Source organism: Streptomyces glaucus (assembly GCF_039533365.1).
GTDB lineage: Bacteria > Actinomycetota > Actinomycetes > Streptomycetales > Streptomycetaceae > Streptomyces > Streptomyces glaucus.
The window spans coordinates 113108-158388 of record NZ_BAAATK010000012.1; the positions used below are offsets into that span (position 1 = coordinate 113108).

A 45281-nucleotide genomic window follows, 5' to 3' on the forward strand; every position below is an offset into this window, starting at 1 on the left:
ACGGCGCCTCGGGCATCGCCGTCGGCATGGCCACGAACATGCCGCCGCACAACCTGCGCGAGGTGATCGCGGCCGCCCGCCACCTGATCCGGTACCCGAACGCCGATCTCGACGCCCTGATGAAGCACGTCCCGGGCCCCGACCTGCCCACCGGCGGCCGGATCGTCGGCCTGTCCGGCATCCGGGACGCCTACGAGACGGGCCGCGGCACGTTCAAGATCCGCGCCACGGTCTCGGTGGAGAACGTCACCGCGCGCCGCAAGGGCCTCGTCGTCACCGAACTGCCCTTCACGGTCGGCCCCGAGAAGGTCATCGCCAAGATCAAGGACCTGGTCGGCTCGAAGAAGCTCCAGGGCATCGCCGACGTCAAGGACCTCACCGACCGGGAGCACGGCCTGCGCCTGGTCATCGAGATCAAGAACGGCTTCGTGCCGGAGGCCGTCCTGGAGCAGCTCTACAAGCTGACGCCGATGGAGGAGTCCTTCGGCATCAACAACGTCGCCCTGGTGGACGGCCAGCCGCTCACGCTGGGCCTGAAGGAACTCCTGGAGGTCTACCTCGACCACCGCTTCGACGTCGTCCGCCGCCGCTCCGAGTTCCGCCGCGGCAAGAAGCGCGACCGCCTGCACCTGGTCCAGGGCCTGCTCACGGCCCTGCTGGACATCGACGAGGTCATCCGCCTCATCCGCTCCAGCGAGAACTCCGCACAGGCCAAGCAGCGCCTGATGGAGCGTTTCTCCCTGAGCGAGATCCAGACCCAGTACATCCTGGACACGCCGCTGCGCCGCCTGACCAAGTACGACCGCGTCGAGCTGGAGGCGGAGCAGGACCGGCTCACCGAGGAGATCGAGGAACTGACCCGGATCCTCGAGTCCGACACGGAGCTGCGCAAGCTGGTCTCCTCCGAACTGGCCGCGGTGGCGAAGAAGTTCGGCACCGACCGCCGTACGGTGCTGCTGGAGTCGTCGGACACCCCGGTCGCCGTGCCGCTGCAGGTGGCGGACGACCCGTGCCGGGTGCTGCTGTCCTCCACGGGCCTGCTGGCCCGTACGGCGAACGCCGACCCCTTCCCCGCGGACGCCCGCGCCAAGCGCGTCAAGCACGACGTGATCGTCTCGGCGGTGCCGGCCACGGCCCGCGGCGAGATCGGTGTGGTGACCTCGGCCGGCCGTCTGCTCCGCCTGAACGTGATCGACCTCCCCCAGCTCCCGGAGACGACAACGACGCCGAACCTCTCGGGAGGTGCGCCGCTCGCGGAGTTCGTCTCCCTCCAGGACGACGAGACGGTGGTCTGCCTGACCACGCTCGACGAGTCCTCGCCGGGCCTGGCGCTCGGCACCGAGCAGGGCGTGGTCAAGCGCGTGGTGCCCGACTACCCGGCCAACAAGGAGGAGCTGGAGGTCATCACGCTCAAGGAGGGCGACCGGATCGTCGGCGCGGTGGAACTGCGCACCGGCGAGGAGGACCTGGTCTTCATCACGGACGACGCGCAGCTGCTGCGCTTCCAGGCCTCGCAGGTCCGGCCCCAGGGCCGTCCGGCGGGCGGCGTGGCGGGCATCAAGCTGACCGACGGCGCGAGGGTGATCTCCTTCACGGCCGTCGACCCGGCCGCCGACGCGGTGGTGTTCACGGTCGCGGGCTCGCGCGGCACGCTGGACGACTCCGTGCAGACCACGGCCAAGCTGACCCCGTTCGACCAGTTCCCGCGCAAGGGCCGCGCCACCGGCGGCGTCCGCTGCCAGCGGTTCCTGAAGGGCGAGGACTGCCTGGCCCTGGCCTGGGCGGGCGCCGCCCCGGCCCGCGCCGCCCAGAAGAACGGCTCCCCGGCCGAACTGCCGGAACTCGATCCGCGCCGCGACGGCTCGGGCGTGTCCCTGCCGAAGACGGTGGCGGTGGTGGCGGGGCCCGCCTGAGCCGGGAGGGCTTCGCGGGGCCGGGGTCCCGGGCACGGGGCCCCGGTCGCCGGGAGCCTGGACGCGGGTCCCGGCCGCCGGGGTCCCGTGGCCGGGGCCCGGCTCGCCCTAGTGACTCCGCTCGTCGGGATCCTGGTGGCAGGGGTCCAGGTCCTCGGGATCCTCGTCGTAGGGATCCAGGTCCTCGGGATCCCGCTCACCGGGGTCCCACGCCTCGGGGTCCCGATGACCGGGATCCTGTTCCCGCCCCTCGGGGTCCCGGTCCCGCTCGCGCTCCTCGGGATCCTGGACGAAGCGCAGGACGCCCCACATGCCGTGCTCGTCGGCGTGCGAGGTCTCGTTCCTGCACGCCTCCAGCTCCTTGCCGAGGGCCGGCGCGTCGATGCCGGAGCCGATGAGGACCAACTGCGTGAGGCGTTCGCCGCCGGGCGCCCACGGCTCCGGGTAGAAGCGCAGGAACCGGCCCACGGCGTGGATCGCGTACCGGTTCCGGGGGTCGTACGGACCGAAGTCGACGTACCCCTTGATCCGGTACAGCCCCTCGGGCCGGCTGTCGAGGAACGCCATCAGTCGCCGCGGGTCGAGAGGCGCCGCGGAGACGAAGGACACGCTGTCGTAGGCGGTGTGCAGGTGCCCGGCGTGACCGTCCGCGCCCTCGTCCCGACCGTGGTCGTGCAGGTCGTCGAAGGACAGCTGCCCGACCCGCTCCTCGCTCGGCCTGCAGTCGAAGAGGAACTCGGGGTCGATGCGGCCGTAGGCGGCCGGCACCACGGCGGCCCGGTCGGCGAGGGACCGCACGAGGCCGAGCACGCGCTCGCCGTCCGCCGCCCGGTCGAGCTTGTTGACCACCACGAGGTCGGCCAGGGCGAGGTGCCGGTCGATCTCGGGGTGCTTCGCCCGGGTGTCGTCGAACTCCGCGGCGTCGACGACCTCGACGAGCCCGCCGTACACGACCCCCGGATGCTCGCTGGCGAGCACCATGCGCACGAGTTCCCGCGGCTCGGCGAGCCCGCTGGCCTCGATGACGATGACGTCGACGCCGGTGGCGGGCCGCGCGAGCCGCTCCAGGTACAGGTCGAGCTCACCGACGTCGACGGCGCAGCACAGGCAGCCGTTGCCCAGGGAGACGGTGGAGTCGCCGAGCGCGCCCGCCACCGCCATCGCGTCGATCTCGATGGCGCCGAAGTCGTTGACGACGACGCCGATCCGGCTGCCGCCGCTGTGGTGGAGGAGGTGGTTCAGCAGAGTCGTCTTCCCGGAGCCGAGGAATCCGGCGAGCACGACGACCGGGATCTGCCGCGGCCCCGGGTGCGCCCCCGTACCGGCACCGGCGCTCGGACCCGGTCCCGCGGCCGGAGCCGGATCCCCTGCCGGAGCCGGCCCCTCGTCCGGCCTCGGATCATCCGGCCTCGGACTCGGGGCCGGGCCTGGGCCCGGGCTCGGGCCGGCGCTCTGAGTCGGGCTCGGCTGGCTCACTGTGCGACCTCTCTCACGCCGTCGCGCACACCGGTGCGTGCCCGGCGTACCTGGGGAACGGAATGCCGACCCAGGATACGAGCGGGGAGAAACCCCGTGGCGTGGACGATCGCCGGCGACGCTCGCGGGGCACACCCCGCCGCCGTCCTGGCGCTCGTCGCGCCCGCCGCCTCGCCCCGGGTGCCCCACGGCGAGCGGGACGGTCCCGCCGTCGCTCGTGCGGCGGGCCGGCCGCCCACGCCCCGGAGGAGTGCGGGGAGCGGCCGCTGCGCATACGCCCGAGCGGCCGGTACGCGGGGGCCCGGGCCCCCGCTGCCCCTGCCGGAGCAGCGACCGGGCGCGGCTGGAGAGCGCCCGGCTCACATCAGGTTAGGCTCACCTTCGTGAGTACGTGCTCAACCGTCTCCCTGGACCTCGACGAGCCCCTCGCGGGAACCGCGGCCACCGCGCGGACCTGGCTGCTGCTGGAACAGCCCGGTCCCTGGGGCGCCAAGGCGCTCACCGCCAGCCACCTGGATCCCGCGCTGGGCCGTGCCCTGGAGGCGGCCGCGAAGGGCACGGGCGTACGCATCGCGCTCATCCGCCGCCCCGGACGGCACGCCGACTGCGGCGCGCCCGCCGAACGCCGGGTGTACGCGGCCCACACCGTCGCGGGAAACGCGTGGCTGCACGGCGCCACCGTCACCGACCCCGGGCGCCTGCTCGACCTCGACTTCGCCGCCCTCGGCAGCGGCGATCACCAGACCTTCGGCTCGGTGCTCCGCGGCGCGCCCCACACGGGCGATCCGCTCGCCCTCGTCTGCACCAACGGCAAGCGCGACCGCTGCTGCGCCCTCCTCGGCCGCCCCCTGGCGGCCGAACTCGCCGCCTCCGGGTTCCAGGGCGTCTGGGAGGTCACCCATCTGGGTGGTCACCGTTTCTCGCCGACGCTGCTCGTCCTGCCGTACGGATACGCCTACGGCCGGGTCGGGGCCCCGGCCGTCAAGGAGATCCTGCACGGAGTGCGGGAGGGGCGGATCGTCGTGGCGGGATGCCGCGGGAACTCGGCCTGGGAACGCCCCGGCCAGGCGGCCGAACTGGCCGTGCGCACGGCCTCGGGCGAGGACGGGGCGGAGACGCTGGGCGTGGTGCGGACGGACGGCGCGGCCCCCCGCTGGGAGGTGACCGTCGCCCACACCGACGGGCGCCACTGGCGGGTCGTGGTGGCCCAGGGCCGGCCCCGGCCGCCCCGCCCGGAGAGCTGCGGCGCGTCGGTGCTGGGCTCACCGGCGCGGATGGACGTGGTGGAGGTGCGCGAGCTCGCGGTGGCGACGGCGCTGGCGAGCTGACCGCGAGGACTTCCCGGCCGGCCCGGCCTCCCGCTCGCACCGCTTCCCCCTGCGTCTCCCCGAGCCGCTTCCCGCTCCCCCGCCGCGGTTTCCCGCTCGCCCCGCCGCCCGGCCCGGCGACCGGGAAGGCCGGCGACCGGGAGATCCGCGCCACACCCCGTCACAGCGGCTGGACACCCCCACGTACCGTCATGGGCATGAGCCCCACTCCCCCCGCACGCCGCCTGCGCCTCGGCCTGCCGCGGCGGATGTTCTCGCAGGTGCTGCTGATGCAGGTGGCGATCGCCGCGGGAGTCGCGGTGCTCGCGACCGGGTTGTTCCTCGCGCCGCTCGGCGACCAGCTGGACGACCAGGCGATGCGCCGGGCCCTGGCGATCGCGCAGACCACCGCGCAGCAGCCGCGGCTCGCGGAGGACCTGCGCAGCACCCCTCCGACGCCGTCCGGACCGGTGCAACGGGAGGCGGAACGGATCCGGAGGGCCACCGGGGCGGAGTACGTCGTGGTCATGGACCGGCGGGGGGTGCGCTGGTCGCACACCGACCCGCGGCAGATCGGCGGCGTCGTGTCGACCGATCCCAGCCGGGCCCTGTCCGGCCGGGAGGTCATGGCCATCGACGACGGCACCCTGGGCCGCACCGCCCGCGGCAAGGTGCCGCTGCGCGACAGCACCGGCACCATCGTCGGGGCGGTGTCGGTCGGCATCGCGTACGACAGCGTCCGGGCACGCCTGATCCACGCGATCCCCGAGCTCCTCGCATACGCCGGGGGCGCCCTGGCCGTCGGTGCGCTGGCCGCCTGGCTCGTCTCGCGCCGGGTCCAGCGGCAGACCCGCGACCTGGCCTTCTCCGACATCGCGGCGCTGCTCGCGGAGCGCGAGGCGATGCTGCACGGCATCCGGGAGGGCGTCGTCGCCCTCGACCGCGCCGGCCGCATCCGCCTCCTCAACGACGAGGCGCAGCGCCTGCTGGAGCTGGGGGACGAGGCCCTCGGCCGGTCTCCGGACGAGGCGCTCGGCGGGGGGCGCACGGCCGACGTCCTGGCCGGCCGGGTGACGGGCACCGATCTGCTCATGGTCCGCGGCCAGCGCGTCCTGGTCGCCAACCGGATGCCCACCGGCGACGGCGGCGCCGTCGCCACCCTGCGCGACCGTACCGAGCTGGAGCAGCTGGGCCGGGAGCTGGACTCGACGCGCGGCCTGATCGACGCCCTGCGTGCCCAGGACCACGAGCACGCCAACCGCATGCACACGCTGCTGGGGCTGCTCGAACTGGAGCTGTACGACGACGCGGCGGAATTCGTCGGGGAGGTGGTCGGCGACCACCGGGCCACCGCCGAACAGATCACCGAGAAGATCCAGGACCCGCTTCTCGCCGCGCTGCTGGTGGGCAAGGCCACGGTCGCGGCCGAGCGCGGCGTCGCCCTGCGCGTCTCGGACCGGACCCGGCTCCCGGACCTCCTGATCGACTCCAGGGGGCTCGTCACGATCGTCGGCAACCTCGTGGACAACGCGCTCGACGCCGCCGCGGGCACGCCGCACGCGCGCGTGGAGGTCGAACTGCGGGCCGAGGGGCGGACCGCGATCCTCCGGGTGCGCGACACAGGGCCCGGAATTCCGGTGGACCGACGCGAGTTGGTCTTCACGGAGGGCTGGTCCACCAAGACGCCGCCCGCACACCGCCGGCGCGGCCTCGGGCTCTCCCTGGTGCGCAGGCTCGCCGAGCGGCAGGGCGGCAGCGTGACGGCCGGCGAGGCGCACGGCGGGGGCGCGGAGTTCACCGTCGTCCTGCCGGAGGCGCTGACCGAGCCGGATCCGGTACCCGTCCCCACCGTGCCGCCGGCCGCGCGGGCCGTCACCGAGGAGGAGTCGCGATGATCGAGGTCCTGGTCGTGGACGACGACACTCGGGTCGCCCGGGTCAACACGGCCTACGTCGAGAAGGTGCCGGGTTTCCACGTCGCCGCCGAGGCCCACAGCGCGGCGGAGGCGCTGCACAGGCTGGAGACGCTGCCCGGCCTGGACCTGGTCCTGATGGATCACTACCTGCCCGACGAGACGGGACTGGCGGTCGTCCAGGAGATGCGCCGGCGCGGCCACCAGGCCGACGTGATCATGGTGACGGCGGCGCGGGACGTGTCCACCGTCCAGGCGGCGATGCGGCACGGTGCTCTGCAGTACCTGGTCAAACCGTTCGCCTTCGCGGGTCTGCGCGCCAAGCTGGAGGCGTACGCGGAGCTGCGCCGCACCCTCGACGGCGGCGGCGAGGCCGAACAGGCCGAGGTGGACCGCATCTTCGGCGCCCTGTCCACGCCGTCGGAACCGGAGCTGCCCAAGGGGCACTCCCCCACCACGGCGGAGCTGGTGCGGCAGTCCCTGATGAACGCCGACGGCCCGCTGTCCGCCCAGGAGATCGCCGAGCGGACCGGGGTGAGCCGTCAGACCGCCCAGCGCTATCTGAAGCTCCTGGAGCGCACGGGACGGGCCGTACTGACCCTCAGGTACGGCGAAGCGGGCCGCCCGGAGCACCGTTACGTGTGGGCGACCCGCGCCTGAGGCACGGCCCGTGGAGGCGGGGGAAAGGACCATTCCCGGGCTCTTCGTGCGGATGCCGGCCGCCTGCGGCCGCGTGGCCCCCGCCGGGTACGGCTCACCCGGTCCGGCCCCGGCCCCACGATGCCGGAGCTGAGCGCCTTGAGCGCCCCGCCGGGATCCCGGCGCGGGTGCGGGGCGTCACGCCGGGCCCGCGGCCCCGGCCCGTACCGGGCAGGCCCCGGGACCGGGGCCCGCCGGCCGACGCCCGGACCCGGTGCGGCGCCTACGCGTCGATACGCGACCGGTCCAGCGTCGCCGCCGAATTGGAGATGAACTCCTTGCGGGGAGCGACCTCGTTGCCCATCAGCAGGTCGAAGATCTGTTCCGCGGCTTCCAGGTCGGTGAGGTTGATCCGGCGCAGTGTGCGGTGGCGCGGGTCCATGGTCGTCTCGGCCAGCTGGTCGGCGTCCATCTCGCCGAGGCCCTTGTAGCGCTGGATGGAGTCCTTGTAACGGATGCCCTTGCTCTGGAACTCCATGAGCTTGTCCCGCAGCTCACGGTCGGAGTACGTGTAGACGTACTTGTCCTGCCCCCTCTTCGGCTGGACGATCTCGATGCGGTGCAGCGGCGGGACCGCGGCGAACACCCGGCCCGCCTCGACCATGGGCCGCATGTAGCGGTGGAACAGCGTCAGCAGCAGCGTGCGGATGTGGGAGCCGTCCACGTCGGCGTCGGTCATCATGATGATCTTGCCGTAGCGGGCCTGGTCGATGTCGAAGGTCCGGCCGGACCCGGCTCCTATGACCTGGATGATCGCACCGCACTCGGCGTTCTTCAGCATGTCCGTCACGGACGACTTCTGGACGTTGAGGATCTTGCCGCGGATCGGCAGCAGCGCCTGGAACTCGGAGTTCCGGGCGAGCTTCGCCGTACCCAGCGCGGAGTCGCCCTCGACGATGAACAGTTCGCTGCGCTCGACGTCGTCGCTACGGCAGTCGGCTAGCTTGGCGGGCAGCGAGGAGGACTCCAGGGCCGTCTTGCGGCGCTGCGCGTCCTTGTGCTGACGGGCGGCGATGCGGGTGCGGGCCGCGGCGACGGCCTTCTCCAGGACGACGCGGGCCTGCTGGGCGGCGTCGCGCTTGGTGGACGTCAGGAACGCCTTGAGTTCCTTGGTGACGACGTTGTTCACGATGCGGCGGGCCGCCGAGGTGCCGAGCACCTCCTTGGTCTGGCCCTCGAACTGCGGCTCGGCGAGGCGGACCGTGACGACGGCGGTGAGCCCTTCCAGGGCGTCGTCCTTGACGATGTCGTCCTCGGCGACACGCAGCATCTTCTTGGCGCGCAGCACCTCGTTCATCGTCTTCGTGACGGCCTGCTCGAAGCCCGCGACGTGGGTGCCGCCCTTGGGGGTGGCGATGATGTTGACGAAGGACCGGACCGTCGTGTCGTAGCCGGTCCCCCAGCGCAGCGCGACGTCGACGCCGAGCTCGCGCGTGACCTCGGTGGGCGTCATCTGGCCGCGCTCGTCCAGGACGGGGACCGTCTCCTTGAAGGTGCCCTGCCCGGTGAAGCGCAGGACGTCGCAGATGGGCCGGTCGCTCGCCAGGAACTCGCAGAACTCGCTGATGCCGCCGTCGAAGCGGAAGGACTCCTCACCCTTGCTGCCGCCCTCGCCGAGACCGAACTCGTCACGGACGACGATGGTCAGCCCGGGCACCAGGAAGGCGGTCTGGCGGGCGCGCTGGTGCAGCGTCTCCAGGGAGAGCTTGGCGTCCTTGAGGAAGATCTGGCGGTCGGCCCAGTACCGCACGCGCGTGCCGGTGCGGTTCTTCGGGATCTTCTTGGTCCTGCGCAGCCCGCTCCTGGCCTCGAACCTGGCGTCCGGGTCCAGCGCGGCGAAGGTGCCGGGGACGCCGCGCCGGAAGCTGATGGCGTGGGTGTGGCCGCCGCGGTCCACCTCGACGTCCAGCCGGGCGGACAGGGCGTTCACCACGGAGGCGCCGACGCCGTGCAGACCGCCGGAGGCGGCGTACGAGCCGCCGCCGAACTTGCCGCCGGCGTGCAGCTTGGTCATGACGACCTCGACGCCGGACAGGCCGGTCTTGGGCTCGACGTCGACCGGGATGCCACGGCCGTTGTCCCGGACCTCGACCGATCCGTCGTCGTGCAGGATCACCTCGATGTGATCGCAGTAGCCGCCGAGGGCCTCGTCCACGGAGTTGTCGATGATCTCCCAGAGGCAGTGCATCAGACCGCGGCTGTCGGTCGAGCCGATGTACATGCCCGGACGCTTCCGCACGGCCTCGAGCCCCTCGAGGACGAGCAGGTGCCGCGCGGTGTAGTTGGAACCGTCCCGGTCTGCTCCTGCCAGCAGCGCTGTGGACGGCACGGACGTGTCGGCGGTCACGCGGTTCGCTCCTCGCTGAATTTCAGATGGGGCCCCTGTGGGCAAGGGCGCGGCGTCGTTCACCGGTCAGAGGGTACCGAGGCCTGGTAGAGCCGTTGTAACGCCACCCTCGACGGGGACTCAGACTAGTCCAGGATCGCATACCTGTTCGATACCTCGATGGGGTGAAGCACACATCACGTTCCTTTCGAGGCATGAACCATTTAGGCTCCGGGCACGTCCTCATGAACAACCGGCAACCCGGCCGGGAGGACCGACCACTGACCGAACGCGCGAACCCGTACGACACAGAGACACGCAATACGGCACATTCGCCGCCAACCGGCAGCGCCCAGCCGCCTCGTGAAGATTTTTTCAAGGAAAAGCCTCGAGCGGGAACGTTTTGGGGCTGGTTGGATGTTGACCCTGGTACGACAGCTCGTCGAGCTAGAGAAGAGGCGACGTGACTACTGTTCTGACTTCCGCAAGCCCGCTGACGGCCGCTGATCGCTGCGACCGCTGCGGCGCCCAGGCATACCTGCGCGTCGTCCTGCCGAGCGGCGGAGAACTGCTCTTCTGCGCCCATCACGGCCGCAAGTTCGAGCCGGAACTCAAGAAGATCGCCGCTGAGATACAGGACGAGACGGAGCGGCTGACGTCCATTCCCGGCACCGCCTCCGACGAAGAGCGCTGACCCTTCCCGTAGGACGACGAGCCAGCCCGGCACAGGCCGGTGGACGGGCGGCCGCCTCCGTTGCCCGGAGGCGGCCGCCCGCACTCGTCATCCCTCACCCGGTCCCTCAGGCTCCGTCGGACATGCTCCCGCCGCCCTGCACAGCGGCCTCCCACCCCAGCGTCCGCACCACGGCGGACACACGCGTATACACCCCGGGACTGCCCGGCCGTCCGCAACCGTTGCCCCAGGAGACGAGGCCGATCAGCTTCCCCCGGGCGACGAGCGGCCCGCCGCTGTCCCCCTGGCAGGCATCGCTGCCGCCGGCCTCCTCCCCGGCACACACCATGCTGTCGGCGCGGTACGTGCCGTCGGCACTGTCCGGATACGCCTTCTCGCAGAACGCGTCGGGCAGCACGCGCACGTGTGCCGCGCGCAGGCCGTCCGCGTAGTCGTCGGCGCCCGTGACGTCCCCCCATCCGTAGACGACGGCCCGCGTCCCGGGCTGGTAGGCGGCATCGCCCGCGGCCGCCATCTCGATGACCGAGCCGGACGGCAGCGGCCCGGCGAGGGTGAGCACGGCGAAGTCCCCGTCGTTGCTGACGTCGTCGTAGGACGGGTTCACCCAGACGGAACGGACGGGGATCTCCTGGCCCTGGTCCGAGAACAGATCCGTACGGCCCGCGACGACCACCAGATCGCGCACTTGCTCCAGCCGGGCCCCCAGGGCTCTCTCGCCGAGGCAGTGGGCCGCGGTGAGCACGGTGGTCGGCCCGACGGCCACTCCGCCGCAGAACTGCCCCGCCCGGGTACCCCCGAACTGGCTACGGCTGGACAGCGCCACGGTCCAGGGACTTCGGGACACGTCCACCGGGAAACCCCCGACGACGAGGCTGTCGGCGGGTGCGGCGGCGGACGTGAGCGGTATCACGGCCGACACGGCCGCCAGGACCAGCGGCCGGGCCAGGGCCCGGGCAAGGACGCGACGCATACGGGCTCCTCACACTGAGATGGTCGTCGACAACCCAGCGTGATTCCGTCCAGCGCACTCCGCATCCGCGCGGCGGCACGAAAACCCGCCCCCTGACACCTTCCGTTCCCGTCGCGGCATCCCGGTCCAGGGGATGCCGCGACGGACCCCGGGATCCGGGAGATCCGGACGGCGGCTTCGGGGCCGGAAAGGCTGCCGCGTGAGCGGGGCGCGTGCTCCCGGCTCATGCAGCGGAGCGGCCGACGAAGAGGCGTACCGGATCGTCGGCATCGAGGAGAGGACCGGCCGGCGGCGCGTGACGGCCGTGAGCCGGCCCGCGCCCTGCACACCGGTCGCCGCGCTCCATCCCGATGATCACCGCCCGGTGAGCGGCCCGCCGGGGTCGCGGACCGGGCCGGACCCGGGCGCGGGGAGGGTGACCCCGCCATCGGCGGGCAAGGACGAGAAGCCGCCCATCGCCGCTGGTCGGGGACGCGCTCCGTCACGTCGTGCTCCTGCACCTGTGCGGCGGTCACGGCGCCCGGAAGCGTCCGGAACGCGCACCGGTCACCGCGGTCGGACTCCGCCGTCCCGTCCAGGCGCTTCCCTGGCCCGGGACCGGGAAGGGGAGATGGGCGCTCGCGGCATGTCCACCGTCACCACCGGCGTCCCCGCCCCCTTCCGCGATCCGGCCGACTCCGGCGGCGCGGTCCGCACGAGAACGCCGGCGGCCTGCTCCGGCAGTCCTTCCCCGAGGGCGCCGGCTCGCCGGTCCGCGCCGGGGGCATCCGGGCCTCGCCGCCGGCCTCAACGGCCGCTCACGCGAAACGCCCGGCTGGGATCTCCCAGCCGGGCGTTTCGCGTGGACCTCTCGCGGCCCGAGCGACACGGCCATGTGCTGCGCCGGCCTCGGGAACACCCACCAGGGGCGAGCCTTCCCGGCCGGTACGGCCGGACCTAGTCGAGGTAGTCGCGCAGCACCTGGGAACGCGACGGGTGGCGCAGTTTCGACATGGTCTTGGACTCGATCTGGCGGATGCGCTCGCGCGTGACGCCGTACACCTTGCCGATCTCGTCGAGGGTCTTCGGCTGACCATCGGTGAGACCGAAACGCATGGAGACGACGCCCGCCTCGCGCTCGGAGAGCGTGTCGAGGACGGAGTGCAGCTGCTCCTGCAGCAGCGTGAAGCTGACCGCGTCGGCCGGAACGACCGCCTCGGAGTCCTCGATGAGGTCACCGAACTCGCTGTCGCCGTCCTCACCCAGCGGGGTGTGCAGCGAGATGGGCTCCCGGCCGTACTTCTGGACCTCGATGACCTTCTCCGGGGTCATGTCGAGCTCCTTGGCCAGCTCCTCCGGGGTGGGCTCGCGGCCGAGGTCCTGGAGCATCTGGCGCTGCACGCGCGCGAGCTTGTTGATGACCTCGACCATGTGCACCGGGATGCGGATGGTGCGGGCCTGGTCGGCCATCGCGCGGGTGATCGCCTGACGGATCCACCAGGTGGCGTAGGTGGAGAACTTGTAGCCCTTGGTGTAGTCGAACTTCTCGACCGCGCGGATCAGACCGAGGTTGCCCTCCTGGATGAGGTCCAGGAAGAGCATGCCGCGGCCGGTGTAGCGCTTGGCCAGGGAGACCACCAGGCGGAGGTTGGCCTCCAGGAGGTGGTTCTTGGCCCGGCGGCCGTCCTCGGCGATGATCTCCAGCTCGCGCTTGAGCTTCGGCGCCAGCTTGTCGGAGTTGGCCAGCTTGTCCTCGGCGAACAGGCCCGCCTCGATGCGCTTGGCCAGCTCGACCTCCTGCTCGGCGTTGAGCAGGGGGACCTTGCCGATCTGCTTGAGGTAGTCCTTGACCGGGTCGGCGGTGGCTCCGGCCGCGGCGACCTGCTGCGCGGGCGCGTCGTCCTCGTCCTCGTCGGACAGCACGAAGCCGGCGCTCTCGGCGCCCTCGGGCTCGTCCACGACCTTGGCGTCCTCGAGGACCTCGTCGTCGAGCAGCTCGACGTCGTCCTTCTTGGCGGTGGTCTTCTTGGCCGCCGTCTTCTTGGTCGCGGTGGTCTTCTTCGCGACCGCCTTCTTGGCGGTCGTCTTCTTGGCAGCCGCCTTCTTGGCAGGCGCCTCTTCCTCGGCGGCGGCAGCGGTGCCGGCGGCGGGCGCCGGGGTGGCGGTGGCGGTGGCCTTCCTGGTGGTCACCGTCTTCGCCGCGACCGTCTTGGCGGCGGTGCGCTTCGCGGGGCTCTTCGCTGCGACGCTCTTGCGGGTGCGCTTGGGCTCTGCGGCACTGACCATCAGCGTCACACCCTCTTCCTCGAGGATCTGATTGAGGCTGCGCAGTACGTTCTTCCACTGAGTGGCCGGAATCTGGTCAGCTTCGAAGGCCCGACGCACGTCATCGCCGGCGATCTGCCCCTCAGCCTTTCCCCGCTCAATGAGCGCCATGACAGAGACGGACTCGGCGATCTCCGGCGGGAGCGTACGGGATGTGCTGGCCGACACGAACAACCTCTCGGAACGTTGGAAAACGGCTTCCGGCCCCATCCAGGACGGACAGGAGCCGACCGCCGGCTTGGGGATGGGCCGACGGCGCGGGCGGGGGCCGGGAGATGCACAGCGCCATGAACGGCGTCCGTATTCCCTCCGCGGCTGTCACCTCTTAGGTCATCGCGTTGTTCCCACGAGCGTTACGCCTAATCTTCGTGGCCCGAGTCACACCCCGTAAGCGTTCAAAATCGGTCAGATACGGGCAGACACGGTCATCGACAGCTGCGGCCGTCCCACCTCGGCAGTCCTGCGATCCTGTGATCGCGCCGCGTCGCCGGGCTCCGCGGGATCCGTCGCGATCCCGCGGAGCCCGGCGGAGGACGGCCGTCGGGCGAGTGCGGCCACGGGAGGGGGCTGGCGCACTCGGCCGCGCCGCCCGCGGAACGCGGTCAGTGCTCCCGCGGAGCGGGCACCACACGTTCCACCTCGGGGTGGACCGTGAGCAGTTGGCGCATGGCCGCCTCGGCCGCCCCGCCGTCGCCGGCGGCGAGGGCCTCGACGATCCGGCCGTGGTGCGCCAGCGAGGCGTCGCTCGCCCGGTCACAACCCGTGACCGGGCCGCCGGAGACCTGGAGGGCGGCGGACACGATGCCGGAGAGGTGCTCCAGCATGCGGTTGCCCGCGATCTGGATCAGCAGCGCATGGAACTCCATGTCGGCGCGCGAGAAGGTGAGCGCGTCGCCCTGGCCCATGGCGTGCCCCATGATCTCGACCATGTCGGCGAGGCGCTGCTGGACGTCCTCACGTCCGTGTCCCGCGGCGAGGCGCGCGGCGAGCGGCTCGATCGTCCAGCGCAGCTCGCTCAGCTCACGGCGCTGGTCGTCACGCTGCGGCCCGAAGGCCCGCCACTCGATGATGTCGGGATCGAGAAGGTTCCAGTCGCTGACGGGCCGCACCCGCGTACCGACGTTCGGGCGGGCGCTGACCAGCCCTTTGGCTTCCAGGACGCGGAGCGACTCGCGGACGACGGTGCGGGACACCTCGAAGCGCTGTCCGATCTCCTCGGGCACCAGCGGCCGGTCGGCGCCCAGGTCACCGGAAACGATCATTTGACCCAGCTGCTGTACGAGTTGGCCGTGCAGCCCGCGTCCGCGGTTGCCCGCGGCACGTCGGCCCACACGGCCCAGCTCGGGGTCCGCGCCCTCCCAGGCGGCGGGTCCGACGCGGTCGGCGACGGACGCCTCGGCGTAGGGGTAGCGGTCGAGTTCGCCCGGGCTCGCGAGGCCGGAGTCTGCGGAGCGGGCGGCGGTCATCATGGTGTGCGCAAGGGTACTCACGGATCCTTTGTCGGCGCCGTCTCCAATTCCCTTGAGTTCTTTGGTGAAAAGCACACGAAAGGGTGATCGCTCACCTCGTCGCAATTGACGCCTTATCGGAAAGAAATGAGTCTCTCGCCGGGGAGTTGCGATCACTTAAAGGAAACAAATTGACACAGAGAGTCATCATCGAACTCTGTCGCGCAGAGCGGTGAGCAGATACGCACAGAGCAGTGCGGCCAGTGACAACATCAGCGCACTGCCCACGGGTTGGGCGATCACCCGCAGCGCGGCGGACAGGCAGCGCTCCCCTCCGAAGGGCCACTGCGCCAGGAACACTTCCCGCAGCCGCACCGGAAGCCCGGCCGCGGTCCGCGCCGACGGCCCCTCCCAGACCCTGTGCACCAGGGGGACGACGAGCACGGGAACGGCCACCACCGCCGCGAGACCGGCCGTGGTCGACCGGAAGACGCCCGCCGCCAGGACGCCGGCCCAGGCGCAGCCGATCACGAGCCCGACCCAACCCGCGCTCAGGGAAAGCCAGTCGGCGGGAACCCTCACGAGTTCCGGTCCGTAGAAGAGGTAGAGCGCCTCGGCGTCGCAGCCCACCGTGAGGACGGCCAGCACCGCGGCGGTGGCCGCGGAGACGAGGAGCTTGGCGGTCAGCAGCCCCAGCCGACGGGGCACGGTGCCGCGGTCCGCCGCCAGGGCGGGATGGCGGAACTCGTCACCGAAGGAGAGCGCGCCGAGCAGCCCCGCGCCGAGCGCCGCGGGCGGCAGGGGGGCTTCCCGCGGCCACGCGGCGAGCAGGAGCGGCTGCGGTGTGTGCCCGAAGCGGGCCAGGATCACGGCGGTGACGGCGGACACGACCAGCACGGCGGCCGAGACGAGGAATCCCGTGCCGATACCGGTGGCGCGCCGGAATTCGTAGCGCAGGGGGCGGAGCGGGCCGGGGGCGGAGCGCACGGAGACGGGGGGCGGGAGGAAGGACGAGGGCCGGGCGTCGAGGACGTGCGGGGCCGGGACCCGCCCGGGACGGACGGCCGGCAGGTGCGGGTCGCCGGGCGTCCGAGCGCCGTCGGAGGCGGGCGTTTCCGGGACGGCCCGTGGCGCACCGTCGACGGGCCGGGTCTCATCGGCGGACGGGCGGGGTTCACCGGCCGAGGGGCCCTGAGCCCGCAGAGAGGGTCGTGGCTCGTCGGGCGACGGCCCCTGGACCTGGGCGGACGGGCACGGTGCGCCGAGCGGCAGCGCCTGTCTCCCGGCGGACAGGCCCGGATCGCCGGCGCCCGGCCTCCGCTCCTCGGCGGACGGACCCGGTTCGCCGAGGAGCGGATCCCGTTTCGCGGCGGACGGGTCCGCTTCACCGGTGCGTGGCTCCGGGCCCCCGGTGGAGACGTGCCGCACGCCGGTCACCCGTCGCGCGCCGGCGGCCTCCCCCGGCTCCTCGGCCGGCGTACGGCGCGCGCCGGCCGTCCACCGCGGCTCGGGCGACCGGCCGTCCTCCGCATCGGCGGGCGGCGGTTCCACGGGCGGTGCCCCCGCGCCCGGCCCCATGTCCCCGGTCTCGTCGGCCAGTTGATGGACGAGGATGCCGTGGCGGAACGCGGCCTCCCCGACGTCGGCGCAGGTACTGCCGTACACGGAGAGGCGGTTGCCGCCCTCCCGTACGACTTCGACGGAGCGCTGGGCGGCGCGCGCCTCCTTGGCGAGGAGAACGGCGAGGCGTGCGGCGTGCGGGCTGCGCACGGCGACGCGGGGACGCAGCCGGGTACGGGCGAAGTCCGCCGCCTCCTGGTCGGCGACGAGCCTGCCGTGGTCCAGCGTGACGACGCGGTCCGCGGTGCGCGCCGCTTCCCTGGGGTCGGTGGTGGTGAACAGGACCGTGCCGCCCTGGGCCGCGTACGCACGCAGCATGTCGTGCAGCCAGTGGGCCTCGCGGGCCGAGAGCCCGTCGGCCGGATCGTCGAGCACGAGGGTGTGCGGGTCGGCCAGCAGGGCACAGGCCAGGCCGAGGCGGCGGTCCATGCCGCGCGAGAGGGTGCCGAGGCGTTCCTCGCACAGGCTCACCAGGCCGACCGTTTCCAGAACTTCGTCGGCGCGCCGGACCGGAACGCCGACGGCGGCGCACAGCAGGCGCAGATGACCGCGTACCGTGCGGGCCGGGTGTCCCGGCAGATCGCCCAGCAGCACGCCGACTTCGCGCGCGGGGTGGGCGATGCGGTGCAGGGGACGGCCCCTGAAGTGGGTGACGCCGCGGCCCTGTTGGAGTTCGAGCATGAGTCTGAGCGCCGTCGTCTTGCCCGCGCCCGGTGCTCCGAGCAGTGCGGTGACGCGGCCCGCGGGCGCCTCGAAGGAGACGTCGTCGACGGCGGGGGGAAGCTCTTCGCGGGGGTTGCTGGTCAGTCCGAAGGCCTGGATCATTCGCAGCAAGATAGCGTGCTATGTCCGGTTTTTCGGTCACGCACGGCCCGCTGCGCGCTGGACGACCGGCCATGTCGGGTCCCTGCGCCGTTCGCCGTCCGGGGCGGGCCACGCCGTACGCGGACGTCGGTGCCGGCGGGTGTGCACGGCCGCGCCCGCGCCGCCCGAGCCCCGTACCGGAAGCAGTCTCCCGGGCCCCGGGACGCAGGCCCGGCGTCACACCTCGGGGCGCAACATCGGGGGGTTGAGCAGCGTGGCGCCACCGGCGCGGAAGAGCTGAGCGGGGCGGCCGCCCTGGCGGGTGGTCGTACCGCCGGTGGGGACGAGGAAGCCCGGCGTGCCCGTCACCTTGCGGTGGAAGTTGCGCGGGTCGAGGGCGACGCCCCATACCGCCTCGTAGACGCGGCGCAGTTCGCCGACGGTGAATTCGGGCGGGCAGAACGCCGTGGCCAGCGACGAGTACTCGATCTTGGACCGGGCCCGCTCCACCCCGTCGGCCAGGATCCGGGCGTGGTCGAAGGCGAGCGGCGCCACCGGCTCGCCGTCGCGCCCGTACCCGCCCTGCTGCAGCAGTTCCTCGACCGGCGCCCAGCGCGCGTTGCTGGCGTCGCCGCCGGCCCGTGGGGCGGGCAGGTCGGGGGCGAGGACGAGGTGGGCGACGCTGACCACGCGCATCCGGGGGTCGCGTCCGGGGTCGCCGTACGTCGCCAGCTGCTCCAGGTGGGCACCGTTGTCCTGAGCGGGGACGGACGGGTCGTGGACGCTCAGCCCGGTCTCCTCGGCCAGCTCGCGCGCCGCCGCCTGTGCCAGGTCCTCGTCGGCCCGGACGAAACCACCGGGCAGAGCCCAGCGCCCCTGGAACGGCGGTTCGCCCCTGCGGACCGCCAGCGCGCACAGGGAATGGCGGCGTACGGTCAGCACGACCAGGTCCACGGTGACGGCGAAGGGCGGAAAGGCTGACGGGTCGTAGGGCATGCGGCGATCATAGTCGTCTGCCTGACGATAAACACTCCCTTCACCGGCCGCACCGGCAGTTGATCGTTTTCGGTCGGGAAGGGGTCCCGTCACCTGCTTCCGTTTGTCATGCGATGCCGTGTTCTGCCAGGTCATCCGCCCAGTTGCAGTCCGTCGGCGGCCTCCTCGACCAGTGCGAGGCCGAGGCGGCTGACCCGGACGGAGAAGGGGGCTTCCGCGACGCGCAGCCCGGTGAGGGCGATCTCGCCCAGGGGAGCGCTGCGCACGGGCCGCAGTGCGACCGTCCCGGAAGGGACGTCGGGGCGGATCCCCGCGAGGCTGGTGACCAGCAGGACGGCGGCGGCCGCCGCCGTGGCCGCGGGACGGCAGGCCGCCGGGTGCGGCAGGGGCGCGCTCCCCTCCGTGCGCTGTTCCCCCGCGTACATCTCGGGCAGCCGGTGGCCGAAGGTCCCGGCCGCCGCCAGTACGCCCCGCAGCAGCGCACTCGCCTCCTTCTCGTAGCCGGCTCCGCCCAGGCCCGCGACGGCGATCGCCGTCTCATGGACCCGTACGGCGCCGGCGCGGTGGCCGAAGGGGTTGTATCCGGCTTCCTCGGCGCCGAGTCCGCGCAGGCCCCAGCCCGAGTCCATGACCGGACTCGCGAGGAGCCGGGCCAGTTGTCCGGTCCGCGCCTTGTCGAGGAGCCCGGGCGCCCGCGTTCCCCCGCCCAGCAGGCCGGTGTCGAGGAGGTGGACCGCGGCCGCGCCCAGGTACGGGACGAGGCGCCCGTCCGGGGTCCGGGCAGCCGCGGGCCGGCCGCCTGCCGGACCGTCGATCCAGAACTCCTCCCGGAACGCCGTCCGCAGTTCCTCGGCCCACTCCCTCAGCGCGGCGCCGCCCGGCCTGCCGCAGGCGTCGAGCAGATCGGCGCCGAGCAGTGCGGCACGGTGGGCGTGGGCCTGGGTCTCGCAGCGGAGGGGGCCGCCGGGCTGCGGGTCCGGCAGATACGTCCCCTGGCCCACGGCCGTCCGCAGCCAGGCCAGACAGCGCTCCGCCGCCGGCAGCAGCTGCTCCGTCTCGTGCTCGGGGAGCCCCCAGCGGCGGGCCTCCGCGAGGAGCACGGGAAAGAGCAGGGTGGCCTCCGTGCCGGTGCAGCCCGGCGGCAGGTGCGGGCCCGCGTCCCGGCGCGGCCCGGGAATCATGCCGAACCGCGGTCCGGGATCGCGGAGTTGGGCGCGGGCCAGGGTGCGCAGGGTGCCCGCGGCCAGGCGGGTGCCGAGGGGCAGCGCCATCCGGGCCGCGGCGAGCGCCTCGGCGGGTGCCAGGCCGCACCGCCAGGGCGCCCCTGCCGCGAGGTGGGTGTCGGCGGGATGTGCGGGATCGCGCAGCAGGAGGGACCGGAGGTCCTCGATGCTGGTCCGCAGGAGCGCGGCGACCGCGGGGTCGTCGCCCGTCGCACGTGCGGCGGCGAGAGGGCCGGTCGCCGTGTGGCCCGCGGCCCGGAGGCGGCCCGCGCCGTCCGGCCGTACGCGCAGCTCCACGCTCGCGCTGCCGCCGGGAGGTATCACGAACTCCCACCGCAGGAGGCCGGCGGAGGCCAGGGCGTCGGCGGGCGGCGGGTCGGCCGTCACGGACGAGCTGCCGGCGGGGCCGGACCAGCGCAGGCCTGAGGCGTGGACGTCGGCGGACAGTTCGGGCCCCGCGGCGCCGGACGCGATCGCGCCCAGTTCGGCCAGGTCCGTGCCGAGGGCCACCTCGACCGGCAGGCGCAGCGGGCGGGGCGCCGAGCTGCGCAGCGTGATCCGTTCCGTGCCGTCCGCGTGCCGGGTGCGCTCGACGACGACGTCCGGATCCGGTCCCGCCGGGGAGGACGCCCGGAGGGTCGCCACGAAGCGGACGCTGTCGGCGGCGGCCATCCTCGCCTGGACCACGAGCGGTTCCCGGCCGGCCACGCGAAGCCGGCACCGGGAGAGCAGGCGCCGGCCTGCCCGGTAGAAGCCCTCCAGTCCCCGCCCGGTCAGCTGACCGTGTTCCGCCGAGATGACCAGGCCCGGAAGGGCGACGCAGATCATGGCGGCGTGGGTGGACGGCAGGTCGCCGAAGCGGCGGGGGGACGGGAGGGCGGCGCCCCGGGGAGGGATGCCGTCGAAAGCGGCACGGAACGGACGCGGGGCCCGGTCGGCGGCCGGAGGCAGGACGGCGCTCGGGGCGGGGGGCCGCGCGGGTCCGCGTGCCGCGGAGCGGCCGGCCGTGGAGGGCGGAGTCGGCTGAGGCATGGGAGTGCTTCCTTCGTGCTCGGTACGCCCCTGGCACGGGCGGCGCCGGCCGGGACCCCGGCGGGACGTGGGCGGTGCGGTGTCACGGCCCGTCCAGGCGTTCCACCACTCAGGTGAACGGGACCGGCCTCCTTCGGGTAACGCCCGCAGCCGTGCGACCGGTCCGGCTGGTCGTTGCGGTACCGTTCGCCGCCGTCGGTTCGCGCAGGCCTCCCGCCGCCCGGGTCCTGGCCGGACAGCGGCGGAGCCGCGGGTCCCGGCGGGCCGGGGACGCGTTGCTCGCCGCCGTACGGTGGCCCGTGGCGACGGCGTCGGCTCCGGAGCCGCTCATTCCTCCCCCGCGGTGCCGTGACCTCCCGCGGGGACTCCTCCCGAACCGGAGCCGTGCCGGCGCACGATCCCCTCCGCGCGCCGGCGGACACGACCGGGACGACTGCCGCCGGCGGGCATGCGCGGACGGGAGGCGGTGGTGCCGTGCTCGCGGCCCCGCGGCTGCGCACGGCCGTCGGCGGTTCCGCTGGAACGCGTACCGCGTCGGCGGCGGGAGGGGGCCTCCTGCACGGGTCCGGCCGCCTCGTGTTCCACCGGGTTCACGGCGTCCTCCCTCCGATCGGGTCCGTCGCTTCCCGCGCGCTCGCGGCCCGCGCCTTCCGCGGGTCCGCGGCCCCCGTTTTCCGCGCGCCCGCGATCCTCGCGTTCCGTGCGCAGGCAGCGGCGGACCGACTCCGGGTCGAGGCCCTCGTTGCAGGCCTGGTGCAGGAGCCGGGCGAAGAGGTAGTCGGGGTCCGCGGCCAGAGCCAGGGCGAGGGCTTCCCGGGCCTCCAGCTCGTCGCCGGTGGACCAGGCGACCCAGCCGGCTAGGGTGAGGGGCGCCGCGGCGTGTTCGCCGTAGGGGCCGACGCAGCGACGGGCCAGCGCCCGCCAGAGCCGGAGGGCGGGACCGGCCTCGTCGCCCTCCATCCACTCCGCCGCGCGGTCGCGGGTGGTGCGGTCCTGCAGGCCGAAGATCAGGGCCGCGGCCTCGTCGTGCCCGATCAGTTCGTCGTCGCGGAGGTCGGCCGTGAGCGTGCCGGAGACGGGCGGCGCCCCGGCGAGGCGGTCCATGATCCGCTCGGCGAGCGCCAGCGTCTCGCCGGACACCTCCGCGCGGCTCGCCTCGTCGAGGATCCTGGGGACCAGCGCCATGCCGGCCGTGTCCAGGGCGGCCTCCTGTTCGAGGGCGGCGGAGGTCTCCCAGGGGAGCAGCCTGACGCGCAGCTCCCGCAGGGTGCCGCGCACCTGGATTCCGGCGTAGGTGGCGGCGGCCGCCAGCACGGAGGTGCCGGGCAGCCCCATCGGCGTTCCCTCGGCCGGGCAGCACGACTCGTTCTCGCAGCAGTACGACCACAGGCGTCCGTCGGAGACGCACAGCGCCTCGACCACCGGCACGTCCAGTGCCCCGCATTCGACGCGCAGCTTCTGGGCCAGGGGCCGCAGTCGTTCCATGACCTGCCGGCCCGACTCGCCCTCGGACGGTTCCTGGCAGACATAGGCGACCATCTGCTCGGGCCGGGCGCCTCTGCGCTCGCTGCCGGTCACCAGGCCGTGGGCCAGCTGCCGGGCCGCGAAGGCCCAGTCGTCGGCGTTGGCGGGGATGCCCAGCCGGGCCCGGCCCCCGAACCGGCCCCGCCCGCCCCGGTCGTGCAGGGCGACCAGGACGATGCTGTCCTCGGGCCGGTATCCGAGCAGGTAGGGCAGGGCGTCGGCGAGTTCGGCCGGGGTGCGCAGGGTGACCTGGTGCTCGGCGCCGCGGCCGTCGTAGGCGGTGCAGGCGAGGTGGTCCGCACATCGGGTGCGCTGGTCGTACCGGGCCGGCGCGGCCCGTTCGCCGGGCGTGGCGGCGCCCGAGGACACCTCGGGCTGCGCGGACCTGTCGCGGGGGCCGGGCCCCTCGGGCCGCTCCGGCCTCCCGCGCCCGGTGATGTCGCCGCTGTCGGTGGGTCCGGTCGTTTCGCTGTGGTTCGTCATGCGCCGACGATCTCGCGGATTGCGAACTTCCGCTTGGCCTGTGGACAACTCCGATCAGGGACACGTCACCCTCGGCCGGTCCCGGGCCGCCCCCGGGCGTCGGCCCGTCCGCCGGGCCGACGCCCCGCGGGGCCACGGGTGCCGCAGCCACCACGGCCGGTCCCGGCAAAGCCGCGGGCGTCGAAGTCCTCCGACCGGCGGCCGGCAAAGCCAGGACGCCCGGCCCTCGCTGTCCGGCGTCGCCCGGACCACCCCGCACCGCTGCCCGCGCTGTCAGTGCCGTCCTGTTGTATGGAACGCATGGAGCACACGAGCAACGCGGATCTCCGGACGGCCGCCGACGCGGTCCTGGCCCGTCTCGTCGGGGACGACACGGCCCGGCTGCGCGAGGACCAGTGGCGGGCGATCGAGGCGCTGGTCGCCGAGCGGCGCCGGGCGCTGGTCGTGCAGCGCACGGGCTGGGGCAAGTCCGCGGTCTACTTCGTGGCGACGTCGTTGCTGCGGGCCCGGGGCAGCGGCCCGACCGTGATCGTCTCGCCGTTGCTCGCGCTGATGCGCAACCAGGTCGGCGCGGCGGCCCGGGCCGGCATCCACGCGCGGACCATCAACTCCTCCAACACCGAGGAGTGGGACGCCGTCCAGGCCGAGGTCGCCGCGGGCGAGGTCGACGTCCTGCTGGTGAGCCCCGAGCGGCTGAACAACCCGGACTTCCGCGACCAGGTGCTGCCCAAGCTCGCCGCGGCGACCGGACTCCTGGTCGTGGACGAGGCCCACTGCATCTCCGACTGGGGCCACGACTTCCGCCCGGACTACCGGCGGCTGCGCACCATGCTCTCGGACCTCCCGCCCGGTGTGCCCGTGCTCGCCACCACCGCCACCGCCAACGCGCGCGTGACCGCCGACGTCGCCGAGCAGCTCGGCACCGGGGGCACGTCGGACGCCCTGGTGCTGCGCGGCCCGCTGGACCGGGAGAGCCTGAGCCTGGGCGTGCTGCGGCTGCCGGACGCCGCCCACCGGCTGGCCTGGCTCGCCGACCACCTCGGTGAGCTGCCGGGTTCCGGGATCGTCTACACGCTCACGGTGGCCGCCGCCGAGGAGGTCACGGCCTTCCTGCGGCGGCGTGGGCACGCCGTCGCCTCCTACACCGGGAAGACCGAGAACGCCGACCGGCAGCAGGCCGAGGACGACCTGCTCGCCAACAGGGTCAAGGCCCTGGTCGCCACCTCCGCCCTCGGCATGGGCTTCGACAAGCCCGACCTGGGCTTCGTCGTGCACCTCGGCTCGCCGTCCTCCCCCATCGCCTACTACCAGCAGGTCGGCCGCGCCGGACGCGGTGTCGAGCACGCGGAGGTGCTCCTGCTGCCGGGGAAGGAGGACGAGGCGATCTGGGAGTACTTCGCCTCGCTGGCCTTCCCCGCGGAGGACCTGGTGCGCCGCACGCTCGACATCCTCGCGCGCGCGGAGGGGCCCATGTCGCTGCCGGCCCTGGAGCCCCTGGTGGAGCTGCGCCGTTCCCGGCTGGAGACCATGCTCAAGGTCCTCGACGTGGACGGAGCGGTCAAGCGGGTCAAGGGCGGCTGGATCGCCACCGGGCAGCCGTGGACGTACGACGCGGAGCGGTACGCCTGGGTCGCGCGGCAGCGGAAGGCCGAACAGGAGGCGATGCGCGCGTACGCGGCGACGACGGGCTGCCGGATGGAGTTCCTGCGGCGGCAGCTCGACGACGAGAGCGCCGGTCCCTGCGGTCGCTGCGACAACTGCGCGGGTCCGCGCTTCACCGCCGGCACGTCCGTCGCCGCGCTCGACGCCGCGCGCGTCGATCTGGGCAGGGCCGGCGTCGAGGTGGAGCCCCGCCGTATGTGGCCGACCGGGCTCCCGGCCGTCGGCGTCGGTCTGAAGGGCCGCATCCCGGCCGGTGAGCAGGCCGCGCCCGGGCGGGCGCTGGGGCGCCTGTCGGACATCGGCTGGGGCAACCGGCTGCGGCCGATGCTCGCGCCCCAGGCGCCGGACGAGCCCGTGCCCGACGATGTGGCGAGGGCGGTGGTGGACGTACTGGCGGACTGGGCCAAGGGCCCCGGCGGCTGGGCCTGCGGGGCCGCGGACGCCCCGCCTCGCCCGGTCGGCGTGGTCACCCTCGCCTCGCGCACCCGGCCGCGGCTGATCCGCTCCCTCGGAGCGCGCATCGCGGAGATCGGCCGGCTGCCGCTGCTGGGCTCCGTCGAGTACGCGGGCGACGTGCCCCGGGCCTCCCGGAGCAACAGCGCCCAGCGGCTGAAGGCGCTCGACGGGGCGCTCGCCGTGCCGCCCGCCCTGGCCTCCGCTCTCGCCGAGCGCCACGGACCGGTTCTCCTCGTGGACGACTACACCGAGACCGGCTGGACCCTCGCGGTGGCGGCCCGTCTGCTCCGCCGCGCCGGCGCCCAGGGGGTGTTGCCGCTGGTGCTGGCCGTACAGGGGTGATCACGTGCCGGTGCCGCGGGCGGTTCCCCGCACCCGTGACGGCCGGGAGGCCCCCCGTCCGTGCCGCCCGTCACCGCGTCCGGGGGCGCGGCCTTGGCCGACCGGCGCCTCCGCGACTCACGGACATGCCGGGCGTGCGGGTCCCGTGCGTCATCCGCGGACTTCCCGAGCAGGGATATAAGACGCGCATCATCCGATAACGGCAGACGGCAGCAATTGCTCGTTGCCGCAATCACGTTCGACAGGAAGAATTGAAGTCCGCTCCCCGCACGACTCGCCCATGATCCGGTAGGGCTTCGCTGCGGTGCGCCCCGGAATCCGATCCCGCCCGCAGTGGGCGCGTAGCCGAAGGGAGGAACGTGACCTTCGGATTCGCTCCGTCCTCGGCGGCATCGTTGTCGTCGTCCGCCGCTTCCGCCACCCGTGTGCTCGAACCGGCGGAGTGGGCCGCCGCCGGCATCCCGCTGCTGCGCAACCCCCGGGAAGTCGTCGGCGGGCTGCACTCCCGGCACCGGCCCAAGCCGCCGACCGTGATCGTGGCCGTGCTCGACCCCGACGAACGGCTGCGCGCCAGCGCCTCGTTCACTCCCCGCCCGGCCCCGGCCGACGGTTGGCTGTTCCGCAACGTGCTGCTCGCCCAACTGCGCCGGATCATCCCGCACGACCTGCGGCGCCGCACCCCCGTGCGCACCGCCGTGCTGCTCTGCTGCCGTGAGGGCGACGCGCGTTGGACGGAGGAGGACGGCGCGTGGATGTGGGGTCTGCGGGACGCCTGCACGCTGCACGGGTTGCGCTGCGGCGCGTACATCACGCTGACCCGGGACGGATGGCAGGTCCTCGGCGAGGGCCGCGGCGGCCGTCATCCCCACGCGGATTCTGCGCCTGAGCCGTTCGCCGTCTCCGAGGTACCGCCCCCGCCGCGCACCGGAGGGGCCGCCTCCGAGATACTGCGCCGCGTGGCGGCCCGCTGAGCGGGGTCCCGCCCACCCGCCCCCGCGGCACGTACGGGAACGCGCACGCCCCTTCCGTGCGGCGGCGCGTGCGACCCGTCCGTACGGCGGCCGGAGCGCCCGGGACGGCGGCAGCCGCCTTCGGGTCCGATCGCCTCCGCCCGCGCGGGCATGCCGAAGTCGCCACCGCGCGGATGCCGGCACGGCGGCGCCCACCCCGCTCCGGGCGTCCGGCCGGACGCGACGGCGTCGGCTCAGACCCCCGCGCCCAGCACCGAGTTGATGCGCTGCGGGTCGCCGCAGACGATCAGCAGGGAGCCGGCCCGGGTGTGGGCCAGGGCGAGGGCGGCGGCGGCAGCGGCTTCGGATCCGCCGTTGACGGCGACCACGACCACGGGGCGGGAGGCGGCACGGTCCGCGACGGCGGCGTCCGCGTAGAAGACGTCGTCGCCCGCGTCGTGCTGGGCCCAGTAGGAGTCCTCGCCGAAGGACAGTTCGTGGGCGGCCCACGGATGCGGCTCGCCGGTGGTGATCACCAGCACCTCACCGGGGGCGCGCCCCGAGTCCAGGAGCAGGTCCACGGCTTCCTCGGCGGCGTCGAGCGCGCCTTCGGCGGAGGCCGGGATCAGCTGGATCTGCGGGGTGGCCGACGCGGCGGGGGCGGTCGGGCCGGACGGTCCGGGCTTGGCCGCCTCGCGCGGCGTACGTTGCGCCGGAGGCGTGGGCCGGAGCGGGCCGGGACGGCCGGGGCGCGACGGAGCCGCGGGACGGGGACCGGGTACGGGACGGGGGGTCGGCGCGGTACGGCCGCTGGCCGGCGTGGCGCGGGGACCCTGGGCACTCTCGTGAATCTGAGGCTCCTCGGGAATGAGAGGCATGAGCTGATGTTTATCAAACGTTGGTACGGCTCGCGTCGGCGGGTGGCACATGAGTGCGAGCGGAACCGTCAGAAATCGAAGCCAAGCTGACCCTCGATGTTCGGAACGTTTCCTTCCGCCGGGTTGCGGACCTTCTTGAGGTGCCGCCACCGAGGCAGCGCATCAAGATACGCCCACGACAACCGGTGATACGGGGTGGGGCCCCGCACCTCCAGTGCGGCCTTGTGCACGGGCGACGGATACCCGGCGTTGTCCGCAAAACCGAAGTCTGCATGGTCGATACCCAGTTCGGCCATCATTTTGTCGCGCTGAACCTTGGCGATCACCGAGGCCGCCGCGACCGCCACGCAGGACCGGTCGCCCTTGACCACCGTGCGGACTTTCCAGGGCGTCCCCAGGTAGTCGTGCTTGCCGTCGAGGATCACCGCGTCGGGGCGGACCGGCAGAGCCTCCAGGGCGCGCACCGCCGCCAGCCGCAGCGCGGCGGTCATCCCCAGGTCGTCGATCTCCTCCGGGGAGGCGTGCCCCAGGGCGAACGACGTCACCCACTTCTGCAGTTCCTCCGCGAGCTCGGTGCGCCGCTTGGCGGTGAGCAGCTTGGAGTCGGTGAGTCCTTCGGGGGGCCGGCGCAGTCCGGTGACCGCCGCGCAGACGGTGACGGGGCCGGCCCACGCGCCGCGCCCCACCTCGTCGACACCGGCAATGACCTTCGCTCCGGTCGTGGCGCGAAGAGAGCGCTCGACGGTGTGAGTGGGTGGTTCGTACGGCATGGCGCCCTTAGCGTACGCCGCCCGGAACCCGGCACGACACCCCGGCTTCCCCGAGCGGCGTCACGGCCGGGACACCCCGGCCCGGGCGCCCGCCGGCCGGAGCGGCGGAGCCGCCGGATCGTCGGCCGTCTCTTCCAGATCTCGATCCGGTCATTCGCAGACGCACATCACGGAGCGGCACGCCGTCGCGACCGGAAAGACGTCGGGAGCATGCCCGTCAGTCGCGTCAGTCGCGCCGGACCGCACTTCATCTCGCGGACAAAACCAGGATGATCGCCCTCCGAAGCGTTTCGGCGATCGATTCGAAGCCCTCTGCGAGGACGACCCCACGGAAGCGCCCCGCCCGAAGGTTGTCGCATTCGTGAATCCCGGAGCGAAGAGCGGATCCGCACCGGCCTTCCGGCGCCTGAGGGAGAACGGCTCCTGCCGTCCCGTCGGCGCCGGCCCGGGCCGGCGCCGACAGCAGCGTGGCGTACCGCCCCGCCGGCCCCCGCGGCACGCCCACACCGGCACGGACCCGACCAGACCCCGCTAGGCCGGCGCCGGCACCCAGTCCGGCAACGGCTCCGTCCGCCGCACCCACTCGGCGGGCGGCGCCCCCGCCCGCCCGGCGGCCAGCACTCCGCCCACGATGGCGCAGGTGGTGTCCACGTCCCCGCCGGCCTGCGCGGTCGTCCAGAAGGCCCGCTCGTAATCGTCGAGGGCGCGCGCCGCCGACCAGAGCGCGAAGGGCACGGTGTCGTGGGCGGCCGTACGCCGCCCGCAACCCAGCACGGCCGCGACCGTGGTCGCGTCGGCGTAGTCGAGCAGGTCCCGGGCGCGGCGCAGCCCGGCGCCGACCGCGCTCCTTCCCGGCACCAGCGCGATCACCCCGTCGAGCAGCGCCTGCGCGCTCGGCGGGCCCTCGGGGGCCGCGGCCAGTGCGGCGGCCGCGGCCACGGCCATGGCACCGGCCACGGCCTCGCCGTGCTGATGGGTGGGGTACGCGGAGATCTCGGCCTGGTGGGTCGCCTGCTCGGGATCGTCCCCGTACCAGGCGCCCAGCGGTGCGATCCGCATCGCGGCGCCGTTGCCCCAGGAGCCCCGGCCGTCGAAGAGCGCGGCGGCCAGCTCCCGCCAGTCACCGCCTTCCCGGACCAGCCGCAGCAGACGGCCCACCGCGGGACCGTACCCCCGGTCGAAGTCGTGGTGCTCGGCGAAGGAGCGCGCCAGGGCGTCCTGGTCGATGCGGTGGTGGGCGGCCAGGACGGCGACCACGGAGCAGGCCATCTCCGTGTCGTCCGTCCACTGCCAGGAACCGGGCGGCAGTTCGCGGCGCTTCAGCAGCGGATGGTTCACCGGAACGAAGAACTGCGAGCCCAGCGCGTCCCCCACCGACAGTCCGCGCAGGCTGGCCAGGGCGCGGTCCAGGCGCCCGTCGAAGGAGGAGTCGGTGGTCATCGCCCGCCACTCCATCCGGTGATCCCATAGGGTTCCGGGTCCCGCCAGCGCTCGAAGGGCCGGTCGAGGGTGTACCTGCCGTCCTCCCCGAGAACGAGCATGCGGATCTCGCCGTTCCCCGGATTCGACAGCGACTCGAACTCCGCGACCGTCCAGTGGAACCACCGCATGCAGAACAGCCGCATGGCGAGGCCGTGGGTGACGATGAGGACGTTCGGCGGGTGGTCGGGGGCCTCGAAGCTGCGGAACAGGCTCTCCAGGAAGCCGCCGACCCGGTCGTAGACGTCGGCGCCGGACTCGCCCTGCGCGAAGCGGTAGAAGAAGTGGCCGTAGGCGTCCCGGTAGGCCTTCTGCAGCCGCACGTCCTCACGGTCCTGCCAGTTGCCCCAGTCCTGCTCGCGCAGCCGGGGCTCCTCCCGCACGCGTATCAGCTCGGGGTCGAGGTGGAAGGCGCGCAGCGTCTCGTGCGTGCGCCGGTAGGGGGAGACGTACACGCTGACGCGTTCACGGCCGAACAGTTCGCGCAGCCGCTTGCCCGTCTCCTCGGCCTGGCGCCGGCCGCGCTCGGTCAGGGCCAGCGCGTGGTCCGGTTCGCGCTCGTACACCGAATCGTCGACGTTTCCCGTCGATTCGCCGTGCCGGACAAGAACGATGCGCTGTGGTCGTGCCATGCCAAAACCCTAGATCGGGCCGAGGACCGCCGAGCACTCGTACGGCCCTCGTACAGCGTAGGTCACACGGTTCCCGGCACACCGGTCCGCGCAAGGGGCGGGGACGACAGGGCCGGGGATCAGACGGTCCAGGCGGGTTCCAGGTCCACGATGTCCCCCGTCAGAGCCGCGATGTCGGCCTCCGTCTGGGCCCGCAGGGCGAGCCGTTCGACGCGCTCGGTGCGGTACTTGCCGTGCTCGGCGGCGGACCGCCACATGGACAGCACCAGGAACTCGTTCCCGGGCGCCTCGCCGAACAGGCCGCGGATCATGCCGGGCGAGCCGGCCATCGCGGGGTTCCAGACCTTCTCCTGCATCAGCACGAAGTGCTCGGCCCGCTCCTCGTGCACGCGGCAGAGCGCCACCCGCAGCAGGTCGGCGTCCGTGAACCGCGGTTCGAAGCCGGTCTTCACGTCGAAGCGGTGGTCGAAGAGCCTGACCTGGGCGTCCTTGAAGGTACCCGACTGGGACGCGGCGAGCCGGTCGTGGGAGCGCGCCATGAAGGAGTCGTAGAAGGCGCGGCTCTCCCAGAAGGCGAAGACGTGCGCCACCTCCGGCCGCGCCCTGCTCCACCCGCCGCCCTGTCCGCGAAAACCCGGCTCCCCCAGAAGCCCCGCCCATTTCCGCTGCCCCCGCTCGAAGCCGCGGCGGTCCACCACGGTGCAGCGAATCCACTTGACCAGCACCGCGCCATGGTAAGGCCACGGGGCGTGGCGCCGGTCACGCTCGGACGGACGACTGCCCCGCACCCGCCCCCCGCGCGTGGCAGGATGGACAACCGGCCGTGACCGTCCGGCAGTTGGGGTGGACGGGCGGAACGGTGACCGGGGAAGGGGAAGGGGAAGTCTGTGAACGGCCTCAACAAGGGGATCCACAAGGTCGAGATCGCACTGCGGTGGGACCCGAATCCGGCGGGGCAGCCGCCCGCCGATCTCGACATCGTCGCCGCGACGTACCCGGCGAGTGACCCGTACGGCGATCCCGCCTACGTGGTGCACTTCGACAGCCGCTCCCCCGACGGCACCATCTATCTCAACCGGGACAGCCGGGACGGCAAGGGCTTCGGCTACGACGAGGTCATGACGCTGGAGCTGGACCGGCTGGACCCCCGCTACGCGCGCGTGGTGGCCGGCGTCGTCATCCAGCAGCGCCCGGCGGAGCGGACGTTCGTCAGTGTGATCAACCCGGGGCTGCGCATCCGCGAGGGCTACACGGTCCTGGCGGAGGACGACTTCGGCGGCGTCCTCGGGGCGACGGCGGCGACGGTCGCGGAGTTCGTCCGGGACGGCTCCGGCGTGTGGGACTTCCACCCCGGCGTGCACGGCTTCGACGGCGACCCCACGACGTTCACGAGGACGATGGGAGCCGTGCGCCGCTCCTGAGCCGCCGAGCGCCGCGACCGCGCACGGCCCGCGTGGGGCAGGTCGCGGAGCAGGGAGGGCGCCAGTCCGGGACCGGCGCCCTCCGCCGTGCGGGGAGGGCTCCCGGCGCCGGCGTGGCCGAGGCGCGCGGCGCGGCGGACGGCCACGCGGACGCCGTGGAACCCGGCGGCCGGCTCACGCGGCGAGCCGCCCGGGGCGGTGGCACCGGTGAACCGGCACCACCGCCCCGGGCGGGAGGTTCCCGCCCTCCTGGGGCGCGGGATCAGCTGCAGCCGCTGGTCGAGCCGCAGCCCTCGCAGATGTAGCAGGAGCCGGCGCGCTGCATCTTCGTACCGCAGGAGAAGCACAGCGGGGCGTCGGCCTGGATGCCGAGCTGCATCTCCACCAGTTCGGCGCTGGTGTGGGCCTGCTTCGGAGCGGGCTTGACCGCCTCGGTCTCGGCCTTCGGCGTGGCGACCGCCTTCAGTTCCTGGGCGCGCGGCGCCGACTGGGCCAGACCCTCGACGTCGACCTCGTCGTCCTCGATGACCTGCTCGTACGAACCCGTCTCCAGGTGACGCTGGCGCTCCTCGGCGGAGTGGATGCCGAGCGCGGAGCGCGTCTCGAAGGGCAGGAAGTCCAGCGCCAGGCGGCGGAAGATGTAGTCGACGATCGACTGCGCCATCCGCACGTCCGGGTCGTCGGTCATGCCGGCCGGCTCGAAGCGCATGTTGGTGAACTTCGAGACGTACGTCTCCAGCGGAACGCCGTACTGGAGGCCGACCGAGACCGCGATGGAGAAGGCGTCCATCATGCCCGCGAGGGTCGAGCCCTGCTTGGACATCTTCAGGAAGACCTCGCCGAGACCGTCGTCCGGGTAGGAGTTGGCGGTCATGTAACCCTCGGCGCCGCCGACGGTGAACGACGTGGTGATGCCGGGACGTCCCTTCGGGAGGCGCTTGCGGACCGGGCGGTACTCGACGACCTTCTCGACCTTGGGCTGCGGTTCCTGGGCGGCCTCGGTCTTCTTCTCGCCCGCGGAGTCCTTCTTCTTGGCGGAGAGCGGCTGGCCGACCTTGCAGTTGTCGCGGTAGATGGCGAGCGCCTTGACGCCCATCTTCCAGGCCTCGAAGTAGATCTCCTCGACCTCCTCGACGGTCGCCGTCTCCGGCATGTTGACCGTCTTGGAGATGGCGCCGGAGATCCACGGCTGGATCGCGGCCATCATGCGGACGTGGCCCATCGGGGAGATGGCCCGCTCGCCCATGGCGCAGTCGAACACCTCGTAGTGCTCGTGCTTGAGGCCGGGGGCGTCGATCACGTTGCCGTGCTCGGCGATGTGGGCGACGATCGCCTCGATCTGCTCCTCCTGGTAGCCCAGGCGGCGCAGGGCCTGCGGGACGGTGCCGTTGACGATCTGCATCGAGCCGCCGCCGACCAGCTTCTTGAACTTCACCAGCGCGAGGTCGGGCTCGACACCGGTGGTGTCGCAGCCCATGGCGAGGCCGATGGTGCCGGTCGGGGCGAGCACGGACGCCTGGGAGTTGCGGAAACCGTTCCGCTCGCCGAGGCTCAGCACGTCCTGCCAGGCCTCGGTGGCGGCGGCCCACACCGGGGTGTCCAGGTCGTCCATGCGGACGGCTGCGCTGTTGGCGTCGGCGTGCTGCTTCATGACGCGCTTGTGGGCGTCGGCGTTGCGGGCGTAGCCGTCGTACGGGCCCACGATCGCGGCGAGTTCCGCGGAGCGGCGGTAGGCCGTGCCGGTCATCAGGGAGGTGATGGCGCCGGCGAGGGCGCGGCCGCCGTCGGAGTCGTAGGCGTGGCCGGTGGCCATCAGCAGGGCGCCGAGGTTGGCGTAGCCGATGCCGAGCTGGCGGAACGCGCGCGTGTTCTCGCCGATCTTCTGGGTCGGGAAGTCCGCGAAGCAGATCGAGATGTCCATCGCGGTGATGACCAGCTCGACGACCTTCTGGAAGCGCTCGGTCTCGAAGGACTGGTTGCCCTTGCCGTCGTCCTGCAGGAACTTCATCAGGTTCAGCGAGGCCAGGTTGCAGGACGTGTTGTCCAGGTGCATGTACTCGCTGCACGGGTTCGACGCGGTGATCCGGCCGGACTCGGGGCAGGTGTGCCAGTTGTTGATGGTGTCGTCGTACTGGATGCCGGGGTCGGCGCAGGCCCAGGCGGCCTCGGCGATCTTGCGGAACAGCTGCTTGGCGTCGACCTCCTCGATGACCTCGCCGGTCATGCGGGCGCGCAGGCCGAACTTGCCGCCGTTCTCGACCGCCTTCATGAACTCGTCGTTCACGCGGACCGAGTTGTTGGCGTTCTGGTACTGGACGGAGGTGATGTCGTCCCCGCCCAGGTCCATGTCGAAGCCGGCGTCGCGCAGGACGCGGATCTTCTCCTCTTCCTTGACCTTGGTCTCGATGAAGTCCTCGATGTCCGGGTGGTCCACGTCGAGGACGACCATCTTGGCGGCGCGGCGGGTGGCGCCACCGGACTTGATCGTGCCGGCGGAGGCGTCCGCGCCGCGCATGAAGGAGACCGGGCCGGAGGCGTTGCCGCCGGAGGACAGCAGCTCCTTGGAGGAGCGGATCCGGGAGAGGTTCAGGCCGGCGCCGGAGCCGCCCTTGAAGATCATGCCCTCTTCCTTGTACCAGTCGAGGATCGACTCCATGGAGTCGTCGACGGACAGGATGAAGCAGGCGGAGACCTGCTGGGGCTGGGCCGTGCCGACGTTGAACCAGACGGGGCTGTTGAAGCTGAAGATCTGGTGCAGTAGGGCGTACGCCAGCTCGTGCTCGAAGATCTCGGCGTCGGCGGGCGAGGCGAAGTACTTGTGGTCCTCACCGGCCTTCCGGTACGTCTTCACGATGCGGTCGATCAGCTGCTTGAGGCTGGTCTCGCGCTGCGGGGTGCCCACGGCACCGCGGAAGTACTTGCTGGTGACGATGTTGACCGAGTTCACCGACCAGAAGTCGGGGAATTCCACGCCGCGCTGCTCGAAGTTGACCGAGCCGTCGCGCCAGTTGGTCATGACGACGTCACGGCGCTCCCAGGTCACCTCGTCATAGGGGTGGACCCCGGGGGTGGTGTGGATGCGCTCGACACGCAGCCCCTTGCCCGCCTTGGCGCTCTTGGCGCGGGAACTCCGTGCCGGACCGCTCGCCGTCTCTGTCATGCCGCCTCCCTGATACGGGCAAAAACGCCCTGAAGTGCCCCGTTTGTTCCCGTGGCACGTGTTCTGTCTGATGTCGCGGGCGTCCACTCGCATCGCCCGCGACAGGTCTTCTCGTCGCCGCCGACCGGCCGGTCCCGTACCGTCGTCCGGGGCCGGCCCTCCGGTCAGTCGGCGGCGGCTGCGGGTTCGGGGACCTGCGCGGTCCCTCCGGGCCCGCGGTCGCCCTCCCGGCTCCCCGCACCCGTTTCCCCGCGGTCGCCTTCGTCCGCGCCGGTGCGTCCCGTCTGCTCCCTGAGTTCCGCGATGGCGGCCTCGAAGTCCTCGAGCGAGTCGAACGCCCGATAGACGGAGGCGAATCGCAGATAGGCGACGAGGTCGAGCTCCTGCAACGGGCCGAGGATGGCCAGCCCCACGTCATGGGTGGTCAGCTCGGCGCTTCCGGTGGCCCGCACCGCCTCCTCGACCCGCTGGCCCAGCTGGGCCAGCGCGTCCTCGGTGACGGGCCGCCCCTGGCATGCCTTGCGCACACCGTTGATGATCTTGGTGCGGCTGAAGGGTTCGGTGACCCCGGACCGCTTGATCACCATCAGCGAGCACGTCTCCACGGTCGTGAAACGACGGGAGCAGTCAGGGCACTGGCGGCGCCTGCGGATCGACGTGCCGTCGTCGGTCGTACGACTGTCGACGACACGGCTGTCGGGGTGCCTGCAGAAGGGACAGTGCACGGACTCCAACCCTCCTCACAGCAGACTCAATAGCCTCGTCGGCCTCACGGGCCCCTCGAAGCAGCCCTAAGCATAGGCGATCACCGAGGGCCCGAAGACCGGGGGGACCACAACTTGTGGGCCACTGCTGCAATCCAACCACTAGATGTGGGGATTGGCTCACACATACACGCCGTACCGCATGTCACGCTTGAAAAGACGCGGACCGCGCGTTCCACGGCGCCGCGCCGGACACGACCGGCCCCGCACGCCCCACCGGGCACGGCCGCACACCGCGCGTTCCACGGCCCCTCGCCGGACACGGCCACGCTCCACGGATCCCGCGCGCCCCAGGGCGCCGCGCCGGACACAGCCGCGCCTCGCGTACCCCGCGGCGCCGCGCCGGACACGGCCGTACGCGGCCGCGTCGCTGCGGCACATGCGGAGATACCGTGGGCGCCGCACGGAGGGCGGGTGCGGCTCCCGTACAGACGGGAGTCGATACCCGCCGACGGGAAGGACGGGTGGCAGACTGGGCGGCGACCCACGAGGCGGCGACCCCGGCGGTGAAGAGTACAACAATGGGCTCTTTCGCCCGCTGGGAAGAGCGGTGGCCATACACCTGGAAATGTGATCGCGTCAGTTAATCCGCGCTTTTTCACTCGAACGTGTGTTTGGCGCAACCTTTCGAAAGCAACTACCGTTGTCCAGCAGGGAGACCATCGAGAGGGGCCGACGTGACCACCACCGCAGACAGCGCCGCCATCACCGCCCAGGACCGCTCCCAGGGCCGAATCGAGCCGGTGCACGCGATGAACGAAGCCACGAACCCAGAGGGACACAAGCGCTCCCTGCCGGGCCGCCCCCCAGGCATCCGGGCGGACAGCTCGGGACTCACCGACCGGCAGCGCCGGGTGATCGAGGTCATCCGGGACTCCGTGCAGCGCCGCGGCTACCCGCCGTCGATGCGGGAGATCGGCCAGGCGGTCGGCCTCTCCAGCACCTCCTCCGTCGCACACCAGCTGATGGCACTGGAGCGGAAGGGCTTCCTGCGCCGCGACCCGCACCGCCCGCGCGCGTACGAGGTGCGCGGCTCCGACCAGGCCACCCCCGTCCAGCCCACCGACACCGCGGGCAAGCCCGCCGCGTCGTACGTCCCGCTCGTCGGCCGGATCGCCGCCGGCGGGCCCATCCTCGCCGAGGAATCGGTCGAGGACGTCTTCCCGCTCCCCCGCCAGCTGGTCGGCGACGGTGAGCTGTTCGTCCTGAAGGTCGTCGGCGACTCGATGATCGAGGCCGCCATCTGCGACGGCGACTGGGTCACGGTCCGCCGCCAGCCGGTCGCCGAGAACGGCGACATCGTCGCCGCGATGCTCGACGGCGAGGCCACCGTCAAGCGCTTCAAGCGCGAGGACGGCCACGTCTGGCTCCTCCCGCACAACTCGGCGTACGAGCCGATCCCCGGCGACGACGCGACCATCCTCGGCAAGGTGGTGGCCGTACTGCGCCGCGTCTGAGCACACCGACGGACGGGTTGCCGCGCGGATCCGCCGTCTCCTGACCGGGCCCCGGGACCTCTGCGCCGGTTCCGGGGCCCTGTGCTGTCCCGCCCCGGTGACGGGCGGGTGTGAACCGGGGGTGGCCTGCCGCGAAGCCGCGGCAGGCCACCCCCGATCACGCGCTCTCCGCCTGCTTCGCGGCCGCGTCGATCGCGGCGAGCGACTTCCGGACCTGATTACGGTCCGTGGTGTACCAGAAGTCGGGCAGTGACGCCTTGAGATAACTGCCGTACCGGGCCGTGGCCAGCCTCGGATCGAGTACGGCGACCACCCCGCGGTCGCCCGACGCCCGCACCAGACGGCCGGCGCCCTGAGCCATCAGCAGCGCGGCATGCGTGGCGGCGACCGCCATGAAGCCGTTGCCGCCGGCCTCCTCCACCGCCTTCTGGCGGGCGCTCATCAGCGGATCGTCCGGACGCGGGAACGGAATCTTGTCCATCACCACCAGCTGGCAGCTGGGGCCGGGGACGTCGACGCCCTGCCAGAGCGAGAGCGTGCCGAAGAGGCAGGTCTCCGGATCGGCCGCAAAGTTCTTGATCAGCTCCCCCAGGGTCTCCTCGCCCTGGAGCAGGATGGGGAACTCCGGGATGCGGGAGCGCAGCTCCTCGGCGGCCAGCTGGGCCGCCCGCATGGAGGAGAACAGCCCCAGGGTGCGACCGCCGGCCGCCTGGATCAGCTCCGTCAGCTCGTCGAGCATGTCGGCGCGGTCGCCGTCCCGGGCGGGGCGCGCCAGGTGCTTGGCGACGTACAGGATCCCCTGCCTGGGGTAGTCGAAGGGCGAGCCGACGTCGACGCCCCTCCACTGCGGGACGTCGTCGCCCTCCGTGCCCTCGGGAGCGAGCCCCAGGGAGGCGCCGACGCCGTTGAAGTCGCCGCCGAGCTTCAGGGTCGCCGAGGTCAGGATGACCGAACGGTCCGCGAAGAGCTTCTCCCTGAGCAGGCCCGACACCGACATCGGGGCGACACGCAGGGAGGCGCCGAAGCGGTCGTGCCGCTCGTACCAGACGACGTCCCACTCGGAGCCGTTGACGATCCGCTCTGCCACGTCGTGCACGTTCTCCACGGAGGCCAGCGCCTGCTTGCGGACCGCGTCCTCGTCCTGGACCGACTTGTCGCGCGTCGCGCCGATCGCCGAGACGACCGTGCGGCAGGCGTCGCGCAGCGCCATGAGCGCGTAGCCGAGATCCTCCGGGATCTCCTCCAGACGGCCCGGCAGCGCCAGCTCCATCAGCCGCTCGAACCCCTCGGCGGCGGTCTGGAGCTGGTCGGCGGCCTTCTCGCCGACCAGCTTGGCGGCGCGGCGCACCGCGCGGTTGACCTGCCCCGGGGTGAGCTCGCCGGTGGCGACCCCGGTGACGCGGGAGACCAGTTCGTGCGCCTCGTCGACGATCAGCACCTCGTGCTGCGGGAGCACCGGGGCGCCCTCGATGGCGTCGATCGCGAGCAGCGCGTGGTTGGTGACGACCACATCGGCGAGCTTGGCCTGCTCACGGGCCATCTCGGCGAAGCACTCCGCGCCGTACGCGCACTTCGAGGCGCCCAGGCACTCCCGGGAGGACACCGACACCTGGGCCCAGGCGCGGTCCGAGACGCCGGGCGTGAGATCGTCCCGGTCGCCGCTCTCGGTCTCGTCCGCCCAGTCGCGCAGCCGCAGCAGGTCCTGGCCCAGCTTGCTGGTGGGGGCGGCCGCCTCGAACTGGTCGAAGAGCCCCTCCTCCTCGTCCTGCGGGACGCCCTCGTGGAGCCGGTGCAGGCACAGGTAGTTCGACCGGCCCTTGAGCATCGCGAACTCCGGGCGGCGGCGCAGCAGCGGATGCAGCGCCTCGACCGTGCGCGGCAGGTCCCGCTCCACGAGCTGGCGCTGCAGCGCCAGGGTGGCGGTCGCCACGACGACCCGCTCCCCGTGCGCGAGCGCGGGCACCAGATAGCCCAGCGACTTGCCGGTGCCGGTACCCGCCTGGACCAGCAGATGCGAACCGTCGTCGATCGCCTCCGCGACGGCTTCGGCCATGGCCACCTGGCCGGGACGCTCCGTGCCGCCGACGGCGGCGACGGCGGCGTGCAGGAGTTCTGGGAGTGAGGGCTTCGTCATAGCGCGACCACCCTACGGCCCGGCACTGACAAACGGGTGATCAAGGCGGGGACGAAGGAGGGGATCAAGACCGTGGGCTCCTTGGCGGAGAGGGGGGCGAACAGCGGGCGGTGAGCCCGGAGGGGACGGATGGCGCCGCGACGCGGCGCTACGGCAGACCGCGCGGGGACCGGTCCCGGACCATGAGGGCGGCCCGCTTGGCGGGCAGATCGACCTCGGCGGAGAACCGGAAGCCGGCGCTCAGGAAGGCGGCGACGGAGGGGATGTTGCGGAGGTCGGGTTCCGCGACGACGCGGGCGCAGGGGCGCCGCCTGTCCAGCACGAGGTCGGCGACGGCCCTGAGCAGGGTGCCGCCCAGCCCTCGCGCACGGTCGGCGGCCTGCCCGATGAGGAGGTGGATCCCGGTGTCGTGCGGCCGGGCGGGATAGTGCCGGGCCAGCGGATCGAGGTCGGCCCGGTAGATCTCCCAGTAGCTCATCGGCCTGCCGTCCAGCACGCCCACGCAGGGAACGCTGCGGCCGTCGCCGTCGAGCTGGGCCCGCACGTGCTGTTCGATCACGTTCCGTGGTGCGGCCAGCTCCCAGAACGCGGCGACGGCGGGGTCGTGCATCCAGCGGCCGATGAGCGGGAGGTCCCGTTCGACGCGGACGGGGACGAGGTGGAACAGGCCTGCGGCGGTGCCGACCGGGCCCCAGTCGGCGACGTGGTCGAGCAGGTCGCCGCCGGCCGGGGACGCGAGGGGCGCGGCGGGCACCGCCGGTCCGTGCGGGACACGCGGTGCTCCGGGACCGGCGTCCGCCTCCCGCTGTGCGCACAGCGCGCCGAGTCCGTCGGGCAGCCGCAGGTCCAGCGTGTCCTCGCCGTCCGTGCCGGTGCCGGTCCCGCCGGTGCCCGGGCTCGTGCCGGTGCCGGCGGTCGGGGCCGGACCGGCGTCGGCGGTCGCGTCGGTGGGGGGCACGGCGGCGCTCCTCTCGGGAGTCGGGACGGGGTCCTCGGGGACGGGGTCCTCGGGGTCGGGGGCGGCGCGGGAGGGGGTTCCTCGTGGCCGGAGGCGGAACGTGCGCGGGGGTCAGGGGTGCAGGGGGTTGGCGACGGTGACGTAGACGGACTGGGTGCCGACCGGGCCGACGAGTTCGTCGAGGCCGTGCAGCCGGGTCAGCAGGTTGGCCTTGCAGCGCAGGACGGGTGAGTCGAGCAGGCGGGCGGGCAGCGGGGTGCGCAGCGCGGCCGGGCCGGAGGCGGCGCCGGCGAGGAAGCGCCGGAAGGCGGCGAGGAGCAGCCGCTCGTCGGCGAGGCGCTGGGAGCCGAAGGCGCCGATGAGGCCGAACACGTTGTTGACGGCGAGGTAGTACGCGAACCGTTCGTCGGCGACCTCGTCGGGGACGAAGGTGTCGCTGCGTCCGCCGATGCCGGGCAGCCGGGCGTCGAGTTCCGCCCGCCGGGACTCACGGAAGTAGTAGCCCTGGTTGTCGCGGTAGCGGCCGCCCGCGGGCCAGCCGGCGGCGTCCAGCAGGACCAGCGTGTTCTGCTGGTGCGCCTCCAGGGCGACGCCGGCCTCCGCGTCCAGCCACAGCACGGGCCGTACGACCTGCTCCAGGTAGCGCAGGAACCATTCGACGGCGACGGCCCCGCGGGGGCGTCCGGTCCGCTCGGCGAGGTGCGTGAGGAGTTCGGCGAGGCGGGAGGGCGGGGCCGGCGGACCGTACTCCTCCGGCCGGGCCGCCGGCGCACCGGGCAGGGCGGGGGGCGCGGTGCCGGGCCGGGGCGCGACGAGTCCGGCGACGCAGGAGACGTCGTCCGAGGGGCTGAAGGGATTGTGCCGGATCAGCACGTCGAGTCCGGGCACGGGTGCGCCGTCCGGCCCGTCGACGGCGAGCCAGGCGGGGTCGCGGACGATGTCGAAGCCCGGGTGTGCGGCCCTCCACCGCAGGGACAGGCCGCTGCGCAGCAGGCGGTGGACCTCGACGCCGCGGTGGAGTTCCTTGCGGAGGTTCTCGCGGCGGGAGTTGGTGATGCACAGCCCGAGCGACAGCTTGAGCATGGCGGGCGCGCCGGGGCGGTGGACGGTCCGCACCGAGGAGGTGGGGTGCCAGAGGCCGCCGTGGGCGCCGAGGTCCCGGAGCAGTCCGGCCTCCAGCAGGGCCGCGGTCCCGGCCCGGTGGCGCACCTCGCGCAGCTGCCAGGGGTGCAGGGGCAGGGCCGCGTACCCGTCCGGCAGCCCGAGCCCGTCTCCGGCGAGGCGTGCGGTGAGCCGGGCCGCGGCGACGCGACGGCCGCGCTCGGTCCAGGCGGAGTCGGTGGCGAGCACGCGGGGGGAGACCGCCAGCCAGTGGAGCGGGAAGGAGCCGCGCAGCTCGGGTGAGTACGGCCGTGCTTCGGCCTCGGAGAGCCCCTCGCGGCTCTTGGGCGCCGGATGCAGCGGGTGTCCGAGCAGCAGGGCTTGTTCGGCGGTGAGGAAGAGGTCGCGGGGGCCGAGGGGGCGTTCCCGGCGGTCGCCGATGAAGGTGGCGGTCCGGCGGACGGAGTCGGCGACACGGGCGACGAGTCCGGCGCCGTCGCCGGGGGCGAAGGCCGTGGGGGGCGCCGTGGGGCGGTGGGGGCCGGGGCTCGCGCCGGGGGCGCCGGCCCTGTCCCGGGCGCCGGGCGCGCCCGTGTCGGGAGCCGGGTCCGCGGCGCCGGGCGCGGGCCGGCCGCCGGGGGTCTCCCTGGCGAGCAGGGCGGCGACCGTGACCGCGTCGGCCGGCGGGGCCGGTTCGGGGGCGCCGGCCAGGTACGGCAGGCCGAAGCGGTGCCAGCCCGTCGGGGACCAGTAGTGGACCGGCACGAGCAGGGCCGTGCCGCTGGCGGGCAGGGGGATGCGCAGGAGACCGTCGCCGGGCGCGCGCAGGCCGGTCTCGCGCACCCAGCAGCGCAGCAGGTTCTCCACGCCGGCGGCCTGGGCGGCGATGTGGGGGTCGGGGTGTTCCAGGAGGTCGGCGGGGGCGCCGGGCGGCCGTGCGGCGGCCCGTCCCCCGCTCTGCTGACGCGGGACCGCCGCGGCCGCGGGCGGGCGCGGCGCCCGGGGGGAGCCGGGGGCCCGCGTCCCCGGGAGGGCGAGGTCGTGGGGTGGGGGGAGGTCGTTCACGGGAGCTCCTGGGTTCCTGGTGGGTGGTGCCGGGCGGCTCGTGCCGAGGGCGGTGGGGGCGCGCCCGGGGCGTGCGGCGACCGGCCGCCCGGGGAGCTGTCCGCCGGCGGCGCGGCCGGAGGACGCCGGCCCGGCCCGGGCGGCAGGCGGGGGTCCTTCCGGCGCACGCCTCCGCCCGGCCGCCCCGCCGCCGCGCCCGTTCAGCGCCTTCGCCGCGCCGGCCGGGTCCGCCGGCGCGGCTCGGCATGTCCGGTGCGGGCGCGGGTCACCGTCCGTACCGCGTCGGCCAGCCGGTCGAGAACCGCGGCCGCCTGCTCGTCGGTGATCGTCAGAGGCGGAAGCAGACGTACGACGTTCGTGTGGCGGCCGCCGAGTCCCACGATCAGGCCGCGCCGCAGGCACTCCCGCCGGACGGCGGCCGCCGGCCGCCCACCGGCAGCCGCACCCGCGTCCCCGCCGGCGCCCGCGTCGCGCCCTTCCGGATCCACCACCTCGACGCCGATCATCAGACCCCGCCCGCGCACCTCGCCGAGGCAGGCGGACTCCTCCGCGAGCTCCCGGAGCCGGCCCATCAGACGTGCGCCCAGTTCGGCCGCCCGGTCCGCGAGCCGGTTCTCGCGGATGTGGGCGAGGGTCGCCGTGCCGGCGGCCATGGCGAGCTGGTTGCCGCGGAAGGCGTCGGCGGGAGCGCCGGGTTCGGGCGGGCCCAGGTCGTCGCGGTGGACCACGACGCCCAGCGGCAGGCTGCCGCCGACGGCCCGGGCGAGCACCATCACGTCGGGGACGACACCGCTGTGCTCCACCGCCCAGAAGGCCCCGGTCCGTCCGGCTCCCGTCCGGGTCTCGTCGGCGATCAGCGCGACCGGCCGGTCCGCCGTGAGCCGGCGCACGCGTCGCAGCCACGCCTCGGGCACCGGAACGGTCCCGTCCTCGCATCGGACCGGTTCGAGGACCACTCCGGCGGGCATCCGCCGCGCGCGGTCCCGCACGGTCGCCCCGGCCGCCTCCGGTGCCTCGGGTCCCTCGCACGGTCCCGGCGCCCCGGCCGCCCCGGGGAACCGCTCCGCGCCGGCGCCGCCGAACCCGAGCACGTCGGTCCGCCCGGTCGCGGCCCGGACGAGCCCGACGGCGGTGGCCATCGCCTCCGCACCGGTCGGGCCGCAGAACCGCACGCGCGCGCGGTCCGCGAGTCCGGGCGGGAGGGTGCGGAGCAGTTCGGCGACGAAGGCGTCCCTGACGGGGGTCGCCAGACCGGGGGCGTGCAGCGGGGCGCCCGAGTCGAGGACCTTGCGGATCGCCTCCAGCACGGCGGGGTGGTTGTGCCCGAGGGCGAGCGTCCCGTCGCCCGACAGGCAGTCGAGGTAGCGGCGGCCGTCCGCGCCCTCGATGGTGAGGCCCCGCGCCCGGACCGGCACGACCGGCAGGGCGCCCGCGTAGGTGCGGGCCGCCGGCTCGCGCGCCGGCTGCCGCCGCGGGAGTCCCTCCCGTGCGCCGTGCCCGCGGCACGCCCCCGCCGGCGCCGCCCCGGCGGCCCCCACGGACGTGCCGGTTCTCCCGGACGCGCCTGTCCCGGTCCCCTCGGACGCGCGCTCCCCACGCGCAAACGCAGACTCGGCCACGGTTCCCAGATCCTCCCGTCGTCCACGGGCGAGTCGACGGCTCGCATCGCCACGGGCACGGGGCCGCCCGCGGACAGCGGGCCCCGCCGCTACCAACCCCGGACGGTCCCCCGGGTTACGGCCTGGTCCGCAATCCCCGCCGTGGGGACGTCCCGCGGCCGCCGACGGGATCGGGGGCGGAAGGGCACCGGTCGGCTGATCCGCGGACGACGGCCAGGTCAGACGGCTTGTAGCCGAACCGTTGCGGTTCCTTCGGAACTCCCCCACCGCGAACGCATAGGGTGTGATGCCGTTCCACGACGCCGCCCGGCCGGGCCGGACCCGGCCGGAGATCACGGCACCGGCGTCCTGTACGTCCACATCAGGGGGAGTCACCACCATGCGATCCATACGGCCGTCGTCCACCGTTCGCCGGCGCGGGGGCGGGCGCCGCGCCGTCCTCCCCGGGCCGGCCGCCGTCGCGCTCGCCTCGGTGCTCGCGCTCACCGCCACCGCCTGCGACCCGGGCGGCGCCGAGGCGGGCGGCGACGCGTCGGCCTCCGCGTCGGCCGCCGGCGACGGCAGGATCAGGATCCCGGACCACCTCAGGGACAAGCTCAAGGAGCACGGGATCGACCTCGGCCAGTGGGAGAACGGCGCCTGGCGGAACTGGGACCGGGACGACTGGCTGCGCGAGGCCCAGGACTTCGTCAACCCGATCATCGAGGACCTGTGGGACCCGGACCGGATGCGCAAGGCCGAGGAGCCCGACACGGGCGTCGTCGACGGCGACCTCTCCGGCGACCGGGGCGTCACCGACCCCACGCCCCGGCCCGTGGAGGCGGTGGCCGTACCGCCCGCGTACCACGCCAACGCCGCCACCGCCGGAAAGGTGTTCTTCGACTCCCCCGAGGGCACGATGGTCTGCTCGGCGACGGTGGTGCAGGACCCGGCCCACCCCGGCAAGTCCAACCTGGTCTGGACGGCGGGCCACTGCGTGCACGCCGGGAAGAAGGGCGGCTGGTACCGCAACATCGCGTTCGTGCCGTCGTACAACGACGCGGGCAGGTCGGCCGGGGAACTGCAGAACGCCGCCGAGGAGGAGGTCGCTCCCTACGGTGTCTGGTGGGGCGACTGGGCGCAGACCTCGGACCAGTGGATCGAACAGGGCGGCGCGACGGGCGGTGACGGCGCCTCGTACGACTTCGCCGTCATCCATGTGACGCCGGAGAAGGGCAGCGGCGGCAAGTCGCTGGAGGAGACGGTCGGCTCGGCGCTGCCGGTGGACTTCGACGCGCCGGCCGTGCCGGAGACGCGGAGCGTCACGGCGATCGGCTACCCGGCCGCGCCGCCGTACGACGGGCAGAAGCTGTACCGGTGCCAGGACAGGCCGGGCCGGCTGTCGCTCAGCGCCTCCGACCCGACGATGTACCGCATCGGCTGCACGATGACCGCCGGTTCGTCCGGCGGCGGCTGGATCGGGACGGGCTCCGACGGCGAGCCGGCGCTGGTGTCCAACACCTCGATCGGCCCGGTGACGTCGGGCTGGCTGGCCGGCCCGCGGCTGGGCGCGGAGGCCAGGGACGTGTACGACGCGGTGAGCGAGAAGTTCGCCGGCCAGTGAGGGAGCGGCGGCGGCCGGCCGCGGGGGGTGGGCGGCGGGACCGGGCTCGTGCCGGCCGCCGCGGCCGGCCGCCGGCGGTGCCCGGCCCGCGCCCCGGCC

General features: G+C 73.5%; 30 protein-coding genes (1 of these 30 cut by a window edge). 10 read left to right on the top strand and 20 right to left on the bottom strand.

All coding sequences use genetic code 11. The features are described 5' to 3' along the window. Positions 1 to 1913, top strand: the 3' portion of a protein-coding gene (locus ABD363_RS11730; protein ID WP_344602418.1) for a DNA gyrase/topoisomerase IV subunit A. Its footprint begins 541 nt before the window's first position; only the last 1913 of its 2454 coding nucleotides appear in the window; its start codon lies beyond the left edge, outside the window; its stop codon occupies positions 1911 to 1913. A gap of 108 nt (positions 1914 to 2021) precedes the next feature. Here ABD363_RS11730 and ABD363_RS11725 read toward each other — a convergent pair whose 3' ends face one another. Further along, positions 2022 to 3194: a CobW family GTP-binding protein gene (locus ABD363_RS11725; protein ID WP_425577976.1), complete on the bottom strand. Its 1173-nt coding sequence runs from the start codon at positions 3192 to 3194 to the stop codon at positions 2022 to 2024. Positions 3195 to 3772: 578 nt separating this feature from the next. On the opposite strand from ABD363_RS11725, the gene ABD363_RS11720 reads away from it, so the two are divergent. The 3 genes from ABD363_RS11720 (at position 3773) to ABD363_RS11710 (ending at position 7268) form a co-directional block, all read left to right on the top strand. Further along, positions 3773 to 4717 carry a ferredoxin family protein gene (locus ABD363_RS11720; protein WP_344602416.1) on the top strand — a complete coding sequence of 315 codons (945 nt, stop codon included), beginning with the start codon at positions 3773 to 3775 and terminating at the stop codon, positions 4715 to 4717. 197 nt (positions 4718 to 4914) lie between these two features. Next, on the top strand, positions 4915 to 6591 hold the full coding sequence (locus ABD363_RS11715) for a sensor histidine kinase (RefSeq protein ID WP_344602414.1): 1677 nt from the start codon (positions 4915 to 4917) through the stop codon (positions 6589 to 6591). Further along, entirely contained in the window at positions 6588 to 7268 is a 681-nt protein-coding gene (locus ABD363_RS11710; RefSeq protein ID WP_344602412.1) for a response regulator, read from the top strand. The genes ABD363_RS11715 and ABD363_RS11710 overlap by 4 nt, the downstream gene beginning before the upstream one ends. Before the next feature lie 262 nt (positions 7269 to 7530). Here ABD363_RS11710 and ABD363_RS11705 read toward each other — a convergent pair whose 3' ends face one another. Continuing rightward, positions 7531 to 9654 carry a DNA gyrase/topoisomerase IV subunit B gene (locus ABD363_RS11705; protein ID WP_344602410.1) on the bottom strand — a complete coding sequence of 708 codons (2124 nt, stop codon included), beginning with the start codon at positions 9652 to 9654 and terminating at the stop codon, positions 7531 to 7533. A 442-nt stretch (positions 9655 to 10096) separates the two neighbouring features. Between ABD363_RS11705 and ABD363_RS11700 the strand changes: the two genes are divergently transcribed. Continuing rightward, complete coding sequence (locus tag ABD363_RS11700) at positions 10097 to 10327, top strand: DUF7455 domain-containing protein (protein WP_344602408.1); 231 nt, start codon at positions 10097 to 10099, stop codon at positions 10325 to 10327. A gap of 106 nt (positions 10328 to 10433) precedes the next feature. Here ABD363_RS11700 and ABD363_RS11695 read toward each other — a convergent pair whose 3' ends face one another. From ABD363_RS11695 to ABD363_RS11665, 7 genes are all read right to left on the bottom strand, one after another. Further along, positions 10434 to 11297, bottom strand: a complete 864-nt coding sequence (locus ABD363_RS11695) for a serine protease (RefSeq protein ID WP_344602406.1) — start codon at positions 11295 to 11297, stop codon at positions 10434 to 10436. 936 nt (positions 11298 to 12233) lie between these two features. Then, the gene (locus tag ABD363_RS11690; RefSeq protein ID WP_344602404.1) at positions 12234 to 13769 is read right to left on the bottom strand and encodes an RNA polymerase sigma factor; all 1536 of its coding nucleotides are present in this window, start codon (positions 13767 to 13769) and stop codon (positions 12234 to 12236) included. A gap of 434 nt (positions 13770 to 14203) precedes the next feature. Continuing rightward, positions 14204 to 15091: a FadR/GntR family transcriptional regulator gene (locus tag ABD363_RS11685; protein ID WP_344602402.1), complete on the bottom strand. Its 888-nt coding sequence runs from the start codon at positions 15089 to 15091 to the stop codon at positions 14204 to 14206. A 165-nt stretch (positions 15092 to 15256) separates the two neighbouring features. Next, positions 15257 to 17494, bottom strand: a complete 2238-nt coding sequence (locus ABD363_RS11680; RefSeq protein ID WP_344602400.1) for an ATP-binding cassette domain-containing protein — start codon at positions 17492 to 17494, stop codon at positions 15257 to 15259. A gap of 216 nt (positions 17495 to 17710) precedes the next feature. Next, positions 17711 to 18469, bottom strand: coding sequence for an NUDIX hydrolase (locus ABD363_RS11675; RefSeq protein ID WP_344602398.1), 759 nt, complete (start codon positions 18467 to 18469; stop codon positions 17711 to 17713). Positions 18470 to 18600: 131 nt separating this feature from the next. Beyond that, positions 18601 to 20520 (bottom strand): glycogen debranching N-terminal domain-containing protein, encoded by a 1920-nt coding sequence (locus ABD363_RS11670; protein ID WP_344602486.1) that lies wholly within the window; start codon positions 20518 to 20520, stop codon positions 18601 to 18603. A gap of 531 nt (positions 20521 to 21051) precedes the next feature. Beyond that, positions 21052 to 22731 (bottom strand): DUF4192 domain-containing protein, encoded by a 1680-nt coding sequence (locus ABD363_RS11665; protein WP_344602396.1) that lies wholly within the window; start codon positions 22729 to 22731, stop codon positions 21052 to 21054. A gap of 300 nt (positions 22732 to 23031) precedes the next feature. On the opposite strand from ABD363_RS11665, the gene ABD363_RS11660 reads away from it, so the two are divergent. Beyond that, positions 23032 to 25191 carry a RecQ family ATP-dependent DNA helicase gene (locus tag ABD363_RS11660; RefSeq protein WP_344602394.1) on the top strand — a complete coding sequence of 720 codons (2160 nt, stop codon included), beginning with the start codon at positions 23032 to 23034 and terminating at the stop codon, positions 25189 to 25191. Positions 25192 to 25550: 359 nt separating this feature from the next. Next, a complete protein-coding gene (locus ABD363_RS11655) occupies positions 25551 to 26162 on the top strand; it encodes a hypothetical protein (protein ID WP_344602391.1) in 612 nt (203 codons plus the stop codon). Positions 26163 to 26395: 233 nt separating this feature from the next. Here the strand turns inward: ABD363_RS11655 and ABD363_RS11650 are convergent, their stop codons facing one another. The 5 genes from ABD363_RS11650 to ABD363_RS11630 all read right to left on the bottom strand — a co-directional run bounded on the left by ABD363_RS11650 (position 26396) and on the right by ABD363_RS11630 (position 30625). After that, a complete protein-coding gene (locus ABD363_RS11650; RefSeq protein WP_344602389.1) occupies positions 26396 to 27019 on the bottom strand; it encodes a hypothetical protein in 624 nt (207 codons plus the stop codon). A 68-nt stretch (positions 27020 to 27087) separates the two neighbouring features. After that, positions 27088 to 27789, bottom strand: coding sequence for a ribonuclease HII (locus ABD363_RS11645; protein WP_344602387.1), 702 nt, complete (start codon positions 27787 to 27789; stop codon positions 27088 to 27090). Between the two features lie 531 nt (positions 27790 to 28320). Then, positions 28321 to 29229, bottom strand: a complete 909-nt coding sequence (locus tag ABD363_RS11640; protein ID WP_344602385.1) for an ADP-ribosylglycohydrolase family protein — start codon at positions 29227 to 29229, stop codon at positions 28321 to 28323. Further along, positions 29226 to 29900 (bottom strand): histidine phosphatase family protein, encoded by a 675-nt coding sequence (locus ABD363_RS11635; RefSeq protein WP_344602383.1) that lies wholly within the window; start codon positions 29898 to 29900, stop codon positions 29226 to 29228. The genes ABD363_RS11640 and ABD363_RS11635 overlap by 4 nt, the downstream gene beginning before the upstream one ends. A 119-nt stretch (positions 29901 to 30019) precedes the next feature. Continuing rightward, positions 30020 to 30625 carry a YdbC family protein gene (locus tag ABD363_RS11630; RefSeq protein WP_344602381.1) on the bottom strand — a complete coding sequence of 202 codons (606 nt, stop codon included), beginning with the start codon at positions 30623 to 30625 and terminating at the stop codon, positions 30020 to 30022. A 162-nt stretch (positions 30626 to 30787) separates the two neighbouring features. Here ABD363_RS11630 and ABD363_RS11625 point away from each other — a divergent pair, with 162 nt between their 5' ends. Continuing rightward, complete coding sequence (locus tag ABD363_RS11625) at positions 30788 to 31321, top strand: TerD family protein (protein ID WP_344602379.1); 534 nt, start codon at positions 30788 to 30790, stop codon at positions 31319 to 31321. A gap of 262 nt (positions 31322 to 31583) precedes the next feature. On the opposite strand, the gene ABD363_RS11620 is transcribed toward ABD363_RS11625, so the two are convergent. Then, the gene (locus tag ABD363_RS11620; protein WP_344602377.1) at positions 31584 to 34481 is read right to left on the bottom strand and encodes a vitamin B12-dependent ribonucleotide reductase; all 2898 of its coding nucleotides are present in this window, start codon (positions 34479 to 34481) and stop codon (positions 31584 to 31586) included. A gap of 164 nt (positions 34482 to 34645) precedes the next feature. After that, positions 34646 to 35206, bottom strand: coding sequence for a transcriptional regulator NrdR (gene nrdR / locus ABD363_RS11615; RefSeq protein ID WP_344602375.1), 561 nt, complete (start codon positions 35204 to 35206; stop codon positions 34646 to 34648). Between the two features lie 716 nt (positions 35207 to 35922). On the opposite strand from nrdR, the gene lexA reads away from it, so the two are divergent. After that, positions 35923 to 36702, top strand: coding sequence for a transcriptional repressor LexA (lexA, locus tag ABD363_RS11610; protein WP_344602373.1), 780 nt, complete (start codon positions 35923 to 35925; stop codon positions 36700 to 36702). Between the two features lie 157 nt (positions 36703 to 36859). Here the strand turns inward: lexA and ABD363_RS11605 are convergent, their stop codons facing one another. From ABD363_RS11605 to ABD363_RS11590, 4 genes are all read right to left on the bottom strand, one after another. Next, complete coding sequence (locus ABD363_RS11605; RefSeq protein WP_344602371.1) at positions 36860 to 38836, bottom strand: ATP-dependent DNA helicase; 1977 nt, start codon at positions 38834 to 38836, stop codon at positions 36860 to 36862. A 148-nt stretch (positions 38837 to 38984) separates the two neighbouring features. After that, positions 38985 to 39794 carry a GNAT family N-acetyltransferase gene (locus tag ABD363_RS11600; RefSeq protein ID WP_344602369.1) on the bottom strand — a complete coding sequence of 270 codons (810 nt, stop codon included), beginning with the start codon at positions 39792 to 39794 and terminating at the stop codon, positions 38985 to 38987. A 111-nt stretch (positions 39795 to 39905) separates the two neighbouring features. Beyond that, positions 39906 to 41960, bottom strand: a complete 2055-nt coding sequence (locus ABD363_RS11595) for an IucA/IucC family protein (RefSeq protein ID WP_425577975.1) — start codon at positions 41958 to 41960, stop codon at positions 39906 to 39908. A 200-nt stretch (positions 41961 to 42160) separates the two neighbouring features. Further along, the gene (locus ABD363_RS11590; RefSeq protein ID WP_344602367.1) at positions 42161 to 43498 is read right to left on the bottom strand and encodes an aminotransferase class III-fold pyridoxal phosphate-dependent enzyme; all 1338 of its coding nucleotides are present in this window, start codon (positions 43496 to 43498) and stop codon (positions 42161 to 42163) included. Positions 43499 to 43958: 460 nt separating this feature from the next. On the opposite strand from ABD363_RS11590, the gene ABD363_RS11585 reads away from it, so the two are divergent. Next, entirely contained in the window at positions 43959 to 45182 is a 1224-nt protein-coding gene (locus ABD363_RS11585) for a trypsin-like serine peptidase (RefSeq protein ID WP_344602365.1), read from the top strand. The last annotated feature ends 99 nt before the right edge of the window (positions 45183 to 45281 follow it).

Coding starts and splice junctions, on each gene's coding strand:
- ABD363_RS11715 (WP_344602414.1), top strand. CDS start 4,915: ATGAGCCCCACTCCCCCCGCACGCCGCCTGCGCCTCGGCCTGCCGCGG.
- ABD363_RS11710 (WP_344602412.1), top strand. CDS start 6,588: ATGATCGAGGTCCTGGTCGTGGACGACGACACTCGGGTCGCCCGGGTC.
- ABD363_RS11695 (WP_344602406.1), bottom strand. CDS start 11,297: ATGCGTCGCGTCCTTGCCCGGGCCCTGGCCCGGCCGCTGGTCCTGGCG.
- ABD363_RS11680 (WP_344602400.1), bottom strand. CDS start 17,494: ATGATCCAGGCCTTCGGACTGACCAGCAACCCCCGCGAAGAGCTTCCC.
- ABD363_RS11675 (WP_344602398.1), bottom strand. CDS start 18,469: ATGCCCTACGACCCGTCAGCCTTTCCGCCCTTCGCCGTCACCGTGGAC.
- ABD363_RS11670 (WP_344602486.1), bottom strand. CDS start 20,520: ATGATCTGCGTCGCCCTTCCGGGCCTGGTCATCTCGGCGGAACACGGT.
- ABD363_RS11665 (WP_344602396.1), bottom strand. CDS start 22,731: ATGACGAACCACAGCGAAACGACCGGACCCACCGACAGCGGCGACATC.
- ABD363_RS11660 (WP_344602394.1), top strand. CDS start 23,032: ATGGAGCACACGAGCAACGCGGATCTCCGGACGGCCGCCGACGCGGTC.
- ABD363_RS11650 (WP_344602389.1), bottom strand. CDS start 27,019: ATGCCTCTCATTCCCGAGGAGCCTCAGATTCACGAGAGTGCCCAGGGT.
- ABD363_RS11645 (WP_344602387.1), bottom strand. CDS start 27,789: ATGCCGTACGAACCACCCACTCACACCGTCGAGCGCTCTCTTCGCGCC.
- ABD363_RS11640 (WP_344602385.1), bottom strand. CDS start 29,229: ATGACCACCGACTCCTCCTTCGACGGGCGCCTGGACCGCGCCCTGGCC.
- ABD363_RS11635 (WP_344602383.1), bottom strand. CDS start 29,900: ATGGCACGACCACAGCGCATCGTTCTTGTCCGGCACGGCGAATCGACG.
- ABD363_RS11620 (WP_344602377.1), bottom strand. CDS start 34,481: ATGACAGAGACGGCGAGCGGTCCGGCACGGAGTTCCCGCGCCAAGAGC.
- ABD363_RS11605 (WP_344602371.1), bottom strand. CDS start 38,836: ATGACGAAGCCCTCACTCCCAGAACTCCTGCACGCCGCCGTCGCCGCC.
- ABD363_RS11585 (WP_344602365.1), top strand. CDS start 43,959: ATGCGATCCATACGGCCGTCGTCCACCGTTCGCCGGCGCGGGGGCGGG.